Consider the following 56,877-nt stretch of genomic DNA (forward strand, 5'->3'; position numbering starts at 1 on the left):
TTTGTAAAATTTTTTACTCAGCAACCGGACCTTGAATCCTGCCGCGTAAGCAATCTAAAAACTCAACGTTTTCAACCGCTTACTCAACCCTTAACTCAGTTCAAATCCGCCTTAAAAAGCGGCCTCCCTAAGCAAGGACGGCGAATTCTACAGAGATCTCAGACACCGTCAACACTTAACTTTAAAAAATCCTAAAAAAACTCAAAAAAAGCGAAAAACACCCTCAAACTGTTCACTCCGCAACCAGCGCTGATCAATCCCTGATCAACAACCATAAAAAAAGCGCCTGACGGCGCTTTCTTTATATCTGCGGTTTTATGCATTATCTATTTATGCTGCCACATAGTTCAATGGAATTACTGTGCCCCACAGTATCACTGACGCTACGATGATCCCGACTAGAGTGCATAACCCTACGGTTAGAATCGATGTTGAAAATAGAAATGCCCGCTCTTCAGGTATTTTCATGATCACTGGTACTCCGGTATATAACAGATAAACAGAGTAACAGACCGCAACCAAGCCAACAGATACGTTAAACCACAACAACGGATATAACGCCGCCAGACCTGACAGGAACATAGGTGTAGCTGTATAGGTTGCCAATGACAGGCAATCCTCAAAAGCAACATGGCCCCCATAGTTTTTTTCCATCCAGTGGATGGCGTATGTGATAAAGCCTACTGCGACCCACATCGCAAAGTAAAATGCGATAGCAGCAGGTAATGCACTCATAGCGTCAAGTTTCACGTATTCTGTCCCAGCAATACTCCAACCGACCTGAGTAGTCCCGATAAACATGCATACAGCAGGTATAGCCGCAAGAATGCTTATTTGCTGCAGATATATATGTGCAGCGCTGTAGTGCTCTTTTCTTATCTGCCCCCACTCCTCTTTTGGGTGATAAAGTATTCCCATCATATGTTGAATAAACATGATGCATCCCCTCGTTTAATTTAGGTGCAGCACCATTCCCTTAGTACCACATCGATTTACGTCTTTCTCATTACTGTTTTTTCTCCATTTCCACAGGTTTCAGGAACTTCCTATCTTTTATCGCTGCTGTTTCACTCTATTAATATGAAATAGTGATCCGTTAATAAAATGACAAACAACAGCATGATGTAATTAATGCTATAGCGGAAAAGTGCCATCGGAGCTCCGTTTGGTTTCCGCCATAGACTCCATACCCAATAGATAAAACGTGCATTTAATACGGTTATGCCTGCCAGATAGATAAACCCACTCATTCCGGTCATTACGGGTAGCAGAGTTGTTACTACCATTAATACACTATAGAGCATTATCTGAAATCGCGTGTATTCATCACCGTGTGTTACAGGCAGCATTGGTATTCCAGCTTTCTCATAATCTTTTTTTCTTGCTATACACAGCGACCAGAAATGCGGTGGTGTCCAGGCAAAGATAATCAACACCAGTAACAGCGCATCAGGTTCTATTGTCCCAGTTATCGCCGTCCAGCCCAGTAACGGTGGTGCCGCCCCTGCGATCCCACCAATAACAATATTTTGCGGTGTGGCTCTTTTAAGCCATACGGTATAGATCACCGCATAGCCCATTAGCGCAGCTACGGTCAGCCATGCTGTTAATAGGTTCACCCAGAGAACCAATATAGCGATGCCTGTAATACCTATCACAGCTGCAAATAACATCGCTTGATGCGGTGTCATTTTCCCCTGAGGTATTGGACGACCTCGGGTTCTCGCCATTTTTTCATCTATCTTTCGATCCATGACATGATTAACGGCTGCAGCCGATGCAGAAGCAAACGCGATCCCCAACAAGCCCAAAATAATATCTAACACCGGTGGGACTGTGGGTACGGCCAGTAACATTCCAACGACCGCTGTGATCAACATCACCACAACCACTTTCGGTTTACATAACGCTAGGTAATCCCGCCAGGATATACGCTCATTTTGAACTGTCGCTAATTGATGTTCGGCCATCACTTCATACCTCATCCTGTACTTTCAATCGCCCATGGATCCACAACAGCACCATAAGAAGCGCCACTGCCATGCTGTGATGAACAATTGCCAAGCCTGCTGGAACTGCATATGTGACATTCATGCCACCTAAAACCAGTTGGGCTACCAGTAGGAATCCCAACACCAGCAGGGGTCCTCTTAAGTGCCTGTAACGATACAGTTTGACCGTAAGACAGATCACCGTCAGCGTAACAATCGCTGCTCCGATTCGATGACCTATATGAATTGCAGCCCTTGCATCGATAGGTAGAAGCCCCCCCTCATAGTTTGGTCCGATCACTTTGACAGGGTTAAATCCGGTAGCAAAATCTGGCTGCAGATCTGCCTGTGAATTACACTGCAACCAGTCACTACACGCTGTACCCGCATAGTTAGAACTGGTCCAACCACCTAATACAATCTGTATCAGCAACACCCCAAGTGCCAACTTCAGTAATCGCGCATTTTTCCGACTCTGTGTACCCTGATCATTTTGTTCCAGCAATAATCTGATCCTGAATCTCACCAGCAAGATGATCATGAGTGTTACCACACCACCCAACAGATGGAGTGTCACGACAGGTGGGTAGAGTTTTAGCGTCACTGTCCACATTCCAAACAGCGCCTGTATAATTACCAGAAGGAACATGCCATAGCTTTGCCATACTGGGTAACTCTGCTTATTCCTCATTAGAAGAGCGCAAGCAGCCAAGAGCATAATCACCATCCCTAACCCCCCGGCCAGATAGCGATGCGCCATCTCCAACTGGGTTTTCCCCTGCTCAATGATCTGCTCGGGATATAACTGTTGTACTTGTTGAAGCTTTTCAGGATCTGAGGGCAAGACCATATGGCCATAACATCCAGGCCAGTCCGGACAACTCAATCCAGCATTATTTATTCGCGTCCAGGCACCTAAGATCACAACACACAGAGCGAGTACAGCCGCAAGATTGATCAGCCTCCATGCATATCGCAAGATCCTGCTCTGATCAGTGCTCATTGCTATCCCAACCGTGAAACTTTCAGTAGCTTGCGCAGATCACGTAACACTATTTTTGCTTCCTCATTCAGTGAATATTTCAAAACCAGGTTTCCCAGCGGATCTACAATCCAAACTGCGGTCCCCAAACCCTCAAACTCTTGTGGCTGCATCAAAGATGAATCAGGAATAATTCGCTCCACAAGCACCCTCGGGCGATCTTTACCTAAAGCTACATGAATATTTTCCAGTGTTCCTATCCACTCATCGCACCTACCCTTACACTCTCCGGGTGTTGTTAACAGCAGAGACCAACGTTTTTCAGTTTGCTCTCCTCTCAACTGCCACTGGCGTATATGTTGATCTCTCAACAACTCCCCACCATGTGTTTTGTCTTTGGGCAGCATTACACCTAAGAGATACATCAGCACGGCTAAACACACAGGAATAATCGCCACGCCCCAAACCAGCCAGAAATTCAACTTATTCATATGCCGCTTCCTTAGCCACCCTACGTGATGCCCAGATAATTAACCCGCAGAGCACCACAGCCATCAAAAACCATTGCGCTGCATAAGCCAGATGCTTTTCCGGCATCATCACCTTCAACGGCCAGTTCAGATCCAACTCGGGCAACACTGCCTGACTGACTTTCAACTCATATGGTAAAAGTGATATTTGCAACAATGCCGACATCTTTTCGGGCTCTAACGCCTGAATCACAACCGGCCAGGTTAGCAGCAGAGTTGAATCTTTGAGCGTAAAAGCCGGAGATATCAACCGGACGCCACCGCTAATCTGTATCTCTCCTGCGGGTAATTGAATGATTGGTAGAACTGACCTTTGATCTCCACCCCGAATCCAGCCCAGATTAACCAACAGATTCTGATGCCCATCGGTCCTGAGAACAGCGATCACTTCATAACCAGCTATTCCCTCTCGCTGCCTGTTATCCAACAAAAAATAGTGTTTCAGATCGAACGACCCCGTGAGTTGAACCGGAAGGTATCGCTCTGCCAGCACCTCTAAATCAGAAGGCAAAGTGGAGTATTGTTGTGGCTCGGACCAACTCTCTATCAACTGTTGCTTCTGCTCAGCCCGTTCTAACTGCCAGAAGCCCAGAACAACCAGCATTGGCAGGACCATGCCTGCGGCCACAAGCAACATCCACTTGAAGCTCTGCTTACTCTGAACTTTACTCATTACATACTCCTTTTAGTTGGAGCCAACGATGTCGTTAAAACTAATTCTTCTGTTCCTGTTTACTGCAGTCGTGTTGAGCCTTTTTAGCGGGCTTTATTTCCTGATACGTGATCAAGGAAAATCGCACCGTACGGTGAATGCCCTTTTCCTTCGCGTTACTTTCAGCTCCCTCATTATTATTGTTTTACTCTATGGCTTTTATACGGGTGAACTGACCCCACACCAGCCCTGATTAAGTCAGAGAATGTATACAAACAGGAAAAGCCCCACCCAGACCACATCAACAAAATGCCAGTACCAGGAGACCGCTTCAAAAGCAAAATGCTTCTCTTCACTGAAATGCCCTTTAAGCACTCGTAACCAGATAATGATCAACATGACGGTACCCATGGTGACATGCAGCCCGTGAAAACCGGTCAGAATAAAAAAGGTGGCCCCATAGATGCCAGAGTGCAACGTCAGGCCTAATTCGTTATACGCTTCGGCGTACTCATAGGCTTGAAAATAGAGGAAGATCACGCCCAACAGGATGGTTGCCGCCAACCAGAACACAACTCTCGATCGCCCCCCCAGCTTAAGCGCTTTATGGGCTAAGGTGACGGTAAAACTTGATGAGATTAGCAGTATCGTATTCAACAGCGGGATATGCCATGGATCAATAACCGCCTGTGGTCCTGGATAGAGCTGGGGGTCAGGCGTACTCAGAAGTGGCCATTGTGATGAGAACTCCTGCCACAACATATTTGAGACCCCTTTATCACCCTCCCCACCCAACCAGGGCACGGCAAGATTTCGCACATAGAAGAGCGTGCCGAAGAAGGCAGCGAAAAACATAATTTCAGAAAAGATAAACCAGCTCATCCCCCATCGAAATGACCTATCCATCTGCTGGCTATATAGCCCTGAGTGACTCTCCTTGATCACGTTTCCAAACCAGCCTACCAATATCATTCCCATCCCAAGCGCACCGGCCAGTAACATGACTAAACCAACACCTCCGCCGTCACCTGCTGAGAGCGCATTGATCATATTCCCAGCCCCAAACGCCATCAGGAAAAGCGCCATTGAAGCCAGAATTGGCCAGCGGCTCTGATCGGGTACATAGTATGACTGAGTACTCATAGTGAGCTCCTCCCCAGCAGAGTTAGCTGGGTACTGTCTTCAGGGGTAATATCGAACAGCGTGTATGAGAGCGTGATAGTAGTGATATGTCTTGGCAGTGCCGGATCAACTGACAACACAAGAGGCATCGCTCTCTCTTCGGTCCCTTTTAAGGGCTGTCTTTCAAAACAGAAACAATTGATTTTTTGTAAAAATGGCGCCGCTTCAGAGGGGGATACCGAAGGTACGGCCTGAGCAACCATAAACTTCGAGGTCAAATTCCGTGCAAGATAAGCCGTTTGATACATCTCACCCGGTGACAACTTCACCTCTGTTGTTTCAGGCCTAAACTGCCAGGGCATCATCTCATTATTGGTCGCTACCATCTGTAATTTAACCTCGCGGCTGTGGTCAACAACTTCAGAAGGGGTGGCAGCCACCAGATCAACCTTGCCGTTAAGCCCGGTGATGCGACAAAAAACATCATAAAGAGGCACCAGCGCAAAGCCGAAACCAAACATCGTCATACACCCGAATATCAGGAGCGTAACTGTGCGTTTGTTTCTATCGGCGGCAGACATAATGACCGACCTCTCTCATTGTTACTTAACTTGTGGCGGCTCGCTGAAACTGTGATAAGGCGCTGGGGAAGGTAGTGTCCACTCAAGTCCATGACTCCCCTCCCATACACGGTCGTCTGCCGGTTTACCTTTGCGAATACAGCTGATCACGTTGTACAGAAAGATCAGCTGGGAGAATCCGAAGATAAATGCTCCGACGGTTGCAATCGCATTAAAGTCTGCAAACTGCAACGCATAATCTGGAATTCTCCGGGGCATTCCGGCAAGACCGATAAAATGCATCGGGAAAAAGGTAATATTGACGCCAATAAAGCTACACCAGAAATGCACCTTCCCCATGGTTTCGTTGTAATAACGCCCACACCATTTCGGCAACCAGTAATATGCCGCCGCCATAATGGCAAAGACCGCTCCAGGTACCAGCACATAGTGAAAGTGAGCCACCACAAAGTAGGTGTCATGATATTGAAAATCCACCGGAGCGATCGCCAGCATCAATCCGGAAAACCCACCAATGGTAAACAGGACGACAAAAGCCAGCGCAAAGAGCATCGGTGTTTCAAAGGTCATAGAACCTCTGAACATAGTTGCAACCCAGTTAAACACCTTCACCCCGGTAGGTATCGCAATCAGCATGGTGGCAAACATAAAGAACAACTCACCGGCTAAGGGAAGGCCAACAGTAAACATGTGATGAGCCCAGACGATAAACGACAACAGGGCGATAGAAGCGGTTGCGTAAACCATTGAGGCATAACCAAACAATCTTTTACGTGCAAAAGTTGGAATGATCTCACTCACGATCCCAAAGGCTGGCAGGATCATGATGTACACTTCCGGATGACCGAAGAACCAGAAAACATGCTGAAACAATACGGGATCACCACCACCTGCGGCGTCAAAAAAGCTGGTACCAAAATGGATATCCATCAACATCATGGTGACAACTCCAGCCAGCACAGGCATGACCGCAATGAGCAGAAATGCCGTAATCAGCCAGGTCCAGACAAACAGCGGGAGCTTCATCATGGTCATTCCGGGTGCGCGCAGATTCAGAATGGTGGCAATGATATTGATCGCCCCCATGATCGAGCTGATCCCCATCATATGCACAGCAAAGATAAAGTAGGTGACACTGGGTGGTGCATAGGTCGTCGAAAGCGGCGCGTAAAAGGTCCAGCCAAAGTTTGGCGCACCACCTTCCATAAAGAGCGTTAACAACATCATGGAGAAAGCAAACGGCAGTATCCAGAAACTCCAGTTATTCATCCGCGGCAGAGCCATATCTGGCGCACCGACCATCATCGGCACCATCCAGTTGGCCAAACCGACAAAGGCAGGCATCACTGCACCGAAAACCATAATCAGACCATGCATCGTCGTCATCTGATTGAAGAAATCCGGTTGGACTAACTGCAGGCCTGGCTGAAAAAGCTCAGCCCGGATCAATAAGGCCATGCAGCCCCCGGTCAGAAACATAATAAAGCTGAACCAGAGATAGAGCGTGCCAATATCTTTATGATTGGTAGTGAATAACCAGCGCCCGATTCCAGAAGCCGGGCCATGATGGTGCGTTGCTGCAACACTTGTATTCATTGTGCTGGCTCCTTCAGCTCACTAATTTGAGCGGGTGAGACGATATCACCTGTTTTGTTCCCCCAGGCGTTGCGCTCGTAGGTGATCACTGCCGCCAGTTCAACGGCGCTGAACTGATCCCGAAACGCCTGCATTGCTGTACCCTGCTTACCGTTGAGCACAATATCTATATGTGCTGATTGATCTCCCAACGCAATTGGGCTGTTTTTTAATCCGGGGAATACACCGGGTATCCCTTCACCATTAGCCTGATGACAAGCCAGACAGGCTTTGTTATATACCTCTTCACCAACCACCATCAGATCAGCCAGGCTCCAGCTTTTCTCGGCCTGAGCCGTTTTCTCCTGTTCTGCCTGCTTCACTTCGGCAAGCCAGGCATCAAACTCGGCCTCCGGTTTGACCTCTACTACGATTGGCATAAAACCGTGGTCCTTGCCACAAAGCTCAGCACACTGCCCCCGATAGACCCCCGGCTTATCCACAACCGTCCATGCCTCATTAATAAAGCCGGGTATGGCGTCTTTTTTTACCGCTAATTCGGGTACCCACCAGGAGTGAATCACATCATTAGCCGTCAGAAGAAAACGGACCTTCTTCCCCGCCGGAATCACCAGAGGGTTATCGACCTCTAACAGGTAGTGCTCACCCTTAACCGCTTCATTATTGATCTGATCTCTGGGGGTTGAGAGGCTTGAGAAGAAATCGATCTCCTTCCCAATATACTGATAACGCCACTTCCACTGATATCCTGTGATCTGGATATCCAGCTCGGCTTCCGTATTGTCATACATTTTGATAAGGGTCGCGGTGGCGGGTACAGCCATTGCGATCAGGATGACGAAGGGGATCACCGTCCAGGTGATCTCTACAAAGAGGTTTTCATGAAAGTTATGCGCTTTTGCACCACGGGATTTTCTGTGATGAATAACAGACCAGAGCATTACACCAAAAACAGCCAGTCCAATCACCACACAGATCCAAAAAATAATCATATGCAGGTCATAGATCTCACGACTGATTTCGGTGACACCGCGCGTCAGATTTACTTCCCAGTCCGCTGCCACATTACCCGCAAGCAACAACAGTCCTGTGCAACTCAGCTTTGCTTTAAACATTGCAGGCCCTCTTTACTTACACGCAAAAGAGCCTGTCAGAATCCTCTCACTAGGGGCGTTGTACTTCTATTTCAACGTCGGTAGCGACAGGGTTCGGGCAGGCTCTCTTTTGCCTGGGTTCCGTCCTATCATTATCCGACCAGTCCGCTTGGTTGTTATCAGCAAGTATAGCAGCGAAAAAAAAGATGCAAGAAAATCACACTAGGCATAACTAAGCGCAAGCAACACAAGGAGATAGACTATAAAAATAAACAACCCCGCTCCAAACAAACCAAAGATGATATAGAGCCATGCAGAATCCGAGGCAAAATCCCGTAGATAGTTACGTCTGGATTGCACACCGAAAAAAGCGGCAAATACGCTGCATAGCACTCGCTTCCAGCTTGGGCCCGGCGCCTCAATCCTGTACCTATTCAGAGTGCACAACTTATTCCCCTATCAACATAAAAGCTGCGCTGATCAATAACATGATCATCAGGAAAAAGGCGGTGGTATACAACAGAATCTGCAGATGACGGCAGTGACAAGATAGTAGCTTCATCATATATCTCCTGAATCAGAGGACTACTATCAGGTATAGCAGAAATAAAAACGGCCTCCTGATGGAAGCCGCTCTATTATCTTATGCTGAAGGTTTTTGACGTGTTTTACGCATCACCCAGAGAAGAGGGCCTGAAGCAGCGTAAGCAAGGAACAGCATCCAGAGAAACGTGGGCGGGCTGATCGAGATGATACCCACTGCCAGTACAATGCCAGCAAGAATCAGGAAGGGTACCTTCTCTTTTAGACTCACATCTTTAAAGCTGTAGTAGAGCACATTGCTGACCATCAACACGCCTACGATTCCAACATATAGAGCAATCAGGTAGGCAAAAGGAGTACCATCTATTTCATATTCAGTAGCAGCCCAGACCATTCCGGCTACCGCTGCAGCTGCGGCAGGACTGGGAAGTCCGATGAAATAACGTTTATCGGTTGATCCTATCTGCGTGTTAAAACGAGCCAACCTTAAGGCAGCACCGGCCACATAGATAAAGGAAGCAAAGAAACCTAATTTACCAATATCATCCAGCACCCAGTTATAGACAACCAGAGAGGGCGCTACTCCAAAGGAGACCATATCAGCCAAGGAATCATACTCAGCCCCAAAGGCACTGGAAGTATTAGTCATCCGCGCGACACGCCCATCCAGACCATCGAGCACCATCGCTACAAAAATTGCGATCGCCGCATTCTCAAAGTGACCGTTCATACTGGCCACAACGGCATAAAATCCAGAGAAAAGCGCACCGGTAGTAAACAGGTTAGGTAACAGATAGATACCACGACTCCGTGGTTTAACCGGTTCCTGATTATCTTGGTTTTGTGGCTCATTCATCGCGATTTCAATCTTCCATTTACAAGAAAAAGACCATTCTACTGCGCGCGCGTTCAGGAAGCTAATCCCAACCTGACGGATTACTCTTCAAGATGTTCCTGATCAACCAGAATCCGATCCACAAACTTTCTCATCAACGCATTCGACTGCGGAGTTTCACGTGCATTTGTAAGCACCTGATCAAGATGGTCATCTCCATCTGTATATTTTTCTTTATAGAATGTCAGCCGCTCCACCAGCACGCGCCGGTCCACTTCAGGGTGAAACTGAAACGCCCAGAAAGGTCTATTGTTAACCCTGAACGCATGAACACACTGATCGGTATAAGCCAATGAAAGGCAGCTTTCCGGTAACGATTCTGCATACTGTTTATGTACCGATACCGCATAAAAATTATCGGGCGTGTCTCGAAACAGCGGGTCATCCCAAACACTGTACTCCAGTGAAATCGGCACCGTACCCATCTCAAAATCCGTTTCACGATGAAGAATCTCTCCCCCTAACGCCAGTACGGCAAGCTGAAATCCGAAACAGGAGGCAAATACCGGCTTCGCATTTTCTGCACAATGTGCCAGCAGTGCTTGGCAATCGGTGACAAAAGGGTAAGTTTCTGGCAACAACACATTAGCCTCACTGGCCCCACCGACCAACAGTGCATCATAAGGATCGGCAGCAGTGACCGGAAACTCAGGTGTATCGAACACATTCAGTACATCGATCTGGTCCAGAGAGAGCCCACAGTACTCTGCAAAACTGTTGAGTTCCTCCTGACGTACCTGTGCTCCATCCCGAATCTGTAACAGAAGCAGTTTGAGTTCCTGACGATCTTTTGCCATTGAATCTTACCTGAGTCATTAAACTATCAGCTCACTATAAAAACATCGCTGCCAGGTCACAACTAGGCTTAAGGCCGATCTGCTCAATTCATTCCCTACATTGATATACCGCAATTTGCACAGTGATCGAATAGGGATTGCGTAAACAGGTTTAAAATCCCAATAATTAGCATAAACTAAGGGATATATTTCATATATCACAACACTAAACATGGATATCAAACAGCTCAAACAGTTTGTACACCTCGCGGACACCCTACACTTTGGCAGAGCAAGTGAAGCGTCACATATCAGCCCTTCTGCTCTGAGCAGGAGCATTAAACAGCTCGAGGAAGAGGTGGGCGCAGAGCTGTTTGAGCGTGACAACCGCAGTGTTGCGTTAACAACAGACGGCGACATATTTCTCAGCTATGCCAGAGATGCCCTGAGCCAATGGGATATGATCCGCACGCAGTTGATGGAGCGATCAGGAGAGCTTCAGGGTGAGATCAGCATGTACTGCTCCGTCACCGCCAGCTATAGCTTCCTGTTTGATATCCTCAGTGAATTTAGACATAACTACCCCAAAATTGAGATCAAGCTCCATACCGGCGACCCTGAGCATGCCATTGCCCGAGTGATCGCCGGAGATGAGGACTTTGCCATCACGGCCAAGCCAGATATCCTACCTTCAGGATTGGCCTTTAAGACTATCGCACTCTCGCCACTGTTATTTATCGCCCCGAAAAAGAGATCGGCACAGAGACAGGCCCCCGACGCAAACACACCGATGATTTTGTCTGAAACAGGGTTGGCACGTAAGCGTGTGGATCGCTGGTTCAAAGATCAGCAGATAAAGCCCCACATCTACGCACAGGTTGCAGGTAACGAAGCGATAGTCAGCATGGTGAGTCTGGGATTTGGTATCGGTGTGGTACCCAAAATCGTGCTGCAAAACAGCCCCCTGGCCAATACGGTTGAGGTGCTTCAGATCGAACCGGAACTGAAAGGTTACGAAGTCGGCATCGTAACGCTGGAAAAGAAACTGAAAAGTCCGCTGATCAGCGCCTTCTGGTCACAGCTGAAAACTGCGCGTTAATCGCGCTTCTGTTTAAAAGGAAGTATCAGCAAGCCATCTAAACGACAGATCTCTTTTGGATCATCCAGAGAGGGAAGACCGATCTTCACTCCCAACTGACCCAAGGTCGGTTCGGTTGTGTAGGTGGAAAAGATCCGATCCCAGACAGAGAGCGCAAAGCCGTAATTACTATCGGTTTCACTACGGAGCTGGGAATGGTGCACCCGGTGCATATCTGGAGTAACAAAAATACGCCGGACCCACCTGTCCAGACACGGGGGTAACTGTACATTAGAGTGATTAAACATCGCAGACCCATTCAGTAAAACTTCGAATATCAGCACCGCTACGGCGGCTGGCCCCAATAGAATAATGGCCAGCATTTTGATCAGCATCGAAAGAATAATCTCTATGGGATGAAAGCGAGCACCGGTCGTAACATCGTAATCGGGGTCCGCATGATGTACCTGATGCAGCCGCCATAAAAGGGGCACATGGTGAAACACAACATGCTGACCATAGATCAGCAGATCCAGAAGCATCACGGCTATGAGCACTTCCAGCCAATAGGGAAGCTCTACCAGGTTAAACAACCCCCACCCTTTTTGTGCCATTTGATGTGCAATACCCACAGCAGCTAACGGAAAGAGAACTCTAAGCATGACACTGTTAAGGACAACTAAACCTACATTATTGGCCCAACGATACAAACGGCTATAGCGACGCTCACGACAGGGGGCGATGCCCTCCCACACTGCCATCAGCGTAAAGATAGAGATGAAGCAACCCAACCGGACAGCCACCTCATGATCTAACAGCCACTGTGCAGCATGCATCGCCTCACTCCTCGGGCATCAACGCAGCAATCTCAGGCAGAATAAATGGTCGCCCACGCTCATTCAGCGCGGTACCGATGACCAATGCATTCAATGCAACCTTCTCATCGCTTAAGCGTATTACTTTCTGCCGAAATCCAAATTTCACCTTGCTGATTCGCTCAACACTCACCTCCACTACAAATCGATCCCCACTGGTGAGTGATTGTTTGTAATCCATCTCAGAGCGAACAACTACCAGATGGATTTTATCTGCGGTCAGGGCTGCAAAATCGATCCCTTTATCCAACAGATACTCATGGCGTGCATGTTCCAGATAGTTAAAGTAGACCCCGTTATTCACGATACCCTGCATATCGCACTCATAATCACGGACCTTAAACTCCACTCGGTATGTCATTCTAAACCCTTAAAGTTGTCTTAACTTAGCTACAGATGCTTATATCCAGCACAGTATCGATAAAAAAATACCATTTTATTTGGTATGGGTATTCAAAAACACTAAAATAGATGCTGGATGGACGGACCAGACTGATAACTGCCTCTATTAAATTGTTATCCAGCGCGTTTTAAAGTTCCCCAGACACAGTTAATCTACACTATTATTCAACGCTAAAGCTGGATAAAGACAAGGATCACCCATGAAAAAGATGCCCGTCACAAACCGGGAAGTCGTTCTTCCAGAAGGACAGCGTATTATTTCCACAACCGACCTGAAGGGTAGGATTACCTACGTCAATCAGATTTTTTGTGATATCGCGGGTTATTCAGAACAGGAACTTATCGGCAAAGCCCACAATATCGTCCGTCACCCTGATGTCCCTCCTGCTGCCTTCGCAAATCTGTGGGATGCAATGAAAGCGGATCAGGCCTGGCGCGGCATTGTCAAAAACCGCTGTAAGAATGGTGATCACTACTGGGTCGATGCCTATGTCACGCCTCTGTACGAAAATGGCCAGAAGGTTGGCTATCAATCTGTTAGATTCCGCCCGACTCAGGCTCAGATAAAAAAGGCTGAAGTCATCTATTCAGTCGCGAATGCGGGTAAAGCTGGCAAGGCACTAAAAATGGGCTCTACGTCCAATCAGACCCTGCTGCTATTCACCCTGATCTCGCTGATTAGTTTGGCAGCGGCCTGGAGTGTAGGCGCCACTCTACCAGTGCTGGGCATTATCGCCACAACTGAAATTCTACTCGCTGGCTGCCTGCTTCGGGTACTTTCCCCGATCAAAGCCCTCGCACAACGTGCCCGTAACCGATTTAGCAACCCGCTGATCCAGCTGATGTATTCCCCCCGGCAAGATGAGTTTGGTGAAATTGATCTCGCCTTGCAGATGAACGATGCTCGCAATACAACCGTGTTAACCCGCCTGGGTGATGTCAGCCATACCATTGAACAAGCCATCAACGTCACAGAAAAAGCGATCCATCAGACCAATACGGGAATTAGCCAGCAAGATAAAGAGAGTGATATGGTCGCGGCGGCAGTTCATCAGCTAGCCTCTGCCTCGCAGGAAATTGCGGGCACCACCAATGATATGACATCTGCAACTCAGGATGCCCTGAGCACAACCGAAGATGGCCGTAGCGCTCTCTTTAACACCGTCAATCATATTAAGGACCTCTCCACCGAGGTCGAGGAAGCGACCGAAGCCACTCTGGAGCTAAAACAGCACACCGATACCATCGGAAACGTCGTGACGGTGATCAATGAGATCGCAGAACAGACTAATCTGCTTGCGCTCAATGCAGCGATTGAAGCGGCCCGTGCGGGTGAGTCTGGACGCGGCTTTGCTGTCGTTGCCGATGAGGTCAGAACGTTGGCTACACGCACACAGAATTCAACTCAGGAGATTGAAGCTTCCATCGAGAGTGTTCAGGGCGCTGTAGATAAAACAGTTAAGGTCATGGAACTCAGCCGAGACCATGCTCAACAGAGTGTTGATGTCGCTAATCAGGCCGATGAAGCCTTCCAGAAGGTACAGCATTCGATGGATGATATCTCAGATCGCTGTTTGCAGATCGCCAGCAGTTCAGAGCAACAATCCTCAGTGGTTGAAGAGATCCAAAAAAATATCGTTGCGATACGCGATCTGGCCAGGCAAAACAGTGAAGCCTCAGATGAAACAGCCTCTGCCAGCCAGGAGCTGCATGAACTGGTCAAACAGCTTGATTCCATGGTGACAGCATTCGACCGTTAAGCGGGAGCATAATATGCCGGATATAAAAAGCTACAGTGGCAGTTGTCTGTGTGGCAGCGTTCGTTATGAAATCACGCCCCCTTATTCTACCTTTCAATACTGTCACTGCTCCCGTTGCCGGAAGATAACCGGCAGCGCTCACGCCAGCAATATCATCATGCCACCGGAACAGTTCAGATGGACCCAAGGAGAAGCGTTGGTGGGCCGTTTTGAACCCTCTGACAGCAAACACTTTGCCACCAGCTTCTGCAAACAGTGTGGATCATCCCTGCCCTGGTTGGCGAAAACCAGGAAAGCCTTGGTTGTTCCCGCAGGAACTCTGGATGATGGACCCGACACCAATCCTGAGCGCAATCTATTCTGGGATAGCCGGGCGAGCTGGTATGTTTTTCCACAGCAATTGGATGCTTTTGAAACGCTTCCGGGTAAAAGCGAAGCCTGCAGACTGGATTAACCACTGAACTCTTTTAAGGCTCTGTAGTCTCATTCTCAACAGGAGTACAGAGCTATGAAAACACTGCTGATCTTCTCACTGATAGCCTCGGTCGGTCTTGGCTTATCTCCAGAGGCAACCTCCGCACAACAGATTTTCCACCAAGAGGGATCGCCTCCCCGTTTAATCGAACTCTATACCTCGGAAGGCTGCTCCAGCTGCCCCCCGGCAGATCAGTATCTAGCGAATCTGGTGAGTTCCCCTGACCTCTGGCATAGCGTGATACCTTTAGCTTTCCATGTCGATTACTGGGATTACATCGGCTGGGAGGATCGTTTTGCGCAGCCTGCTTTTAAACAACGACAATACGATTATCGGCGCCTGGGCAGACTGCGCAGCGTCTACACCCCAGGCTGGCTTGTAGATGGTAAGGAATGGCGTGGATTCTTCCGTAATCAGCCACTTCCAGAACAGAAAAAAGCCGCTGGAGGAACACTCACTGCCTCATTACAAACCAACCAACTCAGGGTTCAATACCAGCCCGTCGCAACACATCAAGCGCTCGTCGCTCACGTAGCCCTGATGGGCTTCGATCTGCATAGCGACATCACTGCGGGTGAAAACCAGGGACGACGCCTCCAGCATCAGTTTGTGGTGCTCGATAAACAGCAGAAAACACAGGTGAACTATGAGTGGCGTTTTACACTTCCGATACCACAGGATGGAGCACGTTACGCATTGGCTATCTGGGTGACACGACCTGACCAGTTCCCTCTTCAAGTCACCGGGGATTGGATCCTTTCACCATAAAAAAAGGCGACCAAATTGGTCGCCTGAACACCCATAAGGGTTATCACAAGTGCATAGCTAGTCAATCCAAAACGTTACTCATCACTACCCAGAACTCCCAGAATATGCAATAGACTGGTAAACAGATTGTAGATAGAGATATACAGTGACACGGTAGCCATGATGTAGTTGGTCTCTCCACCGTGCAAAATATTACTGGTTTCATAAAGAATAAATCCGGACATCAGCAGTACAAACATCGCAGAAACCGCCAGAGCCAGGGCAGGAATCTGGAAGAATACCGCAGCCAACCCAGCAAAGAAGGCCAGCAGGACGCCCACCATCAGGAAACCACCCATAAAACTGAAGTTTTTACGTGTCGTTAGAACATATGCAGACAGCCCCAGAAAGATAAGGCCGGTCATACCCATCGCATTCATAACGATCGTACCGCCGCCGGGCATGGTTAAGTAATGTCCAACAATGGGCCCCAAGGTGTATCCCATAAAACCGGTCAGTGCGAAAACCGAAGGGAGCCCCCAAATACTATTACGCAGTTTTGTTGTCAGGAAATAGAGTCCAAAAAAGCCCACTAAAGAGATGATGATGCCGGGGTGAGGGAGCTGTAAAAGAAGAGAGCCACCCGCAGTGATGGCACTAAACAGCAGTGTCAGGGATAACAATGCATAGGTATTGCGAAGTACCTTATTGGACTCAAGCGCTGATGATTGCGTTTGAGTTGCAGACGTTCTCATAGATGGTTGCATAGTACCTCTCCCAGTTTTTATATAACCCAAAGCCACAATTAGCTTTCCGGCACCAACGCTCAAAATTTAGACGCCTATCACATTTAATAAAAATCGATTATTCTTAAACAAATCATCATTTTTAGCGATTCATAATGATCAACTATAAACACCTGCACTATTTCTGGATGGTAGCTAAAGAGGGCAGTATTGTAGCTGCAGCGGAACGCCTCAGTGTCACTCCCCATACCATCAGCGCTCAGCTAAGTCTGCTTGATGACTATCTTGGTTGCGCCCTTTTTACCAAGGTTGGGCGCCAGTTGGAGCTTACCGAAACCGGGCATATGGTGCTCAGTTACGCCAGTGATATCTTTTCGTTAGGTGGAGAGCTGGAAGAGCGAGTGCGCAACCTCGATAAGATCAGACCGCTGGTCTTCAAGGTGGGCGTTGTTGATGTGGTTCCAAAATCGATCGCCTATCACCTACTCTCTCCCGCCATGGACGATATCAATAAAGTTCGCATGATCTGCCATGAAGGGGAGGTCAATGAGCTACTGGCCGAACTCGCACTTCACCGTTTGGATCTGGTGATATCTGAGTCACCGATCCCCTCCGATGTCAGCATTAACGGTTTTAGTCACAGTCTGGGCCGATGCGGTAGCAGTTTTATGGCGCATCCGGATGTCAGTGCAGAACTAGAGGGAGAGTTCCCCCATAACTTGAACGGCGCCCCGATGCTGATCCCCAGTGAAACCACCGTTGTTCGCTCTCAACTTCTGCAATGGTTTAACAAACATCGCATCCACCCCAGAGTAGTCGGTGAATTTGATGACAGTGCCCTGATCAAAGCCTTTGCCAATGCAGGCAAGGGGATCATGGTTGTCCCGACTCCGATCCGCGAAGAGGTCTCCAACCAGCTGGGATTGGTCACACTGGGAGAAACCAACGAGATTGTGAATAACTTTTATGCGATCTCCATTGAACGAAAAATTTCGCACACGGCTGTGGAAAAGATAACAACCGCCGCCAGAGACTGGCTTGGGGATAACTAGGACAGTTATTTATTGATTCTTCCTACTTGACCTAGAACCCAAGCAGAGCTGATATTTAAAACAGTCACAACTAATATTCCCTCAACGTTCAAGGATGATTACGGCGGTATACAACACTTCTTCAGACTCAGCTAACACAGCAGTAAGAGCGTTTCTAACAAAAGTCGGCGAGCATTATCTGGGGCATTCTTTTAATACGGCGAGTGGTAAAGGGAAAGCCATCTGGCATTCGATAAGGGACGACAGTTTTGAGGCATGTTGCGCTTATTGCGGTGAGCAATCCCACCCTCTACAAATAGAACACGTATTAATGTTCAACCGTGCTGAATTTGGATTGCACCATCCAGGAAATACTGTTCCCTGTTGTAAATCCTGTAACAAGAGGGAAAGGCTTGCAGATAAAACCTACTGCAACTGGGAACAGCATCTACAGAAAGTGTGTTCTTCTAGAGATGAAGCACATCAATTCAACGCCCGCAGACAAAAAATATTAGAAAACTTTCAAAGATTTAATTATCCAAACCTCAATCAGAATGAACAACATGCAATTCGCGTTATAGCCAACAGCCTTTATGAAAATATTAAAACAGAGTCTGAAAAATCCTTGGATCTGTACAAACAACTCGATGAAGCATTTGTAAAATAAGCACACGACTAACGTACTTTTTTTAGATCGTTCCAACTCGTCGTGTAACGTGGTGACAGATAGTTTCGCTGCATCGCCCAGTGCTGTTGCCTCCCCTGACCCGCAAAAGTAAGCCCACGGTGGTATCTCCGGTTTATCCGATCCAGCGCCTGCATCAGGCTTAGCGCTTTGGGGGAACCGCAATCAGGGGTAAACAGGTCTGCCTGATAGTTATCTTCTGGCTGCAGGTCATTCAGTACGACCCCTGCTTTCATATAGCGATAGCCCTCGCGGTAGATCCCCTGTAGCAGCTGCAAAGCAATCTTCATGATAAGGCGAGAATCGTTGGTAGGGCTGGGCAGTGTATAAGTCGCACCATTGGCATACTTTGCTTCAAATCGTGCATTCGGATTAGTACGGATATAGATGGAGACACTCCGGGTTAAACGATGTTCGATGCGCAGTTTCTCTGCCGCTCTCACCGCATACTCGCGGATCGCCTCCTGCAAAGGCTGTAGTGTTGTAATGCGAGTACTGAACGTTCGGCTACATAACACCTGCTGTTTCGGTTCTGGCTGTTCATCAAAACCCAGACAGCTGATCCCTCTTAACTCCAGAATCGTACGCTCCAGAGTAACCGAGTAACGCCGACGCATCGTCTCCGCATCGCTATCAGCCAGATCCGCAGCCGTCAGAATATTTTCAGCACGTAGTTTCTCCGCATGCCTGCGCCCAACACCCCAAACTTCACTGACATCGGTAATCGCCAGTAACCGTTCCCGCCAACGCGGATCGGACAGCACCACGACCCCCTGCGTTTTCGCAAAATGTTTCGCCGCGTAATTGGCCAGTTTAGCCAGGGTTTTCGTCTCGGCAATCCCGACACCAACCGGCACACCTACCCAGCGTTTGATGCGCTGCTTGATCTTGTGGCCCAGCGCATTCAAATCAGGTTCGGTCACCATGCCTCGAAGGTTGAGAAAAGCCTCATCGATTGAGTACACCTCGACCTCTGGCGCCATCTCCTCTAATGTCATCATCACTCGGGCAGAGATATCACCGTAGAACGCATAGTTACTGGAAAACACATGCAGCTCCCCGCGCTCGTATAGCTCTCGCACCTCAAAAAAGGGGACAGCCATCTTTATCCCCAACGCTTTTGCCTCGGCCGAGCGCGCCACAACACAGCCATCATTATTGGAGAGGACGACAACCGCCTTACCCTCCAGATCAGGGCGAAACAATCGTTCACAGCTGGCGTAGAAACTGTTGCAATCAACCAATGCATACATAGCCGGGACTCTCAGCGAAGTGCATGAATCACATTCGTCACTACACCAAACAGCTCCAGACTCTCTCCTTCCGGGATCATAATCGGTGGGTAACGTGAGTTACGCGGCAGAAGACGGCAGCAAGGGCGTAGTTCTAACTGTTTGACAGTCAGTTCACCCTGTAGAGAAGCAATTACAATATCCCCATGCTTTGCACTTAATGAGCGATCAACAATCAGTATATCCCCATCATGGATACCGGCACCGATCATCGAATCCCCTTCAGCCCGGACAAAGTAGGTCGCAGCAGGGCGCTGAATAAGCAATTCATTCAGATCCAGTGTCTTTTCTACATAATCCTGGGCGGGGCTGGGAAACCCGGCAGAAACAGATGAGAGGAAAAAGGGGATATTCAGGGTAGAGCGGATCTCACTCTGACCCAGCATGACAACAGACATAACACAAACCATATACTGTATTTATATACAGTATATTTTAGAGCAGATGATTTGAGAAGCCCATGACCATCTCATTAAATTCATCATTTCATTAACTCAGAGCACCGCCATTAAGGCGTAAAAGATCACATCTTCCTTATGTACTCTCTGCTTATCCAATAAAGAATAGAAGATTCAATGAGTTATAAATTTGGCACCGCAGTTGCTGTATAAAAAGTAAACACTCAGGGAAAAATGAGGTCTGAATAGGTAAGGAGCACGCAACCAAGAGGCCCTAACGATGTTATCCACAGTCAAAAGCCGTCTTGAACGGGAAAATGAAGTTTATGCAGGCAGTGGCGGTATCAGCCAGAACAACAGAACAAAACGATTTCTGCCTGCGTTTAAAAACAGTCTGACGGGTGAAGTCGTGCTATCACGGTTTGCCAATGGCACTACAGCTCCTTTTCATCTGATTGATGCACTCCCCAATACCTGGATTGATCAGATCGATGAACAGCGCAGAGAACTAAAAGAGCACATAATTTCCGGCTTTGTGCGCCAGGGCCAGTTTTTCAACCGTCAGCAAGCTGCTGATCTCATTGCAGAAGCGGTCTGAACAACGATAAGCACCGGCATTCAGATACAAAAAAGGCTGCTAAACAGCAGCCTTTTTAGAAAGATCAGCACTCGCCTTAAGCGATCTTAGGATCCAGCTCACCGCTTTCGTATTTCTCTGCCATGTTTTCCAGAGAGATCGCTGTGATCTTAGATGCATTACCCGCTGTACCGAAGGCTTCGTAGCGATTCACACAGATATCTGTCATCGCTTCCATCGACTTCTTCAGGTATTTACGTGGATCGAACTCAGCCGGGTTTTCAGCCAGGAAGCGACGGATCGCACCGGTAGAAGCCAGACGCAGGTCAGTATCGATGTTTACCTTACGTACACCGTACTTGATACCTTCAACGATCTGCTCAACCGGCACACCGTAAGTTTCTGGAATCGCACCGCCGAATTCGTTGATCACCGCCAGCCACTCCTGAGGTACAGAAGAGGAACCATGCATGACCAGATGAGTACCGGGGATGCGTTCATTGATCGCTTTGATGCGGTCGATCGCCAGAATGTCGCCTGTCGGTGGACGGGTAAATTTGTAAGCACCGTGAGAAGTACCACACGCAATCGCCAATGCATCTACACCGGTTTTCTTAACGAAGTCCGCAGCTTCATCCGGATCTGTCAGCATCTGATCGTGAGACAGTGTGCCTTCCGCACCAATACCATCTTCTTCGCCTGCCTGACCTGTTTCCAGAGAACCCAGGCAACCCAGCTCGCCCTCTACAGAGACACCACACGCATGAGCCATCTCGACCGTACGGCGAGTCACATCAACGTTGTATTCGTAACTGGATGGCGTTTTGCCATCAGACATCAGGGAACCATCCATCATTACAGAGGAGAAACCCATCGCAATGGTGCGCTGACAAACAGCAGGAGAGGTTCCGTGATCCTGGTGCATACATACCGGGATATGTGGAAATTCAGCGATAGCTGCTTCGATCATGTGACGCAGGAAGTTAGAGCCCGCGTATTTACGTGCACCGGCAGACGCCTGAACAATCACTGGAGAGTTAGTTTTATCTGCCGCTTCCATAATAGCGCGCATCTGTTCCAGGTTGTTCACGTTGAATGCTGGAATGCCGTAGTCGTTTTCAGCAGCATGATCCAGCAGCTGACGCATGGAGATCAGAGCCATTTTGTCACCTTTAAATATTTGTTAACTTCGTCGAAAGACGGGGATGGGCAGAGTTTACCACCCATCCGACATTAAAATCAGGTTCTTATGAATTCTTTGCTTCCAGAGCTGCTACTGCAGGTAACTTCTTACCTTCAACAAACTCAAGGAACGCACCGCCACCTGTCGAGATGTAGGATACTTTATCTGCGATGTCGTATTTATCCACAGCGGCTAGCGTGTCACCACCACCAGCAATAGAGAAGCCCTGGTTCTCAGCGATCGCCAGAGACAGTGTCTTGGTACCTTCACCGAACTGGTCAAATTCAAATACACCGACCGGGCCGTTCCAGATGATCGTACCTGCATCTTTCAGCAGCTCAGCCAGGTTCTGTGAAGACTGAGGGCCGATATCCAGAATCATCTCATCTTCAGCAACATCGTCTACAGACTTCACGGTTGCTTCAGCCGTTTCAGCGAACTCTTTCGCTACCACAACATCAACCGGCATTGGGATGTTTACTTTCTTCATCAGATCCTGAGCAACAGGAATCAGGTCATGTTCGCACAGAGACTTACCGACAGGCTTACCCGCAGCTGCCAGGAACGTGTTCGCGATACCACCACCAACGATAAGCTGATCAACCTGATCAGACAGCGCAGTCAACACTTCCAGCTTAGTGGACACTTTTGAACCGCCAACAATGGCCGCCAGAGGTCGAGCCGGCTTGTCCAATGCTTTACCCAGCGCATCCAGTTCGCCTGCCAGCAAAGGACCTGCACAGGCAACATCCGCAAATTTCGCGACACCATGAGTAGACGCCTGTGCACGGTGTGCTGTGCCAAACGCATCCATCACATAAACATCGCACAACGCGGCCATCTTCTGAGATAGCGCTTCGTTATCTTTCTTTTCACCTACGTTAAAGCGAACATTTTCCAGCAACACCAGCTCGCCTTCAGCAACATCAAAGCCGCCATCCAGCCACTCTTTGATCAGTGGAACTTCGCGACCCAGCAGTTTACCTATGTGGTTAGCTACAGGCTGCAGAGAGAACTCTTCGTTGTATTCACCTTCAGTCGGACGACCCAGGTGAGACATAACCATCACCTTAGCACCCGCTTTCAGTGCCAGCTCGATGGTTGGCAGCGATGCACGGATACGCGCATCAGAAGTTACTTCACCATTCTTAACTGGTACGTTCAGGTCTTCACGGATCAGAACGCGCTTACCGCTCAGATCCAGTTCGCTCATTTTCAGTACGCTCATTGACGTGCCCTATCAGATATTGAAATGTTTAAATCAGGAATTCGTTTTATTGGGGCTGGAGTCAGCCTCCTGTTTCAATCCCAACCAGTGCTGTGCGACATCTAACATACGGTTGGCAAAGCCCCATTCATTATCAAACCAGCACACTAGCTTGATCAGACGCCCCTCAGACACTTTTGTCTGGGTACCGTCAACCACCGCGGAACGGGAATCGCGGTTGAAGTCTACCGAAGCATGTGGCTCTTCGGTATAACCCAATAGTCCTTTTAAAGGCCCTGTTAACGCAGCGTTCTGTAATAGCTGATTCACCTCGGAAACAGTAGCGACCTTTTCTACATTGATCGACATATCCATCATAGAAACGTTGATGGTCGGCACCCGTACATGCAGACATTGGAACTTACCTGCAAGGTGCGGTAGTAACCGGTCAATCCCCTTATCCAACCCAGTATCAACAGGCACAATGGAGTGCATTGCACTGCGGGTCAGACGTAGATCAGTCTGATGATAACTATCAATTACCGGTTGATCATTCATTGCAGAATGTATGGTGGTCGTGACCCCATTCTGGATACCAAAACGCTTATCCAACAGATCCAGAACCGGGATAATACAATTGGTCGTGCAGGATGCAGCTGAGACCACCGTTTGATCAGCTTTTAACAGCTGTTCATTCAGACCAAAGACGATCGTGGCATCCACGTCGGCAGTGGCTGGTTGTGAAAACAACAGCTTTTTAGCGCCACGATCTACATGGAGGTCGGCTTCTTGACGTGCTTTAAAGGAACCCGAACACTCAAACAGCAGATCGACATCTAACGCCTCCCAGGGTAGATCTTCAGCACCCGTTTTATTCAGGATCTGAATACTGTGACCGCCGATAAGCAAGCGCTTTCCATCATTCTCAACCGATACAGGAAAACGACCATGGGTTGTGTCATAACGGGTCAGATAGGTAACGGTATCCAGATCAGAGAGTTCATTGATCGCCACAACCTCAAACAGGTCCTGCAAGCCATTTTCATAAATAGCACGCAGCACACACTGACCAATACGGCCATAGCCATTGATTGCAACGCGATAACTCAATCTAAAACCCTACCCAGTGTGACTAAATAACTAAAAAGACCCGGTAAGAACCGGGCCTTTTTATGCGTTCCGTTAAAGAACGGATTTGACGGTGTTCACTACATTTTCAGTGGTGAAACCAAAGTGTTTGAACAGATCACCAGCCGGAGCTGACTCACCAAAGGTACGCATACCTACAATCGCACCATTCAAACCAACATACTTGTACCAGAAATCAGCTTGCAGTGCTTCGACAGCCACACGAGCGGTAACCGCAGCGGGTAGAACCGATTCACGATACTCAGCAGATTGCTGGTCAAACAGACCTGTTTCAGGCATAGATACTACACGTGTTTTCACACCGTCAGCAGCCAAAGCTTCAGCTGCATCCATCGCCAGCCCCACTTCAGACCCGGTTGCAATCAGAATGGCATCTGGTTGTCCATCTGTATCACTCAGGATATAGCCACCTTTAGCGATATTCGCCAGCTGTTCTGCTGTACGCTGCTGGTGAGGCAGTCCCTGACGGGAGAACACCATCGCTGTCGGACCATCCGTACGTTCAAGTGCCGCTTTCCAGGCAACCGCTGATTCAACCGCATCACATGGGCGCCATGTGCTCATATTCGGTGTATGACGCAAGTTTGCAACCTGCTCAATCGGCTGATGGGTCGGTCCATCTTCACCCAGACCGATAGAATCATGCGTATATACATGGATCGCACGCTGCTTCATCAATGCAGCCATACGGATCGCATTCCGCGCATATTCCATGAACACCAGGAACGTAGCACCGTACGGAATGAAACCACCGTGCAGAGCGATACCGTTCATAATGGCGGACATACCAAATTCACGGACACCGTAGAATAGGTAGTTACCAGAGGCATCGTTTCTCTCAACACCTTTGCAGTCGGACCACAATGTCAGGTTGGAACCAGCCAGATCAGCCGAACCACCCAACAGTTCAGGTAGCATCGGGCCATAAGCATTCAATGCATTCTGAGAGGCTTTACGGGACGCAATGGTCTCCCCTTTCTCATTGATCTCATTGATCCAGGCATCCGCTTTCTCTGCGAAATCAGCTGGCAGATCACCTGCGATACGACGCAGTAGTTCATCAGCCTGTTCAGGGAACTCAGCACGGTACGCAGCAAAGCGCTCATTCCACTCATTTTCAGCGTGAACACCGGCTTCCTGTGCATTCCAATCTTCCGCAATCTCTGCAGGAATCTCAAACGCAGGATGATTCCACCCCAAACGCTCACGTGTCAGTGCGATCTCATCATCGCCCAGTGGTGCGCCATGGCAATCTTCTTTACCTTCTTTGTTTGGAGAACCGAAACCGATCACCGTCTTACAGCAGATCAGTGTTGGTTGATCTGTATTCTCTTTAGCCTTCTCGATCGCTGCACGAATCTGATCAGCATCATGACCATCAACCGCAGGGATAACCTGCCAGCCATATGATTCAAAGCGTTTAACGTTATCGTCGGTGTACCAACCTTCAACTTCACCATCGATAGAGATGCCATTGTCATCCCAGAACGCGATCAATTTACCCAGACCCAAAGTCCCTGCCAGAGAGCAAGCTTCGTGGGAGATACCTTCCATCAGACAGCCATCACCCATGAATACATAAGTGTTATGGTCGATAATGTCGTGACCTTCGCGGTTGAACTGAGCCGCAAGTACTTTTTCAGCGACAGCAAAACCAACAGCATTCGTGATGCCCTGACCCAATGGACCCGTCGTAGTTTCAACGCCCGGGCAGTAACCATATTCAGGATGACCTGCCGTTTTAGAGTGCAGCTGGCGGAAGTTCTTCAGATCTTCGATAGAAACATCGTAGCCAGTCAGATGCAGCAGGCTGTAGATCAGCATGGAACCATGACCGTTAGACAGTACGAAACGGTCGCGGTTAAACCACTGTGGGTTGGATGGATTGTGGGACATAAAGTCGTTCCACAATACTTCGGCGATATCCGCCATACCCATAGGTGCACCGGGGTGACCAGATTTTGCTTTCTGTACGGCATCCATGCTCAGCGCGCGAATCGCGTTGGCAAGTTCTCTACGAGAAGACATTCACTCAGCTCCTGGGCAGATAGCCCAAATAGAAGGTTCAGGAAAAATTGGGCGCAATTTTCTCGCAGATAGCCATTCGCTTCAAATAAGTTTTGCTATTTATCGGTAAAAATGAGCGAATTTCATTCAAAAAGTGATAATTCTCATCTTCAAAGGGGGTAAAAATATGCATTTAACTAAAGTCGCGAGTACAATACGCCCTTAATTTTTCCGGACGGCTTCCCGCCTGCTAAACTTTCTACGCTTTACGCAGCTGTTATAGCACTGAAGTAAGCCTCTCCTGATCCTCTTTTGAAAGGTAATTATCACGATGAGCGAATACAGCTTATTTACATCTGAATCCGTATCTGAAGGCCACCCAGATAAAATTGCTGACCAGATCTCGGACGCTGTTCTGGATGCAATCATCTCAGAAGACAAACACGCCCGTGTAGCCTGCGAAACGCTGGTAAAAACAGGCGTAGCGGTTGTATCAGGTGAGATCACTACATCTGCATGGGTAGATCTGGAAGATCTGGTACGTAAAGTGATCTGTGATATCGGCTACACCTCTTCTGATGTTGGTTATGACGGTGATACTTGTGGTGTGATCAACATCATTGGTAAACAGTCTCCCGATATCAACCAGGGTGTAGATCGCGCCAAGCCTGAAGATCAGGGCGCTGGAGATCAGGGTCTTATGTTCGGTTATGCATCCAACGAAACCGATGTTCTGATGCCTGCGCCGATCACATACGCCCATCGACTGGTTGAACGTCAGGCGGAAGCACGCAAATCAGGCCTGTTACCCTGGCTGCGCCCGGATGCCAAATCTCAGCTGACATTCCGTTATGAAAACGGCAAGCCGGTTGCTGTAGACGCACTGGTTCTCTCTACCCAGCACAACCCGGATGTTTCACAAGCTGACCTGCGCGAAGCAGTGATGGAGCTAATTGTTAAACATGTTATTCCTGCCGAATGGATCACTAAAGATACGCAGTTCCACATCAATCCAACCGGTAACTTTGTGATTGGCGGCCCTGTTGGGGATTGCGGTCTGACAGGCCGAAAAATCATTGTTGATACTTACGGTGGTATGGCACGCCATGGCGGTGGAGCATTCTCCGGTAAAGACCCCTCCAAAGTAGACCGTTCAGCGGCCTATGCAGGTCGTTATGTAGCGAAAAACATCGTTGCGGCGGGTCTTGCAGACCGCTGTGAGATTCAGGTTTCCTACGCAATCGGCGTTGCAGAACCGACCTCTGTATCGATCAACACTTTCGGTACAGGCCGGATCTCGGACGAGAAGATTATCCAGTTGGTACGTGAGCACTTTGATCTGCGTCCATATGCGATCACTAAGATGCTGGACCTGCTTCACCCAATGTATCAGCCGACAGCCGCCTACGGTCACTTTGGTCGCAACCCATTTGAGATGGAATATAACGGTGAGACCTTCACCGCCTTCACTTGGGAACGTACTGATAAAGCCGATATCCTTCGAGAGGCCGCAGCTCTGTAGCACTCGAATTGCGAATAAAAAAGCACCTCCGGGTGCTTTTTTTATACGTTGTTCCCGCAGAAAGCGAGCACAGATCCATGACCTTGATGGATCTGAAGCTTGAGCAATCCAAAATCTGTGGCAGACTAGACGGCAACCCCATTTACGATGCAAGGCAGATAGCGCAACGATGAGAATACCCCGCTTTTATGAATCCCAACCCATGAGAACAGGTGAAGAGATTACGCTGAGTGATACCGTAGTTCAGCATGTCAGCCGCTCACTGCGCATGAGGCCTGGCGATACACTCAGACTGTTTAATGGTGACGGAAAAGAGTATTCCGCCTCTCTCACTGCCGTTGAAAAGAGAAGCGCCCGTGCCCATATAACTGATGAGCACCACCCCTCCACAGAAACAGATCTGAAGGTGAGTATCGGTCAAACACTCTCCCGCGGTGAGCGAATGGACTTTGCGGTACAGAAAAGTACCGAAATGGGTGTGAGCCATATAACCCCACTGTTTTCTGAACGCTGTGAGGTAAAGCTACCGCCTGAGCGCCAGCAAAAGCGCATCCATCACTGGCAACAGATTGCGATTAGCGCCTGCGAACAATCAGGACGCGTCACACCACCGGAGATAAGCTCGCCGGATACGCTGAAGAACTGGATAGCCTCACAAAATGCAGAGTTGAAGCTGGTGCTACATCATCATAGCGAGCAACCTCTGCAGGAGATGGTGCGCCCCGCTTCCGTCGCGCTTCTGATTGGCCCTGAGGGGGGATTAACAGAGGATGAGGTTGAACTTGCGATTCAACATGGGTTCAAACCATTAACGCTCGGCCCCCGGGTGATGCGGACAGAAACAGCACCCATAGCGGCCCTGACTCTGTTAAATTACCTTTGGGGCGATTTGGGATAATCACAGTTTTAAGGCAAAACGCCCTTAGCTTATAACAGCACGTTGACACAACAGGATAATAGAATGGCGATCAAAATCGGCATTGTGATGGACCCTATTGATAACATCACTTTCAAAAAAGACAGTTCACTGGCTATGTTATGGGCGGCTCAGCAAAAAGGCTGGGAGCTCTGGTATATGGAACAGCATCATCTCTTCTCTCTGGACGGTATTGCTCAGGCACATATGGCCCCACTGCAGGTCGCCATGGATGAAGATCAGTGGTTTGAGCGCGGAGAGTATCAATCCCGAAAGCTGGCAGATCTGGATGTCATTCTGATGCGTAAGGATCCCCCTTTCGATAATGAATTCATCTATACCACTTACCTGCTCGAACAGGCGGAAAAAGAGGGCACTCTGATCGTCAACAAGCCTCAAAGCTTAAGGGACTATAACGAGAAGTTGTTCGCCACCCACTTCCCGCAGTGCTGCCCTCCGGTGCTGGTAAGCCGACATGAAACCATGCTCAGAGAGTTCCATAAAGAGCATGGGGACGTCATTTTTAAACCGCTGGATGGTATGGGTGGATCACAGATATACCGTATCAAAGAGGATGGACTGAACCTCGGTGTCATCATCGAAACACTGACAAATTATGGCCAGCAGACCATAATGGCACAGAAGTTCATTCCCGAGATCGTCGATGGAGATAAACGGATCTTACTGGTCGACGGCGAACCGGTTCCCTACGGACTGGCCCGCATACCCACCAACGGCGAAACCCGCGGCAATCTGGCAGCAGGTGGACGTGGAGAGGGACGCGAGCTTACCGAAAGGGAGTACTGGATCTGCGAACAGATCGCTCCAACACTGAAGGAAAAAGGGTTATTATTTGTTGGATTAGATGTGATCGGCGATTACCTGACCGAAATTAATGTCACCAGTCCAACCTGCATTCGTGAACTGGATAATCAATTTGGTCTAGATATAGGAATGCAACTCATGGATGTGATTGAAGCCAAGCTGGCCAATCAGTAATACTTTACTGGAGCAGGAATAACAGAGTGACTACGGTAACGACACAAGCGGTTTCTGCTATAGAGCGTTTCGGTTTTACTCTGTTTTTTGCTACAGCTCTGCATGCGGTGGCTATTATCGGTATCTCCTTTACGGCCGAAACTACCAAGCCACCGCAACAAACCATCGAGGTTACTCTGGCTCAGTTCCAGCAGGAGAAGAAACCTAAAGAGGCTGACTTTATCGCGCAGGCCAATCAGGAGGGTAGCGGTAGCAGCGAAGAGAAAAAGCTGCCTTCCACTCCGCAACGAGCCAATTTCCATGATGAAAAACGCAAACGTCTGGCGCCCTCGCAAACCAGAGCGATCACCAATAGCCAGCAACCTACACCTTTAACCTCTGCTGAAGCCAAACCTAACAACAAACCTGCCCCTGAAGCTAAAGCCAAGACTGCCAAACGCCAGGTCGTTACAACACAGAAAGTGGCGCAACAAAAGGCCCCTGATAAGATTCAAAAAAAGAGAGAAAAAACAGCCACCAGCAGTAAAACCGGTAATACCAGCTCTCTGCTCAGCCGCAGTTTGGAGATTGCGAGCCTTCAGGCAGAACTGGACTCTCATCGCGAGATGATGGCGAAGAAGCCACGCGTCAAACGACTTACTTCAGCCTCGACCCAAAAACGTGAAGATGCGCTCTACCTGGAAAACTGGCGTAAGAAAATTGAGAACGTCGGTAACCTGAACTATCCAGAAGAGGCTCGCAGAAACAAGCTTTATGGGCGTTTACGCCTTCTGGTAGCCATTAAACCAGACGGTGCTGTTCACTCTATTGAGGTCCTTGAGTCATCCGGCCAGACAGTCCTGGATGATGCAGCGATCCGAATTGTCCGTCTGGCTGCACCATTCCAGCCGTTCCCCGTAGAGATCCGCAAGAACACGGATATTCTGGAGATAATTCGTACCTGGAAATTTGAGAAAAAAGCATCGGTATACTAAGCCTTAATACAGCATACGTAATATGGGCCCACCAATATGACAACACCCTGTCATTCTCTGAGAAACCACCTACTCATCTCAATGCCCCACTTACAGGACCCGCACTTTTCACACACTGTTACCTATATCTGTGATCATAGTGAGTATGGGGCGATGGGTCTGGTCATCAATCGTCCGATTGGCATCACTCTGGCTGAGCTATGTGATCATCTGAGCATACCCTGCCTCTCAGTTGCTAACCAACAGAGGGAGATTTTCAGCGGAGGACCCGTTCGGAGCGATCGCGGCTACGTTTTACATAAGGCCGATGACCCGATGGACTGGAGTAGCAGCCACTGCGTAACGGATAACATCCTACTCTCGACCTCACTCGATGCCATAGAAGCGGCCGCAGCGGGCCAATTTAACCACAACTATCTGATTGCATTGGGTTGTGCTGGCTGGGGACCGGGGCAGCTGGAACAGGAGCTTAGCAATAATGTCTGGTTAAGCTGTCAGGCAAATTCAGATATACTCTTCACCATTCCGGCTGGCGATCGTTTGCAGGCAGCCGCATCAATTCTGGGCGTCAACCTTGATCTGCTGACCGCTCATACTGGACACGCCTGAGCCTACATAAATAAGGTTCTGGCAACCCTGAAGGTTAAAGCAATCAATGAGCAATGTGATCAATCAAGCGCTGGCTTTTGATTTTGGTACATCACGAATCGGCGTCGCAACAGGACAATCGATCACGGGCACCGCTACTCCCCTCTCCCCCATCACTGCACGTGATGGCATTCCTGATTGGAATAAACTCACAGCCCTGATAGATGAGTGGCAGCCGGAGGCTCTGGTTGTCGGCATTCCGCTAAACTATGACGGCTCAATCAGTGATATGGCATATCGCGCCAGGAAGTTTGCCAACCGCTTGCATGAACGGTATAAAACGCCCTGCTATTTAATGGATGAACGTCTCTCAACTGCAGAAGCAAAAGAGATCCACTTCGCAGCCGGTGGCAGTGATAACTTCAAAGAGGAATCGGTCGATGGTATTGCGGCACAACTGATTCTGGAAAGCTGGTTTAACTGCGACATCCGAATTCCAAGCCACACCCGACTGGAGGAGGCCTATGACAGCCAACGCTCTTAATGCTGATGCACTACTGGAAAAAATGCAGCAGGAACTCAGCGCTTTACTATCTCAGGGCAAACGGCCTGACCCGTTGATGATCGGCATCCACACTGGCGGGGTCTGGCTCGCAGAACGGTTACATCGATCTCTAGGGCTATCCAGCCCTCTTGGGGTCCTAGACATTTCGTTCCATCGGGATGATTTTGACCAAAGTGGGCTCAACCCTAAAGTGCAGCCATCAAAGCTCCCCTGCCCAACTGAGGGACGCCATATTATTTTGGTCGATGATGTCATCATGAGTGGTCGCACTATCCGCGCCGCCATGAATGAGCTGTTTGATTTTGGCCGCCCTGCTTCTGTCACGCTGGTCACCTTGCTTGACCTACAACAACGCGAACTGCCCATTCAAGCCGATATTATTGGTGGCACTTTAGCGATCAGCGCCGACCAGGCTGTAAAACTTACCGGTCCAGAGCCACTGGCTCTGGAGATTCGTAACCGTTCTGAAGACTGAGTTAACATCATGTTTGAACAAACAGATCCGAATCAGATTCAGCTTACCGATGAAGGTGAACTGAAGCACTTTATCACGACAGAAGGCCTGTCTCGTGAGCTGCTGACAGAGATTCTGGATACCGCAGACTCCTTTGTGGATATGAGCGTCAAGCAGGTCAAAAAAGTACCGCTGCTCAGAGGTAAAACCGTTGTTAACCTCTTTTTTGAAGCGAGCACCCGTACACTATCCACCTTTGAGCTGGCAGCTAAACGTCTCTCAGCCGATGTACTCAATCTGAATATCAGTACCTCCTCAACATCCAAAGGGGAGACACTCAAAGATACATTGATGACACTTCGTGCAATGCATTCAGATATGTTCGTGGTCCGCCACTCCAGTAGTGGTGCCGCTCATTTTATTGCAGAGCACGTCACCCCGGATGTTGCCGTCATTAATGCCGGTGACGGCCGCCATGCACATCCGACCCAAGCGATGCTGGATATGCTCACAATTCGTCAGGCCAAAGGGGACTTTACCCCTCTGAGCGTGGCTATCGTCGGCGACATTCTGCACTCACGGGTTGCCCGCTCGCAGATCCACGCCTTGAGAACGCTTGGTGTCAGTGATATTCGCGTAATTGCGCCTAATACACTGCTACCCCGTCATATAGAAAGCCTGGGCGTAAAGGTATTCACCAATATGCAGCAGGGGATCAAGGATGTGGATGTCGTCATGATGCTCCGTCTACAGAAGGAACGAATGAATACTGCGCTCCTGCCAAGTGAAAGTGAGTTCTATAAGTTATATGGGCTGACAATGGACAAACTCGCCCTGGCTAAACCGGATGCCATTGTGATGCACCCTGGACCAATCAACCGCGGAGTGGAGATCGCTTCTTCTGTCGCTGATGGTGAACGCTCCCTGATCCTCGATCAGGTAACCAATGGCATCGCAGTACGTATGGCTGTCATGTCAATGGCGATGAGTGGACAAGCAAAAAACCGTCCTAACTTGACCGGGGTTGGAGAGTAGTCACGATGAACATTCTTATTCAAGGTGGTCGCGTCATCGATCCGGCCAATCAGATCGATCAGATCACAGATCTTTATATCTCAGATGGAAAAATTGCAGCGCTAGATGCCGCCCCGGAAGGTTTTGAGCCTGAACAGACAATTGATGCCAAACATCAGGTCGTCTCACCGGGCTTTATCGACCTGTGCGCGCACGCTCGTGAGCCCGGACCATCGCAAAAAGGGTCTATCAAAACCGAATCCGCGGCTGCAGTTGCGGGTGGTATTACTACGATGGTTACCCCACCCACCACTACACCGATTGTCGATACCTCAGCCGTTGCTGAGCTAATCAAAGATCGATGTGCAGAGGCGGGTAAGATGCAGATCCTGCCTATGGGCGCCCTTACCAAAGGACTGGAAGGCGAACAGCTGGCTCCCATGGCCGCCCTCGCAGCGTCAGGTTGTATCGCATTCAGTAACGTCCGGATGCCGATCGCTAACTCATTGATCATGATGCGCAGCCTGGAGTACGCCGCTACGCACGATCTGCTGGTGATCTTCCAGCCTCAGGATGCTGCGCTGGCCAAAGGAGGCTGTATGCATGACGACAGCACCTGTACTCGCCTTGGCCTTAACGGCATCCCTGAGTCGGCTGAAACTATTGAGGTCGCACGCTGCCTGCTTCTGGCCGAACAAACGGGCGTACGCGCCCACTTCGGGCAGCTATCCTGTGAACGCTCAGTCCGTATGATCACGGAAGCCAGAGAGCGTGGTTTACCGGTGACCGCCGATGTATCGATCCAGAATCTGCTTTTAACAGATGAAAACGTGAATGGTTTCAGTAATGATTTCCATCTGATCCCGCCACTACGTAGTCAACTTGACCGTGCAGGGCTGATACAGGGTTTACTCGGGGGAAGCATTCAGGCGATCTGTTCTGATCACCAGCCTCATGAAAGAGCCGCCAAAGAAGCCCCCTTTGCAGATACAGAGCCGGGTATGATCGGATTAGAAACCCTTCTGCCGCTCTCTTTGCTACTGGTCGAGCAGAAGATGTTGGATCTACCGCAACTGATTGAGAAGCTGACTACTGCACCTGCGTCTATTCTCGGCCTTGAATCCGGATCATTAGCCGTAGGCAGCCCAGCTAACATCTGTATTTTTGATCCAAACATTGAGTGGCAACTCACGCCTGAGAACTGTCACTCTCGCGGCAAGAACACCCCTTTTATGAACTATCCACTGAAAGGTAGGGTCACCTGTACCCTATTTGAGGGGAAAGCTGTATTTCAACTCTGAATTCCCAGATATAAAAAAAGCCGTGACTCTTTGAGCCACGGCTTTTTTTTGCGCATCGAGCGGGTTACATACTCTTCACACCCGCATCACCTTTCATATGCATATAATCATCCTCATCCTGCAGGTCAAATGACTGCCCGTCATCACCCGCCAGTTCCGGATTGGTATCCGCACTCAGTTTAATCATCAAACGCAGGTCGTTTGCTGAGTCCGCATGAGCCAAGGCTACATCATAGGTAATCGCGCCATCTTTATAGAGCGTGAACAACGCCTGATCGAAGGTCTGCATGCCAAGGTTAGTGGATTTTTTAACCACATCCTTAATCTCATGCACATCTCCCTTACGAATAAGATCCTGTATCAAAGGCGTATTAATCAACACCTCAATCGCAGCACGACGGCCTTTACCATCTTTGGTTGGCAGTAGCTGCTGGGCGATGATCGCTTTGAGGTTCAGGGACAGATCCATCCATAACTGATCATGATGTTCAGGCGGGAAGAAACTGATAATACGGTCCAGCGCCTGGTTGGCGTTATTGGCGTGAAGAGTTGCCAGAGTAAGGTGACCTGTTTCCGCAAAGACCAGACCATGCTGCATCGTCTCGCGAGTACGAATCTCACCCATCAAAATCACATCCGGTGCCTGACGCAATGTGTTCTTCAACGCCACATCGAAAGAATCAGTATCGATGCCGACCTCTCGCTGAGTAATAATGCTCTGCTTATGGTCATGCACATACTCGATCGGATCCTCAATTGTAATGATATGCCCACGATGATTAGTATTTCGATAATCGATCATCGAGGCCAGAGAGGTTGATTTACCGGTCGATGTTCCGCCCACAAACAGAATAAGTCCACGCTTCGTCATGGACAGATCACGCAAGATTGGAGGCAGGTTCAACTCTTCCAGGCTGGGTATGTAATCACTGATCTTCCTCAGTACCATACCCGCCGAATTGCGCTGAAAGAATGCAGACACACGGAATCGGCCTAAACCAGGAGCACTGATCGCGAAGTTACACTCATGCGTGCCTTCAAATTCAGCCAGCTGTTTATCATTCATGGTACTGTATACCAACGCACGCGCCTGTGAGGGCTTAAGCGTGTCCTTGGTGAGAGGTTTCAAAGTACCATCCACTTTGATTGTCGGTCTGGCTCCCGCTGTTACAAACAGGTCGGAAGCATCCCGCTCAACCATGACTTTCAGTAATTGCGTAAAATCCACGCTTTTCTCCTAACTTCCCGGTTTAGAACTGCTGAGGATTAGCTGCCCTGTCTCTTGCAGTCTCCCGAGAGATCATACCCTTCTGAACCAGCTCTTGCAGCGACTGATCGAGGGTTTTCATACCAAAAGACGCGCCCGTCTGAATAGCAGAGTACATCTGCGCCACTTTGTCTTCTCGAATAAGGTTACGAATCGCCGGCGTACCTATCATAATCTCATGTGCCGCGACACGGCCACCGGTTGGCTTTTTCAATAGCGTCTGAGAGATAACCCCCATAAGGGACTCTGACAGCATCGAACGAACCATGTCTTTCTCGGCAGCAGGGAACACATCGATCACACGGTCGATGGTCTTAGCCGCTGAGGTTGTATGCAGCGTTCCGAATACCAGATGCCCGGTTTCTGCTGCGGTCAACGCCAAACGAATAGTTTCAAGGTCACGCATCTCGCCCACAAGAATAATATCCGGGTCTTCACGCAACGCAGAGCGCAGGGCATGGGCAAAGCTGTGAGTATCACGATGCACTTCTCGCTGGTTTACCAGACACTTTTTACTCTCATGCACAAACTCAATCGGGTCTTCGATGGTCAGTATATGATCGGCACGGGTCTCATTGACATAATCAACCATCGCCGCCAGGGTTGTACTCTTACCGGAACCTGTAGGCCCGGTTACCAGTACTAATCCACGCGGTTTATCCGACAGATCCCTGAACACTTTCCCCATATCCAGATCTTCCAGAGTTAGCACTTTACTCGGAATCGTACGGAATACGGCACCCGCACCACGATTCTGGTTGAAAGCGTTAACACGGAATCGGGCTAAACCGGGTACTTCGAAGGAGAAGTCTGTTTCGAGTACTTCCTCATACTCTTTACGCTGCTTATCATTCATAATGTCGTAGATAAGCGTGTGTACGGCTTTATGATCCAAAGGGGGGAGCTTGATACGGCGCACATCACCGTCAACACGAATAACAGGCGGCATCCCCGCAGAGATATGTAAGTCGGAGGCGCCTTGTTGTACGGTGAATGATAGAAGTTCAGTAATATCCATAGTGTTCCTGCCACCCGGCACTGCTAATGTATTTAAGGATAGTTCTAGCAGAATACCCGGCGCAATCCAATTGCTAAGGTCACAAATATATGTCTAGCATAGCAAATAATATTCATATGGTTCAGCAGCACCTCTCTGAGACTGCTAAAAAGTACCATCGGAACTCCGAGGAGATAACACTGCTCGCCGTTTCAAAAACCCGTCCTGTTGATGATATTAAGGATGCCTATCTGGCCGGGCTTCGCCATTTTGGCGAAAACTATCTTCAGGAAAGTCTGGAAAAGATCGATACGCTCAAGTCTCTGGATATCTGCTGGCATTTTATCGGACCCTTACAGTCCAACAAAACACGGGCAGTTGCTGAAAACTTCCACTGGCTACACACCGTTGCACGATTCAAGATAGGCCAGCGCTTGTCAGACCAACGTCCTCCTGAGATGCCTCCCCTGAATATCTGCGTACAGGTTAATATTAGCGAAGAGGAGAGCAAATCTGGATGTTCAGTAGCTGAGTTGCCCAAGCTAATCGAACAACTCAGTCAACTGCCCAACATTATAGTCCGAGGTCTGATGGCGATCCCCACAGCAACGGATAATACCGAGCTGCAACGTAAAACCTTCGCCCAAATGAAACAGCTGCTACTTGAATTGCAGCAAAACCACCCTCACTTAGATACATTATCCATGGGCATGTCTGGCGACATGGCAGCGGCAGTGGCGGAAGGCTCGACAATGGTGCGCATCGGCACAGCTATTTTTGGCCCCCGAGCACCTAAAACTGCTCAGTAAGTCCCTATCAGATTGAATAAGAAGGAATCCATTTGTGAGTACTCAACCCGTTCTGGCATTTATCGGCGCAGGCAACATGGCACGCGCAGTCATTGGTGGTCTTATCAGTAATGGCTATCCGGCTGAAAAAATCTGGGCGAGTGAGCCTGATGCCACGCGTTTAGATGACTTAAAATCCCAGGGGCTACAAATTACCAGCGACAATAACACGGCAGTTCAGGCTGCAGATGTTGTTATTCTGGCGGTCAAACCACAGGTTCTTAAACAGGTTAGCGAAGCGATGGTGTCAGCCGTCCAGACGTCGAGACCTCTCATTGTATCAGTAGCGGCAGGGATCATGACTACCAGTCTGGATCAATGGTTAGGTGGCCAAACCGCCATTGTCCGCTGCATGCCGAACACCCCTGCTCTGGTTCAGACCGGCGCCAGCGGTTTATATGCTAATCAGCAGGTCTCTACTGAACAACGTAATCAGGCGGAAACCGTGCTACAAGCTACGGGGATCACTCTATGGGTAGATACAGAGTCGCAACTCGATGCAGTGACCGCAGTATCCGGTTCCGGGCCTGCATATTATTTTCTGGTAATGGAGTCGATGATTGCCGCGGGTGAAAAGCTCGGCCTCTCTAAGGATATTGCCACGCAACTAACACTACAAACCGCATTAGGGGCAGCGAAAATGGCCCAGAGCAGTGATGTCGATCCGGCTGAACTTCGCCGCCGCGTGACCTCGCCGAACGGTACAACAGAACAGGCGATCAAACGCTTTATTGATGGGGGGTTACCTGAACTATTTGATGACGCATTGCAGGCGTGCAACGACCGTTCAGTAGAACTGGCAGAAGAGTTAGGCAAGGCCTGATAACAGGCTACGATCAAAGGTTCAACAAAACCCAACTTAGCTCTATACTTCCTATTGTTGAACCTTTATTCCCTGTTTCTCTATTTTATCAATCACATAGGCTGAATTATGGCACAGGATCCAATCATTCTGATTATCCGCACACTGGGGGAGATGTACGCATTCATCGTGATTATCCGCTTCCTTTTGCAGATATCACATGCCGACTACTACAATCCGATTTCTCAGGCGATTGCCCGCCTGACTAACGTGCCAGTTCTGGCACTCAGTCGCGTCGTCCCACGTATCGGAAGGATCGATTTTTCCGCATTGCTTTATGCCATCGCCATTAAAGTCGCTGTTCTCTGTTTGATCGTTCTGTTTTCCGAGATAGCAATGCCCAACCTGTTGCAGCTCGCCATGCTCGCTATTGTCGGTGTGATTGATGCGATCTTAACCATCTATTTCTGGGCCGTACTGGGCTCAGTCATTATCAGCTGGGTGGCTCCCGGCAGTTATCACCCGGGGCCTCAACTGATTCAGCAGATCACTGAACCTCTTTTCAATCTCGCCCGAAAAGTGATTCCCCCCATTGGTGGACTAGACCTTTCACCCATTCTGATCTTTATCGTGATACAGCTGATCCAGTCGCAATTAAGCAGATTGCTGTTCTAAATGGCTTGGTATGAGTGGCAGGCGGAAGATCTAATTCTGCACTGCCATCTTCAACCGAAAGCCAGTAAAGATGAATTTGCAGGTTTACATGGTGACAGTTTAAAAATCAGAATTTCGGCTCCACCGGTTGACGGTAAAGCCAATAGCCACCTGATTAAATTTCTTGCCAAACAGTTTGGCGTGGCTAAAAATGCAATAACCATCGTCAAGGGCGAGCTTGCCCGAAAAAAACGCGTTAAAATAGAACAACCAGAAACGATTCCTGAATCATTAAATATTGAGACTCCCTAACGTGACAGCACAACATCATCTATCTCTAGGTCGCGTACTCATCTTCTACGAGATGTGAAGCTCGACGCCCGGTGCGCCGCACCCTTATCTATGTTCCCTGTTGAAGTTACTGAGTAGAGTCGAATAGTGATGCCTGCTGTTATTCCAGAAGATTCCGTAGGAATTGTTGAACCGCAAAAGATAGAATTCACTGAGCCATTACAGCTGCAGTGTGGACGCGTTTTGCAAAGATACCATCTAATGGTAGAAACCTATGGCGAGCTAAATGAAGCCCGCTCTAATGCCATACTGATCTGCCATGCCCTCTCTGGTAATCATCATGTCGCCGGTTACCACAGTATGGATGACAAAAAACCAGGGTGGTGGGATTCCGCTATCGGCCCCGGCAAAGCGATCGATACCAATAAATTCTTTGTTATCGGGTTAAATAATTTAGGGGGCTGCCACGGCTCCAGTGGTCCAAACCAGATCAACCCCGAAACCGAAAAACCTTACGGCCCGGATTTCCCCATCGTTACTGTCAATGACTGGGTAGAAAGCCAGGCCCGACTAGCCGACTATTTCGGAATTTCTCAATTCGCAGCTGTCGTTGGAGGCAGCTTAGGAGGGATGCAGGCTCTGCAGTGGTCTATCAATTATCCCGACCGCCTGCGTCACTGCATGGTTATTGCGGCTGCACCGAAACTATCTGCGCAAAATATCGCATTCAACGAGGTGGCCCGGCAGGCGATCAGCCAGGATCCACAGTTTCATCATGGTCACTACTATGAGGAGGATGAGGTCCCTCGTGTCGGTTTGATGCTTGCGCGCATGCTGGGTCATATCACCTACCTGTCAGATGATGGCATGCGCAGCAAATTTGGCAGAGAGCTCCGCTCCGGGCAGATCAGCTATGACTTCACCCCCCAGTTTGAAGTGGAATCATATCTACGCTATCAAGGTGAGCGCTTTTCGACTGCTTTTGATGCCAACACCTATCTTTTGATGACGAAGGCTCTGGATTATTTTGATCCGGCATCTGAATCAGGTACTGAGTTGCCTAGTGTCCTGAAACAAGCGAAAGCGAAATTCATGGTCATCTCTTTCACGACCGACTGGCGTTTTTCTCCGGAGCGTTCAAGAGAGATCGTTGACGCCCTGGTTGAAGCGGATAAACAGGTGAGTTATGCCGAAATTGAAGCGGCTCAAGGGCATGATGCCTTTTTGATCCCTATCCCACGCTATCTGGATCTCTTTTCCGCATATATGCAGCGGGTTGAAGCAGATACACCAGAGCTGCAGAATAAGGAGTCCATCTGATGCGTGCTGATTTAGAACTGATCAAAGACTGGGTAGAGCCCGGCAAACGCGTACTGGATCTCTGCTGTGGCGATGGCGAGTTGCTCAACTACCTCCAGAATGAAAAACAAGCATCTGGATACGGTCTTGAGATAGGCCCTGACAATATCACAGCCTGTGTTCGCAAAGGGGTCAACGTCATTGAAAAAGATATCGAAGAGGGACTCGCTTCAATCAAGGATAACACCTTCGATACGGTTATCATGACACAAGCGATCCAGATTATGATGCGCCCTGATGAGATCGTCGATGAGATGTTGCGCATCGGCAAAGAGTGCATTGTAACCTTCCCGAATTTTGGTCACTGGCGAGCTCGAGGTTATCTGGCCTTCCGTGGGAAAATGCCGGTTTCCAAGTTCCTGCCCTATACTTGGTATAACACACCTAATACTCATTTCTGTACGTTTAAGGATTTTGAACGGCTCTGCGTTGAGCGCAATATCTACATAATGGAACGTACAGTTGTGGATAATGAACACCAACACCGGTGGTGGATTCATCTCTGGCCTAATATGCTGGGTGAGATCGCCATCTACCGGATTACTAAATAAAATGGGGCAGATCATGAATCGACTCGCGAAATGGACATCAGCTACGCTGTTAGCAGCGATAGCCTTGGTTAGCCAGCCGTTATTTGCCGAACAATTTGTAGCGCACGGCGATTATGAGGTGCATTACAACGCCTTTAACAGCACATTTATCCAGCCCGATGTTGCAAAAAATATAGGTATACAGCGTAGTAAGCGTAAAGCTTTAGTGAATGTTTCAGTTCTGAAGATAGAGGGTGACAAGAAAACAGCGGTCACCGCTGTGGTCAGCGGCAAAGCGACCAATCTGATCCAGCAAACTCAGGAGATCGGCTTTTCAAAGATCGATGAGGGCGATGCCATCTACTACCTTGGGCAGTTCGGTTTCACTGATGATCAGGTCATACGTCTCGCTTTGGACGTCCAGCCGGATCCGAACCAACCGGCCTTCCAAGTGGAATTTGAACAACGTTTTTATGAAGAGTGATGCTCTTTAATTCCAGAAGGCGCGCTTGCATGCGCGCCTTTTTTTATTCTGTTAATGCAACATAGCGATACTATTGTGATCAATCAAATTGTCCTGGCCAGTGGAAATAAAGGCAAACTCAAGGAGTTCAACCAGATCCTTAAGGCTCTTCAGGTTGAGGTCCTCCCTCAATCGGATTTTAACGTTTCTGATGCTGACGAAACCGGACTCAGTTTCGTTGAGAATGCCATTCTGAAAGCCCGGCATGCAGCAGAGATCACTGGCTTACCAGCACTCGCAGATGACTCCGGCCTTGAAGTCGATGCCCTCCAAGGTGCACCCGGAATCTACTCCGCACGTTTTTCAGGCAGTGAGGCTACCGACGAAAAGAACAACGCACTGTTACTGGAAAAACTGCATGGTCTCCCGCCTGAACAGCGTTCAGCACGATTTCGCTGCGTCCTGGTCTTTATGCGTCATGCTCAAGACCCAACACCTCTGATCTGTCAGGGCACATGGGAGGGAGAGATACTGACCTCCGCTCAGGGTGAAAATGGATTTGGCTATGACCCTCTATTCTGGATACCTGAACTGCAAAAGAGCTCGGCTCAACTGCCTGCAGAGCAGAAAAACCTCTTAAGCCATCGAGGACAGGCAGTCACTTTATTAAAGCAGTCGATTACACCCTATCTGAAATAAGTCGCCATGAGCCTACAACTCCCCCCTCTCTCCCTATACGTACATATCCCCTGGTGTGTCCGAAAGTGTCCCTACTGTGATTTTAACTCCCATGCACAGAAGGGGGATCTTCCTGAAAAGGCGTATATTCAATGCCTGATTGCAGACCTGAAAGAGGAGAGCAGACTAGCGCAGGGGCGAGAGATCCAGAGCATTTTTATCGGTGGCGGCACCCCAAGCCTCTTCAGTGCTGACAGTTTCAGACGGTTGCTGACTGAGATCGACAAGGTCATTCCTATTCAGCCAGAGGCGGAGATCACGCTGGAAGCAAACCCTGGCACTTTCGAACAGGATAAATTTCGCGGTTACCGATCAGCCGGCATCAATCGTTTATCGATCGGCATCCAGAGTTTTGACGCGCATCAGCTTAAAGCCCTCGGGAGGATACACTCCCCTGATGAAGCGATCGAAGCCGCAACATTAGCACGTGAACTCTTCCCTAAGCTCAATCTCGATCTGATGCACGGACTCCCCGGCCAAACCGAAGCGGGTGCGTTGCAGGACCTGAACCGGGCAATAGCGTTACAACCTGATCACCTCTCCTGGTACCAACTCACGATCGAACCTAACACTGAGTTTAATGTTCACCCCCCTGTGCTGCCGGTTGATGAAGTGCTATGGACTATTCAGGAGCAAGGACAGGAAAGACTGAAACAGGCTGGGTATACACAGTATGAGATCTCAGCCTACGCCCTGCGGGAAAGCAGCCGTGCCCAGCATAACCTGAACTATTGGCAGTTCGGCGATTATATCGGTATTGGCGCAGGAGCCCATGGCAAGCTGACACTGCTGCATGAGCAGCAGATCATCCGCAGATGGAAGCAGAAGCAACCGAAAGCTTATATGCAGGCGATCACCCGTCTGGGTGGCCATTCCCCGATCTCTCAAAAGGAGCTTCCTTTCGAGTTTATGCTGAATGTTCTGAGGCTACATGAAGGGGTCAGTGTAGATCTTTTAACGGCGAGAACCGGACTCACTTCAGATCAGCTTTCAGCACCGCTCTCACTGGCTCGCCAGAAAGGGCTGATGGAGGTGGACGCTTCATGGTTGCGCCCAAGTGAAAAAGGCCGCCTATTCCTCAACGACCTGCTTGAACTGTTTATCGACTGAAGCAGGTTTCACCCAGATCAGAGCTTGACCCGTTTTTTGGCCTGTGCCTGAATATCTTCCACCGCTGAGGGAAGCTCTGCCAAACTGCTAATCTCTGCCGTTGCAGGTTGCACCGTCTTACTGCCGTTTAGATTAACCCAGACGGTCCAGATACCTAACGGGGCGGCACCTGCCACATCATGCTCAGGATTATCCCCAACATGAATAACCTGCTCAGGCCGCAGCCCGGTATAGGCCAGCATCTGCTGAAACATCAACGGATGAGGTTTCATCTTGCCAACCTCATCCGCCTTAAACTGGAAATCGATCAGATCACCTAATCCCACCTTGTGGATATCTGCATTGCCGTTACTTAAAGCACCTAGCTGATAGCCCCGCGCTTTAAGCTCAGCCAGCATTTCACGCGCATGCTCAAAGAAAATCACCTGTTGGCGAGCCTGTATAAACACCTCGAAAGCCTTCGCCATCAAGCTTTCAGTATCTTCGGCTGAATAACCCGCCTTGCGCAGACCATAAGAAAGCTGTGCCTGACGAATCAATGTAACACTGTGAGAAATCTCAGGCATTTCAGCCAGTACCGCTTTGCGTAGCGTGACTAAATCATGCAACTGGTAACAACGGGTGAACTCAGGAGCATGCTCATCCAGCCACTCAAACATCGTCTGATTGGCCTGCCTGATCACTGGATCAACTGCCCACAAGGTGTCATCAAGATCAAAGGTTATACAACGGATCATTTCTTATCCTTTTTATGCGCTCGAGGGTGAGCCCCTTCGTAGACCTGCATCAAGTGCTGGAAATCCAGATGTGTATAGATCTGTGTTGTGGATATATCCTCATGACCAAGCAGCTCCTGAACCGCCCTTAAATCGCCACTGGACTCAAGCATATGGCTGGCGAAGCTGTGCCGAAGTCGATGAGGGTGTACTTTGCCTTGTATATCCAGACGTTTCCCCCAATGATCCATCCTCTGCTGTACGGCACGCACCGTAATCCGACTCCCCCGCATACTGACAAACAGGGCATTTTCATCATAGCCCGCAAGTTCATGACGGAAATCCAACCAGCGATCAATAGCCTGCAACGCTTTACCCCCTATAGGCAGATCCCTCTCCTTCCTGCCTTTGCCCTCCACCCGGAGACTACGGTCTGCCAGATCCAAACTGTGCAGATCCAGGCCCACTAATTCCGATATACGCAATCCAGAAGAGTAGATCAGCTCCATCATAGCAACATCACGCGCTGAAACCGCGTCAGTTACGGGCAGGTCCAGCAGGTGACTTATCTGATCAGCGTCGAGTGTATGGGGTAATTTTCGAGGGGATTTAGGAGCTTGCACCGCATCCGCAGGGTTCTGAGTAACCAACTGCTCTCGAGAGAGATAGCGGTAAAAGCTGCGAATTGAGGAGAGCGATCGCTGAATACTGCTCCCGGCCAATCCCTGACGATGGAGCTGTGCGACAAACTGGCGAATATGCTTCGGGGTCAGAGAGCTCCATTCACCTAACTGTTGCCGTTCCACAAAGGTCAGCAATCGAACCAGGTCCCGGCTGTAGTTATCCAACGTATTAGCGGAGAGCTGACGCTCCGTTGCCAGGTAATAAAGGAACTGTTCCAGCAACGGCTCGTTCAATAGACCATTCCGCCTGATGTAAATTGATCAGAGGGACTGCTGACGCAATATCCGATAGGCAACCCGACTTAACACTTCACCCACGTAGCTCAGCAACACCGTTCCCTGACTGCTGGTGAAATAGTTCGGATCATAGCTACCCACTGCCAGCAAGCCCAGCGTTTCTCCCTTCACCAGAGGTACCACAGCAGCAGATTGGACCTTGACCGCATCCTCAGCAAAGATAAAGCGGTTCTCCGCTTCACTCAGACGTCCGCAGCTTGGCAGATTGGTCCCTATCAGTTGCCCTACAGCCTCTGCATCCTCACGCAACATCAATCGCAAATTATTAGTATCAAGCTGTTTGTTAGTAAACAGGATCAATGCGGTGGCATCACTGGCAAAGTCCTGACAGAGGCTCTCATCAATAGCGATCGCAATATCATCAAGCGTTTCAGCATCCAGTAACGCAAGAACCATCCGTTTAGTTTTTTCAAACTGAAGATCATTATGGCGCGCAATGTCGATCAGGTCAGAGAGGTGAGCGGTAAGGTTCTGATTTTTCTCTCTCAGGACACTGGTCTGGCGTTCAACCAGAGAGACTGCACGACCCGTCTCATGCGGCACATGCAACTTTTCAAGCAGTTTTGCATTTCGCGAGAAAAAGTCAGGGTGTTGCAATAGAAACTCTGCAACTTGCGCTTCTGAGATCGATTCCTGAAGTAGATCACTCATACAAATATCTGCCCTTCATATACTGTCGTTGCTGGCCCGGTCATAATGACAGGGTGACCTGCCCCTTGCCACTCAATTTCCAGATCGCCTCCCGGAAGATGAACGGTTACCGGCATATCCAACTGCCCACGGAGTTTCCCTGCGACCACTGCAGCACAAGCACCGGTACCACAAGCGCTGGTTTCCCCCACACCCCGCTCGTAAACCCGCAGATTAACTTCATTGCGTGAAAGCACCTGCATAAAACCAATATTAGCCTTAGCGGGAAAACGGGGATGGGCCTCTAAAGCCGGACCGAGTGTCTCGATGGGGGCCTGCTCTGTACTCTCAACTAATAGAACACCATGAGGATTCCCCATTGATACCGCACTGAGAACAACCGTTTGCTGCTCACCGTCCAGATCTACATTGACCTCATAGGTATCAGCACAATCGGCAGCCTCAAACGGTACTTCAGAGGGCTCAAGAACCGGCTCCCCCATATTGACCTCCACCCGTTTGTCCGGATGAATTTTCAATGCCATTCTGCCATTAGCAGTCTGAACCACAACCTCAGAACTACCGGTCAAACGTTTGTCGCGTACAAACTTGGCAAAACAGCGCGCTCCGTTACCGCAGTTTTCAACCTCTGAGCCATCCTGGTTGAAGATCCGGTAGGAGAAATCCACGTCTGGCTCGGTCGGCGGTTCCACAATCAGCAGCTGATCGAAACCAACGCCAAAGTTACGGTCACCCAACTTTTTGACCAATTTGGGAGTGACTTTTACGCGCTGAGTCACCAGATCCAGCACCATAAAATCATTACCCAAACCATGCATTTTAGTAAAACGAACTAACATCAGATTACCCTTAACGATCTTTAGGCAGAAGCTGTTCACCTCTTACCAGATCAGCCAGAGTTTCACGCTTACGAATCAGATAGTGCTGATTATCATCCACCATAATCTCGGCAGGACGGCCGCGGCTGTTATAGTTCGAGGCCATCACGAAACCATAAGCGCCCGCAGAACAAACAGCCAACAGGTCTCCCGGCTCAAGGTTCAGCTCACGATCTTTACCCAAAAAGTCGCCTGTTTCACACACAGGTCCTACCAGATCCCAGCTTTTAGCTTCACCGGTTTCACGTAGCGTCAGCGGAATAATCTCCTGATATGCGCTATACAGTGAGGGACGGATCAGATCATTCATCGCGCCATCAATAATCGCGAAGTTTTTATCGCCCGTGCATTTTAGGAACTCGACCCGAGTCAGCATGACACCGGCATTCGCAGCAATAGAACGCCCTGGTTCGAAGATCAGTTCAAGATCCCGACCCTCAACTTTTTTCAGGACTTCAGAAATATACTCCTGAGGCGTTGGAGGTGTTTCATCGGTATAACAAACACCCAGGCCACCACCCAGATCAAGATGTTTAATGGTTATACTTTGCTCTGCCAGTTTATCCACCAGCACCAACACGCGATCCAACGCATCCAGGAACGGCGCGACCTCTGTCAGTTGACTGCCGATATGGCAATCCATCCCGACCACATCAACGTTCGACATCTCGGAGGCACGCGTATAGATACGTACCGCATCATCGATGTCGATACCAAACTTATTCTCTTTAAGGCCTGTAGATATATAGGGATGTGTGCCCGCATCGACATCCGGATTCACTCGGAAAGATATCGCAGCAACTTTACCTTCAGTTGCTGCGACCTCATTCACCCGCTCCAATTCAGATTCGGATTCAATATTAAAACAGCGAATCCCAGCATCCAGCGCCTGCTTGATCTCGTAAGGCTGTTTGCCAACGCCAGAAAAAACCACTTTGGCGGCATCGCCTCCGGCTCTCAGTACTCGTTCCAGTTCACCGGCTGACACAATATCGAAACCCGCACCCAGTCGTGCCAGCACATTTAATACAGCCAGATTTGAATTTGCCTTAACTGCATAACAAACCAGCGCCCGATGACCTTCTAACGCTTCAGCATAAGCCAAGTAGGCACGTTCAATTGCATCGCGCGAGTAAACATATGCAGGCGTTCCGAACTCTTCGGCAATTTTTGTTAGCGCTACTTCTTCGCAGCACAGCTGCCCATTTCTATACTCAAATGTATCCATTAGATTCTCTTAAACCTGCTTACTTCTGCTGCGTCTTTTTCTGATCTTCACTATCAGGCAGATACAAAGGGCCTTTCTGGCCACAGCCACCCAGCAATACCAAGCTGAACAACATGATTAATCCAATACGTTTTGTCTGTGTTTTCACAGAGGGAATCCCCTTTAAACGGTCTAATTGTCCGATTATACCCAGATCCTGCTTATTTCATAAAAGCGTTTTTGAAATCACCTCTAAAAAGTCACAAATAACGGCAATACCAAAGCCAAAGTTAATGATAACCATTCTTCGGCTTTCGGCATTTGCTTGATATACTGGCGCTCTGAATTTTGTTTATTGGCTTAAAGGCCGGAGACCTACATGACTGAGAGTGAATTTAACGATCGGGTTGATGCCACACTGGAACAGATTGAAGAGGTTCTGGATGATGCAGAAACCGATATCGATGTACAACTAGGTGGAGGTATCCTGACTATTATCTGTGAAAACCGCACTCAGTTGATATTTACTCGTCAGGCCCCGGTCAAACAGCTTTGGCTCGCCACCAAAAGCGGTGGATTCCATTTTGATTACGATGCAGACCAAGAAAGTTGGGTTCGCGACAGCGATGGTAGCAGGCTCGACACTTTCTTTTCTCAGGCTTTTGCAGACCAGGCCGGTGAAACCCTACCCTTCGACCTGACAGGAGCCTAAACAGATGTCATTTTCTGATGCACTACAGCGACACTTTGATACCTTCAACCAACTCGGCCAGCTGGAAACGGAAAGCCGCCTGTTAGCCGATCAGATCGATCAATGTTTTCAACAGGGTGGGAAGCTCATTTTTATGGGTAACGGAGGCAGTGCAGCTGACAGCCAGCATCTGGCCGCTGAGTTTGTGGTGCGCTACAAGGCAGAACGCAGTCCCTTAGCCGCCATTGCTTTGACGGTGGACACTTCCATACTGACCGCTCACAGTAATGACTACAGTTACGATTCTGTTTTTACTCGCCAGGTTCAGGCATTAGCCAAACCGGAAGATCTCATCATCGGCATCTCAACATCAGGCAACAGCGCCAATGTTATTGATGCGATCGAAGCCGCAAAAAAAATCGGCTCTACAACCTGGGCCTGGACTGGATCACACGGCGGCAAACTACTGAATATTGCCGATCACCTGATCCGGGTGCCGTCAGATGAAACCGCACGTATTCAGGAAGCACATATTTTTGTCGGTCACTGGCTATGTGAAGAGATGGATCGCCGTCTCACTGCAACAGCTTAATCCGGCAACCGGCAGACCTTAACAGTCAGGGTGTACAATCGTTCCAGTGCACCCTGATTTTGTTTTACAAAGGCATACCCTTTTTCACCGACGCTCTGCTGCAAAGAGGGTTCCTCAAGCAACTGCTTTGTCTGCTCTATGAGCATCGTCTGATCATCTACCACCCAAAGCCCTCCAGCCTCCTGCAAGGCATCACATATCAACTGGAAATTGAAAAAATAGGGTCCCATCAACACCGGTTTTTTTAGAACAGCAGGCTCCAGTGGATTATGGCCGCCACGTTCGACCAGGCTACCACCGACAAACGCAATATCCGCTGCAGCAAGCAGTTTCATGAGTTCCCCCATCGTATCCCCCAGATAAACCTGCGTCTGGGATGACGGCTGCTGACCGTGACTACGACGTGCAATTTTCAGCCCCTCGCTTTTGATCAGTTGCGCTACCGAATCAAATCGCTCAGGATGCCGAGGAACCAGTATCAAAAGCAGACCGGGATAATCATCCAGCAACGCTTTGTATAGTGTAAGTAGTACCTGTTCCTCACCTTCATGGGTACTGGCGCCGACCAGAACAGGTCGTTCCTTCCCCCACATATCACGAAGTGCAAGCGCCAGACGCTCACTCCCCTCAGGCGCTTTCACATCAAATTTAATCGAACCGGTGACATTCATAGCCGACTGGGGCAGTCCCAGATCAAGAAAACGCTGACCATCGGTGCTGTTCTGTACCGCGATAAGGTCGATCTGCTCCAGCATCTCAGCCGCCATTTTACCGAACCGGGCATAGCCCTTGGCTGAACGCGCTGAAAGCCTGGCATTTGCAACCAAAATGGGTAGATCCCTCTTGGCACAGGCAGCAACTAAGTTTGGCCATAACTCTGTCTCAACAATAATGGCAGCACGCGGATTGACCTTTTTAAGAAAACGCCCTAATGCACAGGGAACGTCGTAGGGGCAGTAATAGTGAGTAACGCTCTCACCAAAATTTGCCTGAACCCGCTCAGCCCCCGTCGGTGTCATCGTAGTCATCACTATCGGCAGATCTGGATGGCGTGCTTGTATTAGCTTCACTAAAGGTACAATCGCCAGCGTTTCGCCGACTGACACGGCATGGATCCATAACGGCTGCTCTGTTTCGGAATGACGTGGAGTAAAGAACCCCAGCCGCTCACGCCAGCGCTTACGATATGCAGGGGCCTTAATCCCCCGCCACCAAAGAAGCATAAGAATGACAGGCAGGGCCAGATAGAACAGAAAAGTATAGAGTGTTCGGTTCATGCCAGTTCAGATACTCTCAATCAGTGAAGGTAAGGTGCCAGTATAACATGCATCAGTGCACGCTAGCCCCCAACCGCAACGGCGCATATAATGCCCCTCTATGAAAATATTAAAGTGTGACCTGATCATCATCGGCGGGGGCGTCGCGGGCCTCTGGCTACTGAATCGTGCTGTCCAGAGCGGATATAACGCTATCCTTTTTGAAAAAGATACGCTCGGAGGCGGTCAATCTGTCCGTTCACAGGGCATTATCCATGGCGGCACTAAGTATGCACTGAACGGTGTACTGACTCAGGCATCCAACACGATTAAAGAGATGCCTCAGCGCTGGCGGGACTGCCTGCAGGGTCAAGGAGAGATAGATCTAAGTGATGTAGAGATGCTTTCTGAAGCCCACTACATGTGGTCTAAAGGCTCCCTTGGCTCTAAAATGACCACCTTTTTTGCCACCAAGGCGTTCCGTGGGCGTGTCGAAGAGGTCTCTGCGGATATGCGTCCGGCAGTTTTTTCCGATAAGCGTTTCAGAGGCTCACTTTACCGCCTCAACGAGCTGGTTTTAAACGTTCCAACCGTGATTAATGCACTGCGTAAGCCGGTTGACAACAGGATCTACCAAGCCGATATCAGCAGTGCTCAGATATCCATTGAAGGGGACAGGGTCTCCTCGATTGTTTTTCCAGAGCATGATCTACAGTTAGAGCCGAACTCCCTGGCTCTGACGGCAGGCGAAGGATTTGAGCAGCTAGCCTCAACACTGGCGCTAAAACAACCAGAGATGCAGCGCCGACCACTCCATATGGTCATGGTCAAACACGCACATAATCTTCCAACATTTGCTCACTGCATCGGGACTGGCAGCAAGCCGGTAGCAACGATCACGACTCACCCCTGCTCAGATGGAAAACAGGTGTGGTATCTGGGTGGAGATATTGCTGAAACGGGTATGGATCGTACCCCAGCGGAGCAGATCAGCTTTGCCCAAAAAACACTTGCCGAGCTATTACCTTGGGTAGATCTAAGCCGGGCCCAATGGCAAAGCTTCCATGTCGATCGGGCAGAACCGAAGCAGTCATCGCTTGTCCGCCCTGATTCTGCTTTTGCACAGAAGAGAGGCAACTGCATCGTAGCCTGGCCGACAAAGTTAGCACTGTCGCCTGATCTGGCTGATCAAGTGCTCCAACTGTGCACCCAACCTGAAACCGTAACAGACCTCTCTGCACTGTCTGAATTTCCAAGGCCAGAAACAGCCGTACCGATCTGGGAGAGCGCCTTTTGCTAAAACGCCACCTTGCAAATACCGACATCTATATTTCGCCGATTGGGCTAGGCACAGTTAAACTCGGCCGGGATAAAGGGGTGAAATACCCTGAAGAGTTTACTATTCCTAATGATAGCGAGGCGTTGAACCTGCTTGCTCTCGCGCGAGACCTGGGAATAAACCTGATCGATACAGCACCCGCCTACGGCATCAGTGAACAACGCCTCGGCAAGTTGCTGAAAGGGCAACGTCAGGATTGGGTGATCTGTTCGAAAGTTGGTGAGGAGTTTAACAATGAGACCGGGGAATCAAGTTTTAACTTTACGCCGGAACATGTGCGCCATAGTGTTGAAAGAAGCCTAAAGAGACTTAACACTGACTATATAGATATGATGCTGGTCCACTCCGATGGTAACGATGTAGAGATCATTCAGAAATTTGGAGTTCTTGAAGTACTCAATGACCTCAAGGCAGAGGGGAAAGTTCGAGCCACCGGCATGTCCACCAAAACAGTTGACGGTGGAATCTTAGCGCTGCAGCACTCTGACTGCGCTATGGTGACCTACAATCTGGCTCATACAGAAGAGAAGCCGGTTTTGGATTTTGCTGCCAAGCACGGAAAAGGGATTCTCCTAAAGAAAGCGTTAGCATCCGGTCATATCTGCTCAAATCAGGAAACAGATCCAGTACAAGCCAGTTTTGACTTTATTTTTGCACATCCGGGTGTCACATCTGCCATCATTGGAACGATTAATCCCCTTCACCTTGAAGCAAATGTACTAGCCGCGAAAATGGGGTGAAGGGCTTTAGATACTATTCAACTAGAGCGAAGTGCCGCAGTAATGAACACTGATAAAATTGTAAAACTTATCCGCTATGTTTCAGGCATCCCGAAAAGTATCTATGTTAATTTTCGCTTGCTGCCATTTCGTCAGGCTCTACATCTACCTATCCTTGTTTCACGCAAAACAAAACTGAAATCTCTCTCCGGCCGGGCGCATATCACACAGATTAAAACCGGAATCGTCCGCATCGGCTTTGGTGGTATCGATATGCTGGATTACCGCTATGACAGGCCCGTTTTGCAGATTAAGGGGGATATACACTTTAAAGGGAAAGCCAAAATCGGAATCGGTGCAAAATTGCTTGTTGATGGGACTCTATACCTCGGTAATAACATAAACATTACCGGTGACGCCCTGCTCATCTGCGCAAAAAAGATATCCATCGGTGATGATGTGATGATTGCATGGAGAAGTACCCTAATGGATACCGATCAACATGCGATCTTCAATAAAAACAGAGAGCAGATCAATCCTGATCAAGAGATTATTGTGGGCGATAATGTATGGATTGGCTCACAAAGCCTGATTTTAAAAGGCTCAGACATCAAAGATGGCTGCATAATCGGGGCTAATACGACCATTACTAAATCATTCAATACCGAGAATGCCGTAATCGCCGGAGTGCCCGCAAAAGTATTAAAAGCCGATGTAACTTGGCAACATTAAAGCGGGCACAATCCTTATTCACCTGACACCCAATCATCTTAGTCGGCGACTTAAGAAACACTCACTCTTTATCGCCCTGAATCTTATCAACGATCGCAGTAGTGGAACAATTATCCAGAAAAGAGAGAACCTTCACTTCGCCGCCGTAACTACGCACGAACTCGCCACCAACAACGCCATCAATCCCATAGTCTCCCCCTTTCACTAATACATCCGGGCGAACTCTTTCAAGTAACCGTTCAGGGGTGTCCTCCTCAAAATAGAGAACCCAATCAACCGCTTCGAGCCCTGATAACACTGCCATACGGCGCTCTACCGGATTAATAGGCCTACCCGGCCCTTTTAAACGGCTCACAGATTGATCACTATTAATCGCTAATACCAGTCGATCACCCTGCGCTCTGGCCTGCTCCAGATACCCCACATGGCCAGCATGCAGAATATCAAAACAACCATTGGTAAACACGATCGATTCTCCGGCCGCTCGCGCATCAGCCAGCGCTATCAACAACTGATCCTCTGTCACCACCCCACGCTCGGCACCTTGCTCCTTCATCACCTCACGGCGGAGTTCGGGCGCACTGATAGCCGCTGTGCCCAACTTACCGACGACGATACTCGCAGCTATATTTGAGAGCGCGACAGCATTACTCAGATCTTCACCCGCAGCAAGAGAGGCCGCTAAGGTTGATATTACGGTGTCGCCTGCACCGGTGACATCAAACACTTCTCGGGCCCTTGCCGGGAAATGTAACTCCTCCTGATCAACCCGAATCAGAGTCATCCCCTGCTCACTCCGAGTCACCAGAAGTGCCTCCAACTCGAGCTCTTTTGCCAGTTGCTGCCCTTTTGACACCAACTCCTCTTCGGAATTACAAGAGCCAACAATCGCTTCAAATTCTGAAAGATTAGGTGTGAGTAACGTTGCACCTCGGTAACGGCTGAAGTCACTCCCCTTCGGATCGACCATAACAGGTACATTTTCAGCCTTCGCTGCTTTGATCAGTTGCTGACAATCCGCAAGGGTTCCTTTCCCATAATCAGAGAGGACGATAACCCCCACATTCTTCAACAAGGGTTCTGCCACATCGAAAACACGGTCGCTGTAGCAACTGGAAAATGGCTCTTCAAAATCCAACCTGATCAGCTGCTGATGCCTGCTGATAACACGCAACTTAGTAATCGTTGGTTCATTGTCAGCTACAGAGAAAGCGCAGTTAACTCGTGCAGAAGAGAGCTGTTTTTCCAGTGCTTGGCCGGCCTCATCATCACCCACTAATCCGACCAGCGACACACCTGAACCAAGTGCCGTCACGTTCAAGGCCACATTAGCAGCACCGCCAGGGCGATCCTCACTCTGATCAACCTTAACCACAGGAACAGGTGCCTCAGGTGAAATGCGTGATGTTGGTCCATGCCAATATCGATCTAGCATCAAATCACCAATAACAAGAACCTGAGCCTTTTCAAAGCGTGGCATATGTATCTTCATTCAGAGGGCTCCTGTTTATGATCGGTAATAGTTTGGGTTATTGGTTCTGCCTGATTATCAATTTCACTGAACTGCATTTTGTAAAGAGCGGCATAGGCCCCCTCTTTTTTTAACAACTCAGCATGCCTGCCCTGTTCCACAATACGTCCCTGATCCATGACGACTATTTTATCCGCTGCTTCTATCGTAGATAGCCGATGTGCAATAGCAATGGTCGTTCGACCATGCATCACATTTTCCATAGCCTCCTGAATGTGGCGCTCTGACTCAGTATCAAGTGCAGAGGTCGCTTCATCGAGAATAAGAACAGGTGAATTTTTCAAAATAGCACGAGCAATAGCAATGCGTTGCCGCTGCCCTCCAGACAGTTTTGTGCCCTTTTCCCCGACTTCAGTATCTAAGCCGTTTGGAAGCCGGGAGGCGAACTCCATGACATGCGCGGCTTCCGCCGCTGCCAGAACATCTTCATCTGAGCTATCCTCCATCGCACCATAAGCAATATTATCCCGGATGGTTCCTGCAAACAGAACAACATTCTGAGTCACTATCGCAATCTGTTGGCGTAAAAAATCAAGTGGATAATCCGACAGAGGATAGCCATCTAAGAGCACCTCCCCTTCAGTTGGCTCATAGAAGCGCGGTAGTAAATTGGCTAATGTAGACTTACCACTGCCTGACTTACCCACAAGCGCAACCGTCTGCCCCGCATTGATCTCTAGCTCAAAACCTGAGATCACCTTTTTCCCGGGCGCATACGCAAAATCCAGTCCCGTAAAGCTGATCCTACCAACTACATTATCAGGGCATCGGCTGCCCTGATCTTTTTCAACAGGCTGATCAATCAACTCAAAAATACTTTGGGCAGCAGCTATACCTCGTTGAATAGCGCTGTTTACCTCTGTTAGCGAACGCAAAGGCTTAGCAATCAAGCCTGCTGCTGTAATAAAAGCAATAAACTCTCCCGCTCCCATCCCTGTATTCAAAAGCGGATGCAGTGACAAGAAAATCAACAATGCCAATGCACTGGAAACTATCAGTTGGACAAAAGGTGTATTCAGAGACTCCGTCACCACCATTTTCAGGCTCTGTCGAAGATTTTGCATACTTGCAGCCAAAAATCTTCTCTTTTCAATCTCAAGTCCACCAAATGTACGTACCACCTGAAACCCCTGGATATTTTCAGAGGCAACATGTGTGACCTCACCCATGGAATCCTGAATTCTATGGCCTAACCGACGAAAACGTTTTGATGCCACCAACACCACCAACGCAATGAAAGGGCTCACCGCGACAAACACCAGCGTCAATTTCCAATTCAGAATCAATAGATAGATCAGCAATCCAATAACGGTAGCCCCCTCCCGAACGGCTATTTTCAACGATTCCGTGGCTGCGCTTGTGACCTGTTCAACGTTGTAAGACAGCTTTGACAGAATATGGCCTGAAGAGTGTTCGTGGAAATACTGGACTGGAAGAACTAATAAGCGGTCAAACATGACCAGCCTTAACTGATGGACCACGTTCCTCGCCACATAAGCCATGAAATAGTTCCCTGCGAACATCCCGATACCTCGGGCCAACGCGATACAAATCAGTGCTAATGGACCATAGATATAGGCATCCTCTTTCGACTCCCCTATGGCATCCACAAGGTATTCCATCAATGCGGCAAAGGCAGTTTGTGTACCGGCATATATGATGAAGCCGATAATCCCGATAATAAATGCGATCCAATAAGGGCGAACATATGTCAATAAACGAAGATAGATTTTCATCCCTTCGCCTGGTGCTTTCATCGGTTCATTCATTGATATTCAACTTACCCATTCAGATTCAGGTGCCTATTGTACCCTCCCAA

The 56,877-nt window shown here is 49.1% G+C and carries 63 protein-coding genes; 31 read left to right on the plus strand and 32 right to left on the minus strand.

Annotated features, from left to right (window positions below):
- Positions 1-330 precede the first annotated feature (330 nt).
- From Q0882_RS10290 to Q0882_RS10310, 5 genes are all read right to left on the minus strand, one after another.
- Positions 331-936, minus strand: coding sequence for a Yip1 family protein (locus Q0882_RS10290; RefSeq protein WP_299181101.1), 606 nt, complete (start codon positions 934-936; stop codon positions 331-333).
- Between the two features lie 131 nt (positions 937-1,067).
- Positions 1,068-1,970, minus strand: a complete 903-nt coding sequence (cyoE, locus tag Q0882_RS10295) for a heme o synthase (protein ID WP_299181103.1) — start codon at positions 1,968-1,970, stop codon at positions 1,068-1,070.
- A gap of 4 nt (positions 1,971-1,974) precedes the next feature.
- Positions 1,975-2,994 carry a heme A synthase gene (locus Q0882_RS10300; RefSeq protein ID WP_299181106.1) on the minus strand — a complete coding sequence of 340 codons (1,020 nt, stop codon included), beginning with the start codon at positions 2,992-2,994 and terminating at the stop codon, positions 1,975-1,977.
- Positions 2,995-2,996: 2 nt separating this feature from the next.
- Entirely contained in the window at positions 2,997-3,464 is a 468-nt protein-coding gene (locus tag Q0882_RS10305) for a hypothetical protein (protein WP_299181108.1), read from the minus strand.
- Entirely contained in the window at positions 3,457-4,176 is a 720-nt protein-coding gene (locus Q0882_RS10310) for an SURF1 family protein (RefSeq protein ID WP_299181110.1), read from the minus strand. Before Q0882_RS10310 ends, Q0882_RS10305 begins: the two co-directional genes overlap by 8 nt.
- Before the next feature lie 28 nt (positions 4,177-4,204).
- Here Q0882_RS10310 and Q0882_RS10315 point away from each other — a divergent pair, with 28 nt between their 5' ends.
- Entirely contained in the window at positions 4,205-4,408 is a 204-nt protein-coding gene (locus Q0882_RS10315; RefSeq protein WP_299181112.1) for a twin transmembrane helix small protein, read from the plus strand.
- 5 nt (positions 4,409-4,413) lie between these two features.
- On the opposite strand, the gene Q0882_RS10320 is transcribed toward Q0882_RS10315, so the two are convergent.
- The 7 genes from Q0882_RS10320 to Q0882_RS10345 all read right to left on the minus strand — a co-directional run bounded on the left by Q0882_RS10320 (position 4,414) and on the right by Q0882_RS10345 (position 10,783).
- Positions 4,414-5,298 carry a cytochrome c oxidase subunit 3 gene (locus Q0882_RS10320; RefSeq protein ID WP_299181115.1) on the minus strand — a complete coding sequence of 295 codons (885 nt, stop codon included), beginning with the start codon at positions 5,296-5,298 and terminating at the stop codon, positions 4,414-4,416.
- Positions 5,295-5,858 (minus strand): cytochrome c oxidase assembly protein, encoded by a 564-nt coding sequence (locus Q0882_RS10325; protein ID WP_299181117.1) that lies wholly within the window; start codon positions 5,856-5,858, stop codon positions 5,295-5,297. Before Q0882_RS10325 ends, Q0882_RS10320 begins: the two co-directional genes overlap by 4 nt.
- A gap of 21 nt (positions 5,859-5,879) precedes the next feature.
- A complete protein-coding gene (ctaD, locus tag Q0882_RS10330) occupies positions 5,880-7,454 on the minus strand; it encodes a cytochrome c oxidase subunit I (protein WP_299181119.1) in 1,575 nt (524 codons plus the stop codon).
- Positions 7,451-8,569: a cytochrome c oxidase subunit II gene (coxB, locus tag Q0882_RS10335; protein ID WP_299181122.1), complete on the minus strand. Its 1,119-nt coding sequence runs from the start codon at positions 8,567-8,569 to the stop codon at positions 7,451-7,453. Before coxB ends, ctaD begins: the two co-directional genes overlap by 4 nt.
- A gap of 201 nt (positions 8,570-8,770) precedes the next feature.
- Complete coding sequence (locus Q0882_RS16755) at positions 8,771-8,941, minus strand: DUF2970 domain-containing protein (protein ID WP_366915927.1); 171 nt, start codon at positions 8,939-8,941, stop codon at positions 8,771-8,773.
- Positions 8,942-9,191: 250 nt separating this feature from the next.
- A complete protein-coding gene (gene pssA, locus Q0882_RS10340; RefSeq protein WP_299181124.1) occupies positions 9,192-9,947 on the minus strand; it encodes a CDP-diacylglycerol--serine O-phosphatidyltransferase in 756 nt (251 codons plus the stop codon).
- Positions 9,948-10,027: 80 nt separating this feature from the next.
- Positions 10,028-10,783 (minus strand): gamma-glutamyl-gamma-aminobutyrate hydrolase family protein, encoded by a 756-nt coding sequence (locus tag Q0882_RS10345; protein ID WP_299181127.1) that lies wholly within the window; start codon positions 10,781-10,783, stop codon positions 10,028-10,030.
- Between the two features lie 211 nt (positions 10,784-10,994).
- Between Q0882_RS10345 and ilvY the strand changes: the two genes are divergently transcribed.
- Positions 10,995-11,861 (plus strand): HTH-type transcriptional activator IlvY, encoded by an 867-nt coding sequence (gene ilvY / locus Q0882_RS10350; RefSeq protein ID WP_299181130.1) that lies wholly within the window; start codon positions 10,995-10,997, stop codon positions 11,859-11,861.
- Here the strand turns inward: ilvY and Q0882_RS10355 are convergent.
- Together Q0882_RS10355 and Q0882_RS10360 are read right to left on the minus strand one after the other, a co-directional pair.
- Complete coding sequence (locus tag Q0882_RS10355) at positions 11,858-12,676, minus strand: sterol desaturase family protein (protein WP_299181132.1); 819 nt, start codon at positions 12,674-12,676, stop codon at positions 11,858-11,860. The two genes, ilvY and Q0882_RS10355, sit on opposite strands and share 4 nt — an antisense overlap.
- Positions 12,677-12,680: 4 nt before the next feature.
- Positions 12,681-13,076, minus strand: coding sequence for a thioesterase family protein (locus Q0882_RS10360; protein WP_299181134.1), 396 nt, complete (start codon positions 13,074-13,076; stop codon positions 12,681-12,683).
- Positions 13,077-13,317: 241 nt separating this feature from the next.
- Between Q0882_RS10360 and Q0882_RS10365 the strand changes: the two genes are divergently transcribed.
- Genes Q0882_RS10365 through Q0882_RS10375 form a run of 3 tightly spaced genes read left to right on the plus strand, consistent with a single transcriptional unit; the run spans position 13,318 to position 16,120 of the window.
- Entirely contained in the window at positions 13,318-14,877 is a 1,560-nt protein-coding gene (locus tag Q0882_RS10365) for a PAS domain-containing methyl-accepting chemotaxis protein (protein ID WP_299181137.1), read from the plus strand.
- 13 nt (positions 14,878-14,890) lie between these two features.
- Positions 14,891-15,331, plus strand: a complete 441-nt coding sequence (locus Q0882_RS10370) for a GFA family protein (protein WP_299181140.1) — start codon at positions 14,891-14,893, stop codon at positions 15,329-15,331.
- A gap of 54 nt (positions 15,332-15,385) precedes the next feature.
- Complete coding sequence (locus Q0882_RS10375) at positions 15,386-16,120, plus strand: DUF1223 domain-containing protein (protein WP_299181142.1); 735 nt, start codon at positions 15,386-15,388, stop codon at positions 16,118-16,120.
- A 74-nt stretch (positions 16,121-16,194) separates the two neighbouring features.
- Here Q0882_RS10375 and Q0882_RS10380 read toward each other — a convergent pair whose 3' ends face one another.
- A complete protein-coding gene (locus tag Q0882_RS10380) occupies positions 16,195-16,866 on the minus strand; it encodes a Bax inhibitor-1/YccA family protein (RefSeq protein WP_299181144.1) in 672 nt (223 codons plus the stop codon).
- Between the two features lie 134 nt (positions 16,867-17,000).
- Here Q0882_RS10380 and nhaR point away from each other — a divergent pair, with 134 nt between their 5' ends.
- Positions 17,001-17,897, plus strand: coding sequence for a transcriptional activator NhaR (gene nhaR / locus Q0882_RS10385; protein ID WP_299181147.1), 897 nt, complete (start codon positions 17,001-17,003; stop codon positions 17,895-17,897).
- A 94-nt stretch (positions 17,898-17,991) separates the two neighbouring features.
- Entirely contained in the window at positions 17,992-18,543 is a 552-nt protein-coding gene (locus tag Q0882_RS10390; RefSeq protein WP_299181150.1) for a hypothetical protein, read from the plus strand.
- Positions 18,544-18,551: 8 nt separating this feature from the next.
- Here Q0882_RS10390 and Q0882_RS10395 read toward each other — a convergent pair whose 3' ends face one another.
- Positions 18,552-19,814 carry a Y-family DNA polymerase gene (locus tag Q0882_RS10395; RefSeq protein ID WP_299181153.1) on the minus strand — a complete coding sequence of 421 codons (1,263 nt, stop codon included), beginning with the start codon at positions 19,812-19,814 and terminating at the stop codon, positions 18,552-18,554.
- An 11-nt stretch (positions 19,815-19,825) separates the two neighbouring features.
- Positions 19,826-20,251: a translesion error-prone DNA polymerase V autoproteolytic subunit gene (gene umuD / locus Q0882_RS10400; RefSeq protein ID WP_299181156.1), complete on the minus strand. Its 426-nt coding sequence runs from the start codon at positions 20,249-20,251 to the stop codon at positions 19,826-19,828.
- Between the two features lie 280 nt (positions 20,252-20,531).
- On the opposite strand from umuD, the gene Q0882_RS10405 reads away from it, so the two are divergent.
- On the plus strand, positions 20,532-20,849 hold the full coding sequence (locus tag Q0882_RS10405) for a hypothetical protein (protein ID WP_299181159.1): 318 nt from the start codon (positions 20,532-20,534) through the stop codon (positions 20,847-20,849).
- A gap of 76 nt (positions 20,850-20,925) precedes the next feature.
- Here the strand turns inward: Q0882_RS10405 and fba are convergent, their stop codons facing one another.
- The 4 genes from fba to tkt all read right to left on the minus strand — a co-directional run bounded on the left by fba (position 20,926) and on the right by tkt (position 26,395).
- Entirely contained in the window at positions 20,926-21,990 is a 1,065-nt protein-coding gene (gene fba / locus Q0882_RS10410; protein ID WP_299181162.1) for a class II fructose-bisphosphate aldolase, read from the minus strand.
- Positions 21,991-22,075: 85 nt separating this feature from the next.
- Positions 22,076-23,239: a phosphoglycerate kinase gene (locus Q0882_RS10415; RefSeq protein WP_299181165.1), complete on the minus strand. Its 1,164-nt coding sequence runs from the start codon at positions 23,237-23,239 to the stop codon at positions 22,076-22,078.
- A gap of 33 nt (positions 23,240-23,272) precedes the next feature.
- Positions 23,273-24,328 carry a glyceraldehyde 3-phosphate dehydrogenase NAD-binding domain-containing protein gene (locus tag Q0882_RS10420; protein WP_299181168.1) on the minus strand — a complete coding sequence of 352 codons (1,056 nt, stop codon included), beginning with the start codon at positions 24,326-24,328 and terminating at the stop codon, positions 23,273-23,275.
- Between the two features lie 72 nt (positions 24,329-24,400).
- A complete protein-coding gene (tkt, locus tag Q0882_RS10425; protein WP_299181171.1) occupies positions 24,401-26,395 on the minus strand; it encodes a transketolase in 1,995 nt (664 codons plus the stop codon).
- Positions 26,396-26,705: 310 nt separating this feature from the next.
- Between tkt and metK the strand changes: the two genes are divergently transcribed.
- From metK to Q0882_RS10470, 9 genes are all read left to right on the plus strand, one after another.
- The gene (metK, locus tag Q0882_RS10430; RefSeq protein WP_299181174.1) at positions 26,706-27,896 is read left to right on the plus strand and encodes a methionine adenosyltransferase; all 1,191 of its coding nucleotides are present in this window, start codon (positions 26,706-26,708) and stop codon (positions 27,894-27,896) included.
- 169 nt (positions 27,897-28,065) lie between these two features.
- Positions 28,066-28,794, plus strand: a complete 729-nt coding sequence (locus Q0882_RS10435; RefSeq protein WP_299181177.1) for a 16S rRNA (uracil(1498)-N(3))-methyltransferase — start codon at positions 28,066-28,068, stop codon at positions 28,792-28,794.
- A gap of 63 nt (positions 28,795-28,857) precedes the next feature.
- Positions 28,858-29,811: a glutathione synthase gene (gshB, locus tag Q0882_RS10440; protein ID WP_299181179.1), complete on the plus strand. Its 954-nt coding sequence runs from the start codon at positions 28,858-28,860 to the stop codon at positions 29,809-29,811.
- Between the two features lie 26 nt (positions 29,812-29,837).
- Positions 29,838-30,785: an energy transducer TonB gene (locus Q0882_RS10445; protein WP_299181182.1), complete on the plus strand. Its 948-nt coding sequence runs from the start codon at positions 29,838-29,840 to the stop codon at positions 30,783-30,785.
- Positions 30,786-30,821: 36 nt separating this feature from the next.
- Positions 30,822-31,394, plus strand: coding sequence for a YqgE/AlgH family protein (locus tag Q0882_RS10450; RefSeq protein WP_299181185.1), 573 nt, complete (start codon positions 30,822-30,824; stop codon positions 31,392-31,394).
- Between the two features lie 46 nt (positions 31,395-31,440).
- On the plus strand, positions 31,441-31,917 hold the full coding sequence (gene ruvX / locus Q0882_RS10455; protein WP_299181187.1) for a Holliday junction resolvase RuvX: 477 nt from the start codon (positions 31,441-31,443) through the stop codon (positions 31,915-31,917).
- Positions 31,898-32,413, plus strand: a complete 516-nt coding sequence (gene pyrR / locus Q0882_RS10460) for a bifunctional pyr operon transcriptional regulator/uracil phosphoribosyltransferase PyrR (RefSeq protein ID WP_299181189.1) — start codon at positions 31,898-31,900, stop codon at positions 32,411-32,413. The genes ruvX and pyrR overlap by 20 nt, the downstream gene beginning before the upstream one ends.
- 9 nt (positions 32,414-32,422) lie before the next feature.
- Positions 32,423-33,427, plus strand: a complete 1,005-nt coding sequence (locus tag Q0882_RS10465; RefSeq protein ID WP_299181192.1) for an aspartate carbamoyltransferase catalytic subunit — start codon at positions 32,423-32,425, stop codon at positions 33,425-33,427.
- 5 nt (positions 33,428-33,432) lie between these two features.
- On the plus strand, positions 33,433-34,707 hold the full coding sequence (locus tag Q0882_RS10470; protein ID WP_299181195.1) for a dihydroorotase: 1,275 nt from the start codon (positions 33,433-33,435) through the stop codon (positions 34,705-34,707).
- A 64-nt stretch (positions 34,708-34,771) separates the two neighbouring features.
- Here Q0882_RS10470 and Q0882_RS10475 read toward each other — a convergent pair whose 3' ends face one another.
- Positions 34,772-35,935: a PilT/PilU family type 4a pilus ATPase gene (locus Q0882_RS10475; RefSeq protein ID WP_299181198.1), complete on the minus strand. Its 1,164-nt coding sequence runs from the start codon at positions 35,933-35,935 to the stop codon at positions 34,772-34,774.
- A 22-nt stretch (positions 35,936-35,957) separates the two neighbouring features.
- A complete protein-coding gene (locus tag Q0882_RS10480; RefSeq protein WP_299181201.1) occupies positions 35,958-36,992 on the minus strand; it encodes a type IV pilus twitching motility protein PilT in 1,035 nt (344 codons plus the stop codon).
- 89 nt (positions 36,993-37,081) lie between these two features.
- Here Q0882_RS10480 and Q0882_RS10485 point away from each other — a divergent pair, with 89 nt between their 5' ends.
- From Q0882_RS10485 to hemW, 9 genes are all read left to right on the plus strand, one after another.
- Entirely contained in the window at positions 37,082-37,780 is a 699-nt protein-coding gene (locus Q0882_RS10485) for a YggS family pyridoxal phosphate-dependent enzyme (protein ID WP_299181204.1), read from the plus strand.
- A gap of 34 nt (positions 37,781-37,814) precedes the next feature.
- Positions 37,815-38,642, plus strand: a complete 828-nt coding sequence (gene proC / locus Q0882_RS10490; RefSeq protein WP_299181207.1) for a pyrroline-5-carboxylate reductase — start codon at positions 37,815-37,817, stop codon at positions 38,640-38,642.
- Positions 38,643-38,750: 108 nt separating this feature from the next.
- On the plus strand, positions 38,751-39,296 hold the full coding sequence (locus tag Q0882_RS10495; RefSeq protein WP_299181210.1) for a YggT family protein: 546 nt from the start codon (positions 38,751-38,753) through the stop codon (positions 39,294-39,296).
- Positions 39,297-39,587: a DUF167 domain-containing protein gene (locus tag Q0882_RS10500; RefSeq protein ID WP_299181212.1), complete on the plus strand. Its 291-nt coding sequence runs from the start codon at positions 39,297-39,299 to the stop codon at positions 39,585-39,587.
- Positions 39,588-39,716: 129 nt separating this feature from the next.
- Positions 39,717-40,886, plus strand: coding sequence for a homoserine O-acetyltransferase (locus Q0882_RS10505; RefSeq protein WP_299181215.1), 1,170 nt, complete (start codon positions 39,717-39,719; stop codon positions 40,884-40,886).
- Positions 40,886-41,476, plus strand: coding sequence for a methionine biosynthesis protein MetW (gene metW, locus Q0882_RS10510; protein WP_299181218.1), 591 nt, complete (start codon positions 40,886-40,888; stop codon positions 41,474-41,476). The genes Q0882_RS10505 and metW overlap by 1 nt, the downstream gene beginning before the upstream one ends.
- A gap of 13 nt (positions 41,477-41,489) precedes the next feature.
- A complete protein-coding gene (locus tag Q0882_RS10515; protein ID WP_299181221.1) occupies positions 41,490-41,939 on the plus strand; it encodes a DUF4426 domain-containing protein in 450 nt (149 codons plus the stop codon).
- A gap of 75 nt (positions 41,940-42,014) precedes the next feature.
- Complete coding sequence (locus Q0882_RS10520; protein WP_299181224.1) at positions 42,015-42,617, plus strand: XTP/dITP diphosphatase; 603 nt, start codon at positions 42,015-42,017, stop codon at positions 42,615-42,617.
- A 6-nt stretch (positions 42,618-42,623) separates the two neighbouring features.
- On the plus strand, positions 42,624-43,766 hold the full coding sequence (gene hemW, locus Q0882_RS10525) for a radical SAM family heme chaperone HemW (protein ID WP_299181226.1): 1,143 nt from the start codon (positions 42,624-42,626) through the stop codon (positions 43,764-43,766).
- Positions 43,767-43,783: 17 nt separating this feature from the next.
- On the opposite strand, the gene Q0882_RS10530 is transcribed toward hemW, so the two are convergent.
- The 6 genes from Q0882_RS10530 to Q0882_RS10555 are packed head-to-tail and all read right to left on the minus strand — an operon-like array spanning position 43,784 to position 48,334.
- Entirely contained in the window at positions 43,784-44,503 is a 720-nt protein-coding gene (locus tag Q0882_RS10530; protein ID WP_299181229.1) for an HAD family hydrolase, read from the minus strand.
- Positions 44,500-45,399, minus strand: coding sequence for a tyrosine recombinase XerC (gene xerC, locus Q0882_RS10535; RefSeq protein ID WP_299181232.1), 900 nt, complete (start codon positions 45,397-45,399; stop codon positions 44,500-44,502). Before xerC ends, Q0882_RS10530 begins: the two co-directional genes overlap by 4 nt.
- 27 nt (positions 45,400-45,426) lie before the next feature.
- On the minus strand, positions 45,427-46,113 hold the full coding sequence (locus tag Q0882_RS10540; RefSeq protein WP_299181235.1) for a DUF484 family protein: 687 nt from the start codon (positions 46,111-46,113) through the stop codon (positions 45,427-45,429).
- Positions 46,110-46,952: a diaminopimelate epimerase gene (gene dapF, locus Q0882_RS10545; RefSeq protein ID WP_299181238.1), complete on the minus strand. Its 843-nt coding sequence runs from the start codon at positions 46,950-46,952 to the stop codon at positions 46,110-46,112. Before dapF ends, Q0882_RS10540 begins: the two co-directional genes overlap by 4 nt.
- A gap of 10 nt (positions 46,953-46,962) precedes the next feature.
- Positions 46,963-48,219, minus strand: a complete 1,257-nt coding sequence (gene lysA / locus Q0882_RS10550) for a diaminopimelate decarboxylase (protein ID WP_299181241.1) — start codon at positions 48,217-48,219, stop codon at positions 46,963-46,965.
- A gap of 19 nt (positions 48,220-48,238) precedes the next feature.
- Complete coding sequence (locus Q0882_RS10555) at positions 48,239-48,334, minus strand: lipoprotein (RefSeq protein ID WP_299181536.1); 96 nt, start codon at positions 48,332-48,334, stop codon at positions 48,239-48,241.
- 243 nt (positions 48,335-48,577) lie between these two features.
- On the opposite strand from Q0882_RS10555, the gene cyaY reads away from it, so the two are divergent.
- Complete coding sequence (gene cyaY / locus Q0882_RS10560; protein WP_299181244.1) at positions 48,578-48,910, plus strand: iron donor protein CyaY; 333 nt, start codon at positions 48,578-48,580, stop codon at positions 48,908-48,910.
- 4 nt (positions 48,911-48,914) lie between these two features.
- Positions 48,915-49,481: an SIS domain-containing protein gene (locus Q0882_RS10565; protein WP_299181247.1), complete on the plus strand. Its 567-nt coding sequence runs from the start codon at positions 48,915-48,917 to the stop codon at positions 49,479-49,481.
- Here Q0882_RS10565 and waaA read toward each other — a convergent pair.
- Positions 49,478-50,758: a lipid IV(A) 3-deoxy-D-manno-octulosonic acid transferase gene (gene waaA, locus Q0882_RS10570; protein WP_299181250.1), complete on the minus strand. Its 1,281-nt coding sequence runs from the start codon at positions 50,756-50,758 to the stop codon at positions 49,478-49,480. The two genes, Q0882_RS10565 and waaA, sit on opposite strands and share 4 nt — an antisense overlap.
- A 100-nt stretch (positions 50,759-50,858) precedes the next feature.
- On the opposite strand from waaA, the gene Q0882_RS10575 reads away from it, so the two are divergent.
- Genes Q0882_RS10575 through Q0882_RS10585 form a run of 3 tightly spaced genes read left to right on the plus strand, consistent with a single transcriptional unit; the run spans position 50,859 to position 53,527 of the window.
- Positions 50,859-52,037 (plus strand): FAD-dependent oxidoreductase, encoded by a 1,179-nt coding sequence (locus Q0882_RS10575; protein ID WP_299181253.1) that lies wholly within the window; start codon positions 50,859-50,861, stop codon positions 52,035-52,037.
- Positions 52,031-52,816 carry an aldo/keto reductase gene (locus Q0882_RS10580; RefSeq protein ID WP_299181256.1) on the plus strand — a complete coding sequence of 262 codons (786 nt, stop codon included), beginning with the start codon at positions 52,031-52,033 and terminating at the stop codon, positions 52,814-52,816. The genes Q0882_RS10575 and Q0882_RS10580 overlap by 7 nt, the downstream gene beginning before the upstream one ends.
- A 42-nt stretch (positions 52,817-52,858) precedes the next feature.
- Positions 52,859-53,527 carry an acyltransferase gene (locus Q0882_RS10585; protein ID WP_299181259.1) on the plus strand — a complete coding sequence of 223 codons (669 nt, stop codon included), beginning with the start codon at positions 52,859-52,861 and terminating at the stop codon, positions 53,525-53,527.
- 61 nt (positions 53,528-53,588) lie between these two features.
- On the opposite strand, the gene hldE is transcribed toward Q0882_RS10585, so the two are convergent.
- Positions 53,589-55,019 carry a bifunctional D-glycero-beta-D-manno-heptose-7-phosphate kinase/D-glycero-beta-D-manno-heptose 1-phosphate adenylyltransferase HldE gene (gene hldE / locus Q0882_RS10590; protein ID WP_299181261.1) on the minus strand — a complete coding sequence of 477 codons (1,431 nt, stop codon included), beginning with the start codon at positions 55,017-55,019 and terminating at the stop codon, positions 53,589-53,591.
- On the minus strand, positions 55,016-56,827 hold the full coding sequence (gene msbA / locus Q0882_RS10595; RefSeq protein ID WP_299181263.1) for a lipid A export permease/ATP-binding protein MsbA: 1,812 nt from the start codon (positions 56,825-56,827) through the stop codon (positions 55,016-55,018). The genes hldE and msbA overlap by 4 nt, the downstream gene beginning before the upstream one ends.
- Positions 56,828-56,877: the final 50 nt, after the last annotated feature.

The sequence above is a fragment of the uncultured Neptuniibacter sp. genome (genome assembly GCF_947498015.1).
In the GTDB taxonomy this organism is placed as follows: Bacteria; Pseudomonadota; Gammaproteobacteria; order Pseudomonadales; family Balneatricaceae; genus Neptuniibacter.

Excerpts from the sequence above, each read along its gene's own strand:
- Q0882_RS10290 (WP_299181101.1), bottom strand. The coding sequence starts at position 936 with ATGTTTATTCAACATATGATGGGAATACTTTATCACCCAAAAGAGGAG.
- cyoE (WP_299181103.1), bottom strand. The coding sequence starts at position 1,970 with ATGGCCGAACATCAATTAGCGACAGTTCAAAATGAGCGTATATCCTGG.
- Q0882_RS10300 (WP_299181106.1), bottom strand. The coding sequence starts at position 2,994 with ATGAGCACTGATCAGAGCAGGATCTTGCGATATGCATGGAGGCTGATC.
- Q0882_RS10305 (WP_299181108.1), bottom strand. The coding sequence starts at position 3,464 with ATGAATAAGTTGAATTTCTGGCTGGTTTGGGGCGTGGCGATTATTCCT.
- Q0882_RS10310 (WP_299181110.1), bottom strand. The coding sequence starts at position 4,176 with ATGAGTAAAGTTCAGAGTAAGCAGAGCTTCAAGTGGATGTTGCTTGTG.
- Q0882_RS10315 (WP_299181112.1), top strand. The coding sequence starts at position 4,205 with ATGTCGTTAAAACTAATTCTTCTGTTCCTGTTTACTGCAGTCGTGTTG.
- Q0882_RS10320 (WP_299181115.1), bottom strand. The coding sequence starts at position 5,298 with ATGAGTACTCAGTCATACTATGTACCCGATCAGAGCCGCTGGCCAATT.
- Q0882_RS10325 (WP_299181117.1), bottom strand. The coding sequence starts at position 5,858 with ATGTCTGCCGCCGATAGAAACAAACGCACAGTTACGCTCCTGATATTC.
- ctaD (WP_299181119.1), bottom strand. The coding sequence starts at position 7,454 with ATGAATACAAGTGTTGCAGCAACGCACCATCATGGCCCGGCTTCTGGA.
- coxB (WP_299181122.1), bottom strand. The coding sequence starts at position 8,569 with ATGTTTAAAGCAAAGCTGAGTTGCACAGGACTGTTGTTGCTTGCGGGT.
- pssA (WP_299181124.1), bottom strand. The coding sequence starts at position 9,947 with ATGAATGAGCCACAAAACCAAGATAATCAGGAACCGGTTAAACCACGG.
- Q0882_RS10345 (WP_299181127.1), bottom strand. The coding sequence starts at position 10,783 with ATGGCAAAAGATCGTCAGGAACTCAAACTGCTTCTGTTACAGATTCGG.
- ilvY (WP_299181130.1), top strand. The coding sequence starts at position 10,995 with ATGGATATCAAACAGCTCAAACAGTTTGTACACCTCGCGGACACCCTA.
- Q0882_RS10355 (WP_299181132.1), bottom strand. The coding sequence starts at position 12,676 with ATGCATGCTGCACAGTGGCTGTTAGATCATGAGGTGGCTGTCCGGTTG.
- Q0882_RS10360 (WP_299181134.1), bottom strand. The coding sequence starts at position 13,076 with ATGACATACCGAGTGGAGTTTAAGGTCCGTGATTATGAGTGCGATATG.
- Q0882_RS10365 (WP_299181137.1), top strand. The coding sequence starts at position 13,318 with ATGAAAAAGATGCCCGTCACAAACCGGGAAGTCGTTCTTCCAGAAGGA.
- Q0882_RS10370 (WP_299181140.1), top strand. The coding sequence starts at position 14,891 with ATGCCGGATATAAAAAGCTACAGTGGCAGTTGTCTGTGTGGCAGCGTT.
- Q0882_RS10375 (WP_299181142.1), top strand. The coding sequence starts at position 15,386 with ATGAAAACACTGCTGATCTTCTCACTGATAGCCTCGGTCGGTCTTGGC.
- Q0882_RS10380 (WP_299181144.1), bottom strand. The coding sequence starts at position 16,866 with ATGCAACCATCTATGAGAACGTCTGCAACTCAAACGCAATCATCAGCG.
- nhaR (WP_299181147.1), top strand. The coding sequence starts at position 17,001 with ATGATCAACTATAAACACCTGCACTATTTCTGGATGGTAGCTAAAGAG.
- Q0882_RS10390 (WP_299181150.1), top strand. The coding sequence starts at position 17,992 with ATGATTACGGCGGTATACAACACTTCTTCAGACTCAGCTAACACAGCA.
- Q0882_RS10395 (WP_299181153.1), bottom strand. The coding sequence starts at position 19,814 with ATGTATGCATTGGTTGATTGCAACAGTTTCTACGCCAGCTGTGAACGA.
- umuD (WP_299181156.1), bottom strand. The coding sequence starts at position 20,251 with ATGTCTGTTGTCATGCTGGGTCAGAGTGAGATCCGCTCTACCCTGAAT.
- Q0882_RS10405 (WP_299181159.1), top strand. The coding sequence starts at position 20,532 with ATGTTATCCACAGTCAAAAGCCGTCTTGAACGGGAAAATGAAGTTTAT.
- fba (WP_299181162.1), bottom strand. The coding sequence starts at position 21,990 with ATGGCTCTGATCTCCATGCGTCAGCTGCTGGATCATGCTGCTGAAAAC.
- Q0882_RS10415 (WP_299181165.1), bottom strand. The coding sequence starts at position 23,239 with ATGAGCGTACTGAAAATGAGCGAACTGGATCTGAGCGGTAAGCGCGTT.
- tkt (WP_299181171.1), bottom strand. The coding sequence starts at position 26,395 with ATGTCTTCTCGTAGAGAACTTGCCAACGCGATTCGCGCGCTGAGCATG.
- metK (WP_299181174.1), top strand. The coding sequence starts at position 26,706 with ATGAGCGAATACAGCTTATTTACATCTGAATCCGTATCTGAAGGCCAC.
- Q0882_RS10435 (WP_299181177.1), top strand. The coding sequence starts at position 28,066 with ATGAGAATACCCCGCTTTTATGAATCCCAACCCATGAGAACAGGTGAA.
- gshB (WP_299181179.1), top strand. The coding sequence starts at position 28,858 with ATGGCGATCAAAATCGGCATTGTGATGGACCCTATTGATAACATCACT.
- Q0882_RS10450 (WP_299181185.1), top strand. The coding sequence starts at position 30,822 with ATGACAACACCCTGTCATTCTCTGAGAAACCACCTACTCATCTCAATG.
- ruvX (WP_299181187.1), top strand. The coding sequence starts at position 31,441 with ATGAGCAATGTGATCAATCAAGCGCTGGCTTTTGATTTTGGTACATCA.
- pyrR (WP_299181189.1), top strand. The coding sequence starts at position 31,898 with ATGACAGCCAACGCTCTTAATGCTGATGCACTACTGGAAAAAATGCAG.
- Q0882_RS10465 (WP_299181192.1), top strand. The coding sequence starts at position 32,423 with ATGTTTGAACAAACAGATCCGAATCAGATTCAGCTTACCGATGAAGGT.
- Q0882_RS10470 (WP_299181195.1), top strand. The coding sequence starts at position 33,433 with ATGAACATTCTTATTCAAGGTGGTCGCGTCATCGATCCGGCCAATCAG.
- Q0882_RS10480 (WP_299181201.1), bottom strand. The coding sequence starts at position 36,992 with ATGGATATTACTGAACTTCTATCATTCACCGTACAACAAGGCGCCTCC.
- Q0882_RS10485 (WP_299181204.1), top strand. The coding sequence starts at position 37,082 with ATGTCTAGCATAGCAAATAATATTCATATGGTTCAGCAGCACCTCTCT.
- Q0882_RS10495 (WP_299181210.1), top strand. The coding sequence starts at position 38,751 with ATGGCACAGGATCCAATCATTCTGATTATCCGCACACTGGGGGAGATG.
- Q0882_RS10500 (WP_299181212.1), top strand. The coding sequence starts at position 39,297 with ATGGCTTGGTATGAGTGGCAGGCGGAAGATCTAATTCTGCACTGCCAT.
- Q0882_RS10505 (WP_299181215.1), top strand. The coding sequence starts at position 39,717 with ATGCCTGCTGTTATTCCAGAAGATTCCGTAGGAATTGTTGAACCGCAA.
- metW (WP_299181218.1), top strand. The coding sequence starts at position 40,886 with ATGCGTGCTGATTTAGAACTGATCAAAGACTGGGTAGAGCCCGGCAAA.
- Q0882_RS10515 (WP_299181221.1), top strand. The coding sequence starts at position 41,490 with ATGAATCGACTCGCGAAATGGACATCAGCTACGCTGTTAGCAGCGATA.
- hemW (WP_299181226.1), top strand. The coding sequence starts at position 42,624 with ATGAGCCTACAACTCCCCCCTCTCTCCCTATACGTACATATCCCCTGG.
- Q0882_RS10530 (WP_299181229.1), bottom strand. The coding sequence starts at position 44,503 with ATGATCCGTTGTATAACCTTTGATCTTGATGACACCTTGTGGGCAGTT.
- Q0882_RS10540 (WP_299181235.1), bottom strand. The coding sequence starts at position 46,113 with ATGAGTGATCTACTTCAGGAATCGATCTCAGAAGCGCAAGTTGCAGAG.
- dapF (WP_299181238.1), bottom strand. The coding sequence starts at position 46,952 with ATGTTAGTTCGTTTTACTAAAATGCATGGTTTGGGTAATGATTTTATG.
- lysA (WP_299181241.1), bottom strand. The coding sequence starts at position 48,219 with ATGGATACATTTGAGTATAGAAATGGGCAGCTGTGCTGCGAAGAAGTA.
- Q0882_RS10555 (WP_299181536.1), bottom strand. The coding sequence starts at position 48,334 with ATGTTGTTCAGCTTGGTATTGCTGGGTGGCTGTGGCCAGAAAGGCCCT.
- cyaY (WP_299181244.1), top strand. The coding sequence starts at position 48,578 with ATGACTGAGAGTGAATTTAACGATCGGGTTGATGCCACACTGGAACAG.
- Q0882_RS10565 (WP_299181247.1), top strand. The coding sequence starts at position 48,915 with ATGTCATTTTCTGATGCACTACAGCGACACTTTGATACCTTCAACCAA.
- waaA (WP_299181250.1), bottom strand. The coding sequence starts at position 50,758 with ATGAACCGAACACTCTATACTTTTCTGTTCTATCTGGCCCTGCCTGTC.
- Q0882_RS10575 (WP_299181253.1), top strand. The coding sequence starts at position 50,859 with ATGAAAATATTAAAGTGTGACCTGATCATCATCGGCGGGGGCGTCGCG.
- Q0882_RS10585 (WP_299181259.1), top strand. The coding sequence starts at position 52,859 with ATGAACACTGATAAAATTGTAAAACTTATCCGCTATGTTTCAGGCATC.
- hldE (WP_299181261.1), bottom strand. The coding sequence starts at position 55,019 with ATGAAGATACATATGCCACGCTTTGAAAAGGCTCAGGTTCTTGTTATT.
- msbA (WP_299181263.1), bottom strand. The coding sequence starts at position 56,827 with ATGAATGAACCGATGAAAGCACCAGGCGAAGGGATGAAAATCTATCTT.